Origin of the sequence: Bartonella sp. AC10YNML, from assembly GCF_042196825.1 — a bacterium.
Lineage (GTDB): Bacteria > Pseudomonadota > Alphaproteobacteria > Rhizobiales > Rhizobiaceae > Bartonella.
On record NZ_JBHIRA010000003.1, the window covers coordinates 49643 to 95464 of the forward strand.

Consider the following 45822-nt stretch of genomic DNA (forward strand, 5'->3'; position numbering starts at 1 on the left):
GCAGCCTTGTTTATAAGGATAATGCATTGTTTTGTATGTTGAATGAGAGTTTCGAATATCGTAAGCTTCTCTCGTTTCAAACCTGTGTATGTTAAATCAATCAAAATTATTCGCTTGTACATAACAAGCGGGAATTGAGTATGTGGAGTGAAACTATAGAAGATAAGGAGTAAAAGTGCTTCTTATGAATCGTCTCTAATGCCAAGGGCTGTCGCAATATTGGGAACTGGGCAAAGTGTGTGGTGTGGGGAACGCTTGTTTCTTCATAAGCGTAAAGATGGGGGCTCAATGGATTTACTGTTATACCATTTATGGGTGCTGTCATAAATGGGCTTGGGAGCTTTGAGAGATGTCTCTTTAAAACAAGCCTGTTAAATTGCAACCCAATGGCGTGCTGTTCTCGTGAGGGATGTAATCCCATTCTAGAACGCAATAAACAAAAGTGTGAGGCAATGCATAGTTGCTTCTCGCGAAAGCTCTTATGGTGATAAGAGGCTGATCTTTAATGTTAAGGAAGAACCGTTTTTTGGGGGTGGAAAGAGCATTGGGAGTAAAATTAAAGAGAGTGAAAAAATCGCTCAGAGAATGTCAAAAAGAGGCATAAAAAAACTATGATGCCATCCTGTATATCTAAAAAAATGCTTTTTAAAAATATTTTGAATATTTTATTAAAATTTTTAAAAAGCAGCGATTTGTGGTGTTGCGAGTCAGTTATGTCTATGCTAGAAACCAAGTGATTTTTGTTCTAGGTTTTAAGAAGAAGATTCTTAAAATGGAGAGTGTCTGTTTCATTTCATCTGATAACTATCAGAGAGTCGCTCAAGGGAAAGAGGCGGTATTTCGTGTCGGATTCATTTTCTCTCATACCGCTGCCGTTGGTAGATCAACGCTATGCGCAAGCGCTTTTTGATTGCGTTCAAGAAGCGGGGAACGTTGAAAAAGTTGAAAAGGCAGTGGAAAAAATTTTGCTTGTCTTGGAGCAAAATGAAGATTTAAAACGCTTTGTGCTCAGTCCATTCTTTTCAGTCAAAGAGCAAATTAAGGTGATGCAATCTATTTGTGAAAACATCAAATTTGCTGATAAAAACGCAGGACAGGTTATTGGTGATTTTTTATGCGTTATTGCAGCAAACCGTAGGCTTAGTGCCGTATTTGGTATTTTACATGCTTTTCAACGTTGTGTTGCACGCGCTCGTAATCAAGTAACAGCACAAATTATTTCTGCGCGCTCCTTAAGTTCTCAACAAAGACAAGAATTGTGTGAGGCTTTGGAAAGTGTCGTCGGGGGAAAAGTTTTGCTACACATCATTGTGGATCCAACGATTCTTGGTGGATTAATCGTTCGTGTGGGGGCGTCTCAAATTGATACGTCCCTTCTAACAAAATTGTCTTCGCTTAAGCTTGCATTGAAAAAAGAGGTCAGCTGATGGATATTAGACCATCTGAAATTTCAAAAATTCTAAAAGAGCAAATCAAAAACTTTGACCAAAAGGCTGAGGTTTCAGAAATTGGTTGGGTTCTCTCTGTTGGGGATGGTATCGCCCGCGTTTATGGTTTGGATAATGTCCAAGCAGGGGAAATGGTTGCTTTTCCAAACGGTGTGCGCGGTATGGCTCTCAATTTGGAAATTGATAATGTTGGTGTGGTCATTTTTGGCTCAGATCGCGATATCCGTGAAGGGGATTGTGTAAAACGATTGGGTGCTATTGTGGATGTTCCTGTGGGTCCCGCTTTGCTTGGGCGTGTGGTTGATGCATTGGGAAATCCTATCGATGGTAAGGGACCCATTAAAGCAACAGAACGTCGTCGTGTTGATGTTAAGGCGCCTGGAATTATTCCGCGTCAGTCTGTGCATGAACCGATGTCGACCGGATTGAAAGCGATTGACGCACTCATCCCCATTGGACGGGGGCAGCGTGAATTAGTGATTGGTGATCGCCAGACAGGAAAAACAGCGATTTTGCTCGATACATTTTTAAACCAAAAGCCTTTTCATGAAAAAGAGGCTGGACGAGAACAAGACAAAGTTTATTGCATTTATGTCGCTATCGGTCAAAAACGTTCGACGGTGGCGCAGTTCGTTAAAGTTTTGGAAGAACGTGGAGCACTGGAATATTCTATTATTGTGGCAGCAACCGCTTCTGATCCAGCGCCATTGCAATTTATTGCGCCTCTTGCCGGATGTGCTATGGGCGAATATTTTCGTGATAATGGGCAACATGCTTTGATCGGTTATGATGACTTGTCAAAACAGGCGGTGGCTTATCGTCAAATGTCTCTTTTGTTACGTCGTCCTCCAGGTCGTGAAGCTTATCCGGGAGATGTTTTCTATCTTCATTCGCGTCTTTTAGAGCGGGCTGCGAAGTTGAATGCAGAAAATGGATCTGGGTCTTTGACAGCTTTGCCAGTCATTGAAACGCAAGCAAATGATGTTTCCGCCTATATTCCTACAAATGTGATTTCGATTACGGATGGGCAAATTTTTCTAGAGACTAATTTGTTTTATCAAGGAATTCGTCCCGCTGTAAATGTTGGTCTTTCTGTGTCGCGTGTTGGTTCTGCTGCACAAATTAAGGCGATGAAACAGGTTGCCGGCTCGATTAAAGGTGAATTGGCGCAATATCGTGAAATGGCAGCTTTTGCGCAGTTTGGCTCTGATTTGGATGCGTCAACCCAGCGTCTGCTGAATCGAGGAGCACGCTTGACTGAGCTTTTAAAGCAGCCACAATTTTCTCCACTCAAAACAGAAGAACAGGTGGTGGTTATTTTCGCGGGTGTGAATGGCTATCTTGATTCTCTAGCGGTTTCTGATGTTGCGCGGTTTGAGCAGGGGCTTTTGGTGCTTTTGCGGAGTGATTATCAAGATCTCTTAAAGGCAATTGCCGAGCAAAAGCAGTTAACAGACGAGCTGAAAGATAAGTTGATGACGGTTCTTAACACTTATGCGAAAAATTTTTCGTGATGAATTAATGGAATGCTTGAATGGCCTCACTAAAGGATCTTAGAGACCGTATCGCTTCGGTTAAAGCAACACAAAAGATTACTAAAGCTATGCAGATGGTTGCAGCAGCAAGGTTACATCGTGCACAAGAGGCGGCGCAGTCTGCTCGTCCTTATGCAAAGAGAATGGCTGATATTTTGACCAGTGTCGCTGCTGATGTGGATGGTGTTGATGCGCCTGCTCTTATGCGAGGCACAGGGCGAGATGATGTGCATCTCCTGGTAGTATGTACTGCTGAGCGCGGTTTGTGTGGTGCTTTTAATGTGCAAATTGCTCGTCGTGCACGTGAACAGATTAAAGCACTGTTGGCATCTGGTAAAATAGTGAAAATTATTACCGTAGGTAAAAAAGGTGCGGATATTTTATCGCGTGATTACAAAGGTTTGATAATTGATCACATCGATTTGCATGCTGTAAAGCGAATTGGTTTTGCAGAGGCGGTGATGATTAGTCAACGGATTGTTGATTTATTCAATGATGGCGCTTTCGATGTCTGTACGCTGTTTTATTCTGAATTTGTTTCCGTCATTAATCAGCGACCGACAGCTTTTGGTTTGATTCCAATGATTGCTCCAAAAGCAGTTGTTGAGGCCATAGATGTTGTAGAGCAAACCGATCATAGTAAGGGATCTCAATCGATTGTTTATGAGTATGAACCGGATGCTGCTTCTCTTTTAGAGACGCTTGTGCCACGCAATCTTTCGGTGCAAATCTTTCGGGCTTTGTTGGAAAATGTTGCTGGTGAAATGGGCGCAAAGATGACGGCTATGGACAATGCATCGCGCAATGCAGGTGAAATGATTAATAAATTGACGGTGGCTTATAATCGTCAGCGTCAGGCACAGATTACGACAGAATTGATCGAAATTATTGCGGGCGCTGAAGCGCTTTAAATGGAAAAGGTAAGGATTGATGGTAAAAGCAGTAACCTCAAGCAAAGGAACAGAAAAAGGTGAAAAAAAGAAGCCAACTGATCGTTCCAGCGTGAAAAAAGCCGCTTCGAAATCTCAAGCGGGTGTCAAGGCTTCGTCTGCATCTGCGCGTAGTGCAGCTAAAGATACGCCTGTAAAAAAAGATATATCCGCAAAAAAAGAAGAGCAGGCAAAAGGCGCTGTTGGTGTGATCAAGCAGGTTATTGGTGCTGTCGTTGATGTGCAATTTGAAGGCGCATTGCCAAATATTCTCAATGCTTTGGAAACAGAGAATTTAGGCAATCGTTTGGTGTTGGAAGTTGCTCAGCATTTGGGTGAAAATACTGTGCGTACGATTGCTATGGATACAACTGATGGTCTGATGCGGGGCCAAAAGGTTGTGGATACAGGAACGCAAATTAGCGTTCCTGTAGGAGAAGCGACATTGGGACGTATTATGAATGTGATTGGAGAGCCGGTGGATAATGTGGGACCAATTCCTGCAACTAAAACGCGTTCTATTCACCAAGAAGCGCCTGAATATGTTGAGCAATCAACGGTTTCAGAAATTCTCGTCACTGGTATTAAAGTCGTGGATTTGTTAGCTCCTTATTCTAAAGGGGGTAAAATTGGCTTATTTGGTGGTGCTGGTGTTGGAAAAACCGTTCTCATTATGGAACTTATAAACAATATTGCAAAGGCACACGGTGGTTATTCCGTATTTGCTGGTGTGGGAGAACGTACGCGTGAAGGAAATGATCTTTATTATGAAATGATCGAAAGTCGCGTGAATGTGAATCCAAGAGAGAATAATGGTTCAACGGAAGGATCAAAATGTGCGCTTGTTTACGGGCAAATGAATGAACCCCCAGGAGCACGTGCGCGTGTGGCTCTTTCAGGATTGACAATTGCGGAAAGTTTCCGTGATGAAGGACAAGATGTTCTTTTCTTTGTGGATAATATTTTCCGTTTCACGCAAGCAGGAGCTGAGGTGTCTGCTCTTTTAGGGCGTATTCCTTCTGCTGTGGGGTATCAGCCAACTTTGGCAACGGATATGGGGGCTTTGCAAGAACGTATTACCAGTACAAAAACAGGCTCTATTACCTCTGTTCAAGCGATTTATGTTCCTGCAGATGACTTGACAGATCCAGCACCCGCAACGTCTTTTGCCCATTTGGATGCAACGACAGTTCTTTCGCGCTCTATTGCTGAAAAGGGAATCTATCCAGCGGTTGATCCGCTTGACTCTTTCTCGCGTATGTTGGATCCATTGATTGTTGGGGAAGAGCATTATACGGTTGCTTGTCAAGTGCAAACTATTTTACAACGTTATAGGGCACTTCAGGATATTATTGCTATTCTTGGAATGGATGAACTTTCTGAAGACGACAAATTGCTGGTGGGACGGGCACGTAAAATTGAACGTTTCCTTTCGCAACCTTTCCATGTGGCGGAAGCCTTTACTGGTTCACCGGGAAAACTCGTCCCTTTAGAAGAGACAATCAAAGGTTTTAAAGGTCTTTGTGCTGGCGATTATGATGATTTGCCAGAAGCTGCTTTTTATATGGTTGGTTCGATTGATGAAGCACTTGAAAAAGGAAAGCGTCTTATGGCAGAGGCTTCTTAGTAGGAAATTTCTTATTAAGAAGAAAACTGTCATGAATATTTTGTCGTTAAAAAGGACGAGTCGTTGAAAAAAACGGAAAGTCCTTATATCGGGTATTGTGGAGACTTTTGTGGAAAACAATAGAGAAGAGCATTTTTTGTTTGAGCTTGTATCGCCTGAAAAAATTGTGTTTTCAGATCAGGTCGTGTCTGTTGTTCTTCCTTCAGCTTCAGGTTCTTTAACAGTTATGGCGCATCATGCGCCATTGGTGGCAAGTATTGTGTTGGGCAATGTTCGTGTTCGCACTTCTTTAGGTGAGAAATTATTTGCTGTATGTGGAGGTGTTGCAAATATTACCTTTTCAGGCTGCTCTTTATTGGTAGAGCATGTTGTGGCTGTAGAGCATCTTTCTTTTGATGTATTAGAACAGCAGATTTTGCAAGTTCAAGCGACGTTAAAGGGGGGAGCAAGTGATGAGGATAAACATAAAATAGAGGCTTTTTTCCAGCAATTGTCAGCTGATGGTTCTTCGTTAATAGAGGCGTAGCAAGGGTAGACAGGAAAAGGTGACATGAGCGGGAAAAAGAGTACGGTTGTGTCTGCTAAAAGGAGCGGAAAACCTTTTCCTCGTCCTGGTCGTGTTTTTGCAGGGCCTTTGCCAAAGTGCTTTGTTTATATTTTGGCTTCTCTTATTTTGCAATGGGCTTATGGTTTAGGGGCTAATATTGTTCAGTCTAACATTGTCCATCTGACCGGTGATTTTCACGCAACTTTGACCGAGACAACATGGTTGGTAGCGGCTTATATGGCGCCAAATGTAAGTATAGCGATTATGTTGATCAAAATTCGCTATCAATTTGGGTTGCGCGCTTTTGCTGAATTATCAATCCTTGGCTTCGTTTTGGTTTGTGTTTTACAGCTCTTTGTTACGGATTTGCGTTCTGCATTGATTATTCGCTTTTTCGCTGGGATTGCTGCTGCACCTTTGGCTTCGCTTGCTCTGCTTTATATGATGGAGGCTTTTGCTCCAGCAAAGAAGTTTACTATTGGTCTTAGCTTGAATTATATGAATGCTGCTTTAGCGGCACCTTTATCACGTTTGATTTCTCCTGATTTGCTGGAACATGGTGGTTTTTCCAGTCTTTCCGCGCTGGAAATGGGATTGGTTCTCATCAGCTTGGTTTGTATCTATACTTTGCCCCTAACGCCTGTTGTTCGCAGTAAGGTGATTCAAAAGTTAGATTGGATAAGCTATGGTTTGATTGCTCTTGGTCTTGGATTAAATGCCGTGATTATGTCTGTTGGCATATTGTATTGGTGGTATGAAGCACCATGGATTGGTTGGGGGCTCGCACTTGCCATTTTCTCATTGGCTATTGCTATTATTATTGAGCTTAATAGAGAAAAACCGTTGATTGATCTCCGGTGGATTTTCAGTAAGGAAATGGTCCAATCTGTTTTTATTTTATTTATCTTTCATGTTTTCTTGTTAGAACGGTCAAATTTGCCCGTAGGCTTTTTTAATCTTTTTGGTTTGCTTAATCGTGAGATGGCGCCCATGTATCTTGCTGTGGTACTAGGTATTTTGTTAGGGGGAGCTGTTTGCGTCTTTTTTTTACGAGCGGGGCGTGAGGATTATTTTTATTTGTTATCTTTGGGTTGTTTGGCGCTGGGAGCTTATTTAGATAGTCGTGTAAACCATTTAACGCGTCCGCAAGATATGATGTTGAGCCAAGGATTGGTGAGTTTTAGTTATGCACTGTTTTTGCCGCCTGCTCTTTTCAAAGGGTTTGTGCTCGCTGGTGAGAGAGGTCCGCGTTATGTTTTAAGCTTTATTGCTGTTTTTTTGTTAACGCAAGTGACAGGGGGATTGATGGGGTCTGCTTTTTTTGGCAGCCTACAGTTTTATTTTGCCCATAAGAACTTTGAGTCTTTAACGCAAAATATTGTTGTTACTGATCCACTTATTTCTGGTGAGATGAATACTTTGTTTTCGCCTTCTTATGGTGTCTCTGTTCCCAATGGCTTGGGGAGTGAGCAGGGTACTTCTATGTTGATAGAAAAATTTAAGTTAACAGCAAATATTTTTGCTTATGATGACGTTTTTAGGCTTTATTTTTATATTTCAATGATTGCATTCGTTATTTTTCTTGTCACAATGATTGTTAAGTCATGCTCTTTGCGAGCATTAGAAAAGTAGAGTAATGTCATAGAAAGAGGGGTGCAAAAAATGATAAAAGCATTACGATCAAAAGCTACAATTATTGCATTCCTATCAGGTATTACGGGTGTTTTACTGATTTTATGGGCTTGGAGACTTCCTCCTTTTGTGAGTCACATCCAAATAACGGATAATGCTTCCATTAAGGGCAATGTTACGCTGGTTAGTTCACAGATCTCTGGGGTGATCGCGCGGATTTATGTGCAAGATTATCAACGCGTTGAAAAGGGAATGTTGCTCTTTGAGCTCGATGATTCTCTTTTTCGTCAGCAGTTTGCACGGGCACAGGCTATTCTCGATTCAAAAAATGCAAAACTAGCAAGTATTGAATTGCAAGCACAGCTTTTGCAGGGCGAAATTAATGCTGCAGAAGTCGAATTGGCGCGTTCACGAGCATTCTCCAATATTGTCCCTGAAAGTAAAAAGTTAGGTTTTGGTGATACGGCAAGTTCTGTTTCTCGTCCTCTTTCACAACTTTTGACGGCATTGGAAACAAAACGACAATTGCAAAAACAATTAAATCTTGAACGGCAAAGTTTACAGTCAGAAATTGCGGGAGCAAAGGTGAGTGTTGAGTTAGCAAAACTTAATCTCGATCACACAAAGATTTTATCTCCTCGAACAGGCTATATTGGATTAGTTGGAGCGCGGGTAGGGCAATATGTTATGCCGGGGACACAATTGGTTTCTGTTATTTCTGATGATATTTGGATTATTGCTAATTATAAGGAAACGCAACTTTCTCAGATGCGTGTGGGACAACCGGTTGTTTTTTCTGTTGATGCATTGAACAACAAAAAGTTAACAGGGCGTGTGGTTCGTTTTGCACCTGCTACAGGCTCAGAGTTTTCATTGTTAAAAACAGATACAACTATTGGTAATTTTATCAAAATTGCGCAACGTATTTCAGTACGGATTGCTTTAGATCCTGGGCAGGAAGGAATTGAAAAGCTCATCCCTGGGATGTCCGTGGTTACGTATGTAGATACTTCGCAACGGGTCGATTCTGGAGGATAAAATTTTGGGTTTTTTCAGTTTAATTTTTGCGTCATTTACTTATAGCAAGTGGTTGTTTACGTTGGAAGATTTCGTTTGGTTTGTTATGATACATCTTTTAAAGCTCTTAAAGTTCTTATTTGTTATGCTGTAAAATAATGCTTTTTAGAACATTAAAGCGCATGCATTTTTAATCGTTTCTATTTCTTTTGAAGTAACTCAGTAGGGGGATGGAGTATTGGAAGCTTTGCCTGTGGTTTTGCACAACACTGTCCTTTGAGGTGAGGTGATACGAACCACATGGGTGGACAGCGGAAGAGTCTGCGAGATAAAAAGTTGGATTATCCTGTTATGCCGTAAAACAGCGTTTTTTAGAGCGGTGATATAAGGCATTACAAGCTTTACATATTAAGTGTTTTTTAGATATCGTGATCAGTATTCAGGGCAGGGCTTGTCTATCGCGCCTATAAAGTGAACCGCGTAAATGGTCAGCAGGTGAAGCCTGCCGAGAGATGCTGGACTGTTGACAGTCCGGTGACTGGTAGGAATCTCCATTCTTTGAGGTGTGGGGAGGAAGTCAAAGACGGATGAGGCGGATGAAAAACTTATCCTTTTGGGAGAGGGCGTAAAGTTAGGAGGAAGACGTAAAGTTTATATTTTGTAAACCATAAAAATGCCCGTTTTGAGTCGGGCATTAAAAGGGGAGGTTGTTGCTTGTGTTATTAATTTTTACGGATCAGCAAGAAGCTTACTAAAACGACTCCTGCTGCTAATGCGAGGGTTTTTTTAGGATTTTCTTTCGCTTTTTTCTTTAATTCTGTAGCATGTTCGTTGAGGTGATAAAGTGCGTGACGGCCTTTTTGTTTCCATGTGTTAAACAGCTCAGAAATGTTTTCAAAGCTATCATTTTGAGAACTCCAATAATTTACGGGAACCAGCTCTCTTTTTAATTGTGCTATACGTTTTTTAATTTTAGCATTTTTTCTATGGGGTGAAAATAGACACATTTATTGACTCCTTCATATGTTAAATTGTTGCATGATCGTTGGAATTGTGTTTGGGGTTTTGCTATAACGGCTTGAAAATTGAAAGGTTGCATTGATCATGCCGCGCGTGGGTGAGATGATAGTTAAGAGTTTGGGTTTAATGAGGCATTTTTTAATGTACTCGAGTTCATTTCGTGATGGTGTTTGTTAAGGATGTAAGGTAAAAATTTTTACAAAATGGTGTAAGGTTCATTCATAAAGATGGTGGGCGATGTCTTCATTTTTTTGTTTGTTTAAAGTGTTGGGATAACTTTTGGCACTTGAAATAGTTTATAAGAAATTTTTATCTATCTATTCTCTTGTGGCTGTAGGGAGTGGCATTGATTGATTCAATTAAGAAGATTTAAAATGAGGAAATCTTACGATATTTGGGTTTGCCATTTAAATTTGTAAAAAATAGATTATTACAAATCAATATGTTGGATTAATTTGGCGATGTCTTTCATGCATTTTTAAAAATTGCGCTTTGTTAGGCGTTATCTGTTGTGTTGTAAAACACTGTTTTGTGATGACATTGATGTAAGGTATCGGCATGCAACTTAAAAATACAGTATTGTCTCTGTTTTGTTTCAGTTTCTTTTTGAAGCAACCAAGTGTAGAAGTATAAACTTGAACAGAAGTAGTAGAACTTATCCGGTGCGTCTATAGAATGAATCCACCTATGAATTGTATTGCATCAGTGTTAGTAGGTAGAACCTTTTGAGAGCAATCTGTTAAGATTGGTGGGCGGTGTAATTTTCGTCCTTTGAAGCGCGGAGGAAGTCGATATAAACGATGATTGATAGCGCAGGTTTTAAAAATTTGAGGACTTGATGAGTACGACCTATCCTTTATCTAAACCACTTGAGCGTCGTCGGTCTGTTGGTGTTGCTGTTGGTGATGTGATCGTTGGGGGGGAGAGCCCGATTGTTGTCCAGTCAATGACCAATACAGATACAGCGGATGTTGATGCAACTGTTGCGCAGGTTTCTGCTCTTTGGCAAGCTGGGTCTCAATTGGTTCGGATTACTGTTGATCGCGATGAAGCAGCAGCTGCTGTCCCAAAAATACGGGAGCGATTGGAGAGGTTAGGTTTTTTTATCCCATTGGTGGGGGATTTTCATTATATTGGTCATAAGCTTTTATCAGAGCATCCTGCGTGTGCTGAGGCGCTTGCAAAATATCGCATCAATCCTGGAAATGTTGGCTTTGGTGCAAAAAAAGATCGCCAATTTGCGGAAATTATAGAGATTGCTTGTCGGTATCATAAACCTATTCGCATTGGTGTGAATTGGGGTTCTCTTGATAATGCGTTGTTAACACGACTTATGGATGAAAATGCACAGCAAGAAAAACCCTTATCTGTGGCTGAAGTGATGCGGGAAACTGTTGTTCAGTCGGCTTTGCTTTCGGCTGCTTTAGCAGAAGAGTTAGGATTGGGACGTGATAAAATTATTCTTTCTGCTAAAGTGAGTGATGTCCAAGATCTTATTGCTGTCTATATTGCCTTGGCAGAGCGTTGTGATTATGCACTCCATTTGGGTTTGACAGAAGCAGGGATGGGAACAAAGGGGGTTGTAGCTTCTTCGGTGGCTTTGGGCATTTTATTACAGCAAGGGATTGGTGATACGATACGAATTTCATTAACTCCTGAACCTGGTGGTGATCGAACACGAGAAGTCAAAGTTGCACAAGAACTTTTGCAAGTAATGGGGTTTCGACAATTTTTGCCTGTTGTTGCTGCTTGTCCTGGATGTGGTCGCACGACCTCGACAGTATTTCAGCAATTGGCACAAAAAATTGAAGCGGATTTACACAAAAATATGCCCGTTTGGCGTGAAAAATATCCTGGGGTTGAAAGTTTGAAGGTGGCTGTGATGGGATGTATCGTCAATGGACCGGGGGAGTCAAAACATGCGGATATTGGAATCTCTTTGCCTGGAGTGGGGGAAAGTCCAGCGGCACCTGTTTTTATTGAGGGACAAAAGGTAAAAACTTTGCGGGGTGATCACATTGCTGAAGAATTTGAAGCGCTTTTGAGTGATTATATTCATACACGCTTTGGGCAAGGTTGAGGTAAAAATCGCATAAGGTTGAAGTAAAAAGGGTGTATCGTTTTTTTAAACAAGCTGTCTTCAATGTGAAGAGGGTGCTGTTGTGTGCTGCTTTAGCTATGGTCAATACTGTTGTTGGTTGCTTATTATTTTAGGTAAAACCAGATGATATGCCTGTTTTAGAATGAGAAGCTTATGAAGGATATTAATGAGCTTGAGTGTGTTAAGACTATTAAGCAAAATGATATGAATACTTTAATAGATCCGTAAATGTTGTTGCTGGTTTTTGGGCTGCTTTTGAGACAGTGAAATATTTAGCGGATTTTGACAAATGTCAAATTATAGAAAGAACATTGTTTATTGATTTTTTAGGCATTTTCCCAGAATTTTTCGGGGTATCAAATTGATAGGATTGGAGATCCTTATAGCGGTTATTGCTCTATTTGTCGTGAAATATAAGCTTTTTATATTGATATAAAATGATGTATATGGTGCCTTTTTGGGTGTTATTGGGGGAATGCATGACCAGTATATTAGCATTTGGATTTTTATTTAACGGTATAAGAATTTTAACAGGTGCCTTTATTGTCTTTTATATGCTTGAAAAAGGGCTAACTCTTATTGATATCGGGATCATTAAGTCATTTCAGGCTTTTATTATGATGGTTACCGATATTCCTCTGGGATATTTTGCTGATCGAAAAAGTTATAAAATATCGATTGTTTTGGCAGCGGCTTTTGCCGCTATATGGCTTTTTCTCATGGGAATTTCTACAAGCTTTTACGGTTTTCTTTTAGCAGAATCTTTTAATGCAGTGTCGTTGACATTGATTGCGGGGGCTTATAATGCTTTACTTGTTCAATATGCAAAAGCAAAAGTGACATCCACTAAAAAAGTGCTGGGAGCGAGCTCTCAATATAATTACATCGGCATGTTTATATTCAGTTTAATCGGTGCATATTTTGCTGATTATTCAAGCCAATATATATGGTATATCGCGGCGTTTTTAATGTTGATGACAACACTATTTGGTTTGTTTTTTCTTGATGACTTGAAGGGGGAGAAAAAACCAAATAAAGTGAATTCTCTCATTTGTGAAGCTAAGGAGATGTTGTCTATTTTTATTAAAGTTCCTTATATTTCTTTATGCTTTTATTTTTCATTGATCTTTTTCAATATATTCTCGCAGTATTGGCAGTGGATATTTAAAGATCATCATATTAATGTCACTTATTTTGATCTTGGTGTGACATTTTCGCTGATATTGTTCTCTCAGCTTTTGGCTAGTTTTCTCTTTACAAAACTAAGTGAAAGAATGAACTTTATTTTACTGTTGTTTCTTTCAGCTTCACTGATTTTTACCATTGCTTTTTTTGAACCGAAAAAAGAAATTGCTATCATTTTAGTCTGTATGATTTTTTATCTCATTAAGTATACATATCTTCGTGTAGAAGTTGTTTTGCATGATAGTATTAGTGATCATTTCAGGGCTACATATGAATCTTTCTTGTCAACCGTTGGAAGATTGAGCCTCTTGGTATTTTTTTACATGAGTGCGTATATGGTCGATATGTTTGGCTTTTTCTCGCTCGTTTATATTTTTGCTGTTTATTTATTGATTTACTTGTTGGCAGTGTTTTTTTTAGAAGGAAATCTCAAAAAAGCTCTGTGAGAATATTTACTTATCATTATCACGCATGTCTCATCGGGCATTATAGTGGATCAAGGCTTTGATTTATAAGTCTTATCATTGTTTTCATGTTGAATGAGAAAGCTGAATATTGTCCGTTCTTCTTATTGCAAATCTATGTATATTAATCAAAATCATGTTTCTTGTACATTATAAGTGGGCGTAGTGTAAAAATCATAAAAAAGAAGTAAAAAGGCTTCTCATGAATATTCTTGAACGCTAAGAGTTGTTGGCAAGATGAGAAGCTGATAAAGAACATGATTGTACCGGATTATATACTTATTAAGGAATGGTGATAGTGCACAACAATTTTCCTGTTTTCGCTTATATTTTTCGGAAATGTCTTGCTACGCAGTGTTTAATAAGCGGGAGGACAATTCTAGCCTGTCCTAATCGGATTTCTTCATGATCGTTTTGATACTCTGATGATCGATTTTATTGTTGGTATAGTGAACGGATTTTACCATTGCTTTTTTTAAAATACACATCATCTTATTGAGATGTTTTCTTACATCTTTCATTCTTATTTAGGGTATTTTCTCTTTGGTTGCAGAGTGAACTCTGCATGTTCTGACGTTAGAAAATACTTTCAGATAGTAAAGAAAACCTATTTGTACGGATTTTGAATGATCCCTTCTTCTTGGAGAAATCATAAAACTAAAAACAGCAATATCGTTAAGTATAATTTGATATAAACAAAAATAAATAAACACATATTGATATATTTAATAGAAATCTGTTAAGTTCTACAAATTATAGTCATTAAAAGGTAAAGCGATGAAATCGTTATCTATAACGCCTATTATAACATTTATAACTCTTTTTTCTGTATTTGTATTGTTAGGATGTACGCGTGTAGATAGTCTAGAGCAGTACAATAAACTTTACGAAGAATATATCAGTGAAAAATACGAGACTTTTGAACATTTTCAAAAGCAAGAACAAGCAAGAAACTTCATCTATAGTCGTGGCTATCAGAATATAGCGCCAAAATTTGATATTATATGGCATCGTCACATACTTATTGTTTTATGTGGACGCTTTGTTAATTTATTGCGTGGTGATTATAATGAGGAGATGTCATGGGCAATGTTACCCAATGTCATAAGCAGTTTGCGTTATGACTATAACTGGAGAGAAAGCGATTTTATTTGGGCCTATAATATGTCTATGAATTCTACTGACCCCATGATTGATTACGCAAAAAAATTTCTTAATTCTTCAAGCGGAAATGGCATCAGTTCTACAACACAAATTATTGATCTCGTGTCTAGTATGAACGCTGGTCATAGTGAAAATACTAGAAAAATAGCACGTTTTTGCATAGAGCTCCGCACGATATATGACATGATGCAACCAAGAGGAATTTACAAATGACATTTAACGAGCAAAGTTCTCTCGAAGGATATTAAATGGCTATAATAGTCTTAATAATCGCGGCATTTTCTTATCCATGTTGCATATTTGTTCATTATGGCTTCAAAAGGTGGACATATTTTCCAGCTTTGGCAACAGGTATAGGTTCATTTACAATGATGCTTTTCATCTTAATAAGAAAACTGCACTTAAAGGAGCAAATTTGCACTTGGGTTGAAAAAACGACTTATCACAAATTAGATTGCGCTTTTATATATAATAATAAGGACTTTTTTTATCTTTCTGTTGCAATGATCATTCTCTGTTTAATTTTATCAATTCTCTTTTTATGTGATGAATTGAATCAACGAGATAAAGAGCGTGATGAATTAAAGTTGTATAGTGACCATGATTATTATTAAATTGAAGTTATTACACACTTTTGTAAATAAAAATGTTTCTGCTTTTGAAGGAGCGTGCCGACACAATCATTCACTTTGCTAGCTCCTAATGTTGTGGACAGCCCATGGCTTTTAAGCCGGTTCATAAGAGGCATTTTTTAGTCCTTTCTTTGATGTTTTGCTCCACACAGCTTTTCCCGCTTGTGAGGTGCAAGCAAGTGATTTTGATTGATTCAATATACACAGATTTGAAATGAAAGAATCTTACGGTATTTAGGGTTCTTATTCAAGTTGAAAAACATGAATTATCATTATAAATCAAATGTTTTATATCTTTCTTGCTAAGAAAAGAGAGATCGGTAATAATATTTTTTTTTCGTGTTATTGAAATTGATGACTTTATTTATCCTGTTATGCCGTAACATACCGTCATTTGAAGGGTAGTGAAGGTATCCTGTTTGATACATTAAGTATTTTAAGAAGTGCATGGTGAATATTCTTAAGTCTTGTTTATCGCGTCTTTAGTTTAAGTGAATCGTATGCGTGGAAAACGAGAGAAACCTACTCGGTAGGACACTAGACTGTTTACAGAGTAGATTAGGTTAAAAGATTTTGTTCTTTGAGGGTGGCATAAAAATCAAAATAGCCATTATGTTCATTTTTTTCTGATATTTTAAATACGAGTTTCAAAAAAATGATGCTTAAACTAAACAATCAGCACTTTTGTAAAAGTGTTTTTAGAGAGCAACAATACACGAGTGAATTTACAGAATGTAACCATATTTGATCTTTTACAACAAGATAGCGTGGAAAGGCATAAAAATTACGACTCTTTACTGAGGGCATTGTACTTCTACGGTTGGCAATGAACAACAGATGATTTTGATAAGGCTACAAAGCCAATCGGCATTTTTATTGTCTTTTGCGGGTTTATAAAATGCTCTGTTTTATATTTATTCTGTTTATTTTTTACCTTATCGTTAGAAGATTAAAGATATAAAGGAGAAACGAGTTTCTTTCTTTACGGTTGTTTTTTATTCGGCTTTAAAGCATCCATGGCGATATCTTTTAAAGCCTGAATATTACGCATTGCTTTACCGTTTTTGTTTCTTTCATTTTTTGATGAGGGGGGCGTTTTTCAAGCACAATAGGATGCCTAGAATGTATTTGTGTTATCAATTCACGCGCGCTTGTTTTAATGAAACACCTCTCAATATTTAGCACATCCATTTCATGATAGGAGCTATAATGCAGACCTACGATATTGAAGTCTCTTTGAAAAGTCTATTATGCATTCAACAAAGATGAAGGTGTAAAAGTAGGGCGGGTGAAGTTTAATTTTTGCGTGTTGCACTAAAGCGGGCGACTTGTTGGAGCGGTTTTGCTTTGGTGCCAAAAGGATGTAAAAGTGCTTCTGCTTTTGTAATCAGTTCATCGCGTTTTTTTTGTGTGTCTTTAATGCCATAAAGGCGAATAAAAGTGGCTTTTTGTGCCGTTTTATCTTTCCCAGCCGTTTTTCCTAGGGTTTGCGTGTTGGCGGTGACATCAAGAAGGTCATCAGTTAATTGAAAGGCTAAACCAAGATAGGTACCAAAATCAGTAAGCTTTTCGGTTAATTCTTTAGATGCATTGCCAATGATGGCGCCTGCTTGGCAAGCAAAGCTTATTAGGGCTGCTGTTTTCATGTGTTGTAGAGTGATGATGTCAGTACTTTCTTGCGGTCTTTTTTCAGCTTCAAGGTCTAGCATTTGTCCACCTAACATACCGCCAAGTCCTGCCGATTGTGCAAGGGACGTGATCAGCTTGATTCTAATATCTGTAGATAAAGTACTAGCTTTATGAGCAATGATTTCAAAGGCAAATGTTAAGAGGGCATTGCCTGCTAGAATTGCTGTTGCTTCATCAAATGCTATATGGACGGTGGGTTTTCCACGCCGGAGTGTATCGTTATCCATAGCGGGAAGATCATCATGAATGAGCGAATAACAATGGACACATTCTAAGGCACATGCAACATCAAGAGAATGTTCTACAGGGACGTCAAAAAGTGTAGCACTTTGAATTACAAGAAAAGGACGCAAGCGTTTTCCACCGTTCAGCACACCATAGCGCATGGCTTTGATTAAGTTTTTAGGGCGTGAAATTTCACCATTTTGGATTTGATCACTTAACAGGGTATCAAGCCGTTTTTCAACGGTGTCTCTATGTTTTGCAAGAAGGGTGGTAAATTCGTGCATTCTTGCTTCCTTTGTTTTTACAAAAATGAAATTATGAAATTTAAAGAGAAAGATTGTCACTTTTTCTTGTTTTCATAAATTGGCGTCATTTTTTATTAAAAATCAACTTCTCTTTTTATCCGTATCTCTATTGTATGCGCTAATCCCTTTTGAAACCAAATAAAAATTAAATGAAGGTCTTATAAAAAAGCTTTCATTGGTGTATAAAATTCTCAAATTTTGCAGTGTTTTTGATATTCATTTGATTATTGTGACACCATTTTTTATAATAAGAAGGTCATTTTTAGTAAGAGGAGGATCATTTTGACATTGCCTCTTCTTTTTTATCAGTGTATAATATCTTCAAATTTTATGGTGTTTTTAAATGAAGCATTGTCATTTTTGACATTGCTTTTTCTGTTTTAATGGATTTGGAGTGTCTTTTTATGGCTGTACCTAAACGAAAAACCTCTCCAGCGAAGAGGGGCATGCGCCGTTCGGCTGATGCTCTGAAGGCGCCGACTTATATCGAAGATAAAAATTCTGGTGAATTACGTCGTCCTCATCACATTGATTTGAAAACGGGAATGTATCGTGGGCGTTCCGTTTTAGTAGTTAAAGACTGAGCGCTTTCTTTCTTTTCCATTGGTGAACTTCTTTTATTTCATCGATCAATGCACGCTTGGGGCGTGCATTTTCGCTTTAAGATGAATGTTGAGGTTCCCTTGCATCGTCTTCTATCGATGTGGAACAGGGAATGTATCGTGGGCGTTCCGTTTTAGTAGTTAAAACTTTAGCGTTTTCTTTCTTTTCCATTGGTGAACTTCTTTTATTTCATCGATCAATGCACGCTTGGGGCGTGCATTTTCGCTTTAAGATGAATGTTGAGGTTCCCTTGCATCGTCTTCTATCGATGTGGAACAGGGAATGTATCGTGGGCGTTCCGTTTTAGTGGTTAAAACTTTAGCATTTTATTTCTTTTCCAGTGGTGAGCTTCTTTTATTTCATTAGTGAATGCATTGGGTAAGATGCGTTTTTCACTTTTTCTTGAAAACATGTGTGGGATAAAGTTTTTCTGTAGAAAAATGATTCTATTGTGGGAGATGATTTTCTTGTTTTCTTGAGAGGCTATAAAGGATTGCTTGTATCAGTGTCTTTTATGATGACTTCGTTAAGAGCTTGGGTATTGATATAAGTTAGCTCAGTAATAGAATCATTTTGTATCACACTTAATCTTTATTGACCGTAGAGAGAATCCTATTAGACCGTTAAATATCGTCTTTAAGGCGGTTGATCCATGTAAGGCTTTAAGCATAAAGCATAACGGTGTTTTTTATGAGAATATTTAAGGCAATGGTTTGTCTATAGACTTATATTGTGACATGTGATTCTCCTTAAAAAATAGAGATCGACATTACATTGATTTATAGAGATCATTTGTTGTTTTGCGCCTTAAATGGAAGATCTATCGTAGGATTTTCTCATTTCAAATTTTTCCCTATGTTGAATCAATGACAATCACTTGCTTTTCGGTCACAAGTGGGGCTGGCATGTGGGTAAAAACTCTATAAAAAAGGAAAAAATGTCTATAATGAATATTTTCAAATGTAAGAATTGTTGTAACATTGGGGTTAAGTGTATGCTGATATCAGCGTGCTTTCTTATGAGCAGAAAAGAGAAAACCGTTACAAGACAAAAGCTATACAGATTCAATAATCTTTAGTGCTTTTTATGATAAAGGTATATGAGACTCTTCTATAAATATCACGCTGTCTTTTCATATTTTTGAACTAAGAATTTTCCATATATTTTTCGTATTTTTGTGAATATAAGGGATTTGTTGGGAACAGCTTGTAAAAATAAGTAAACTTAAAACCAAATATGTTATGTGTGGGGGTAGCAAAGTATTTTACAAAGCCGGTACGTTTTTCCAGTTCATAGCTGGTTTATGAATGATTTTATAGTGGTGCTTACCTAAGTTTATGATTTTTTTGTTATCTGTTAATCACTATACAACATATTGATTTATATATATAATTCACTTTTTTCAAATCTCTCTATCTAGAATCAATCAAAACCACTCGCTTGCACGTCATAAGCGGGATAAGTGTGTGGATAAAATTTGTATAAGAAAGGACTAGAAATGGTTCTTATGAATCGTCTTAAGTGCCAAGGGCTGTCGCAACACCCACGAGCTGGAAAATATAGTGATGGTGCCGGCTTGCTTCTTCACAAACGTAAGAGATGGGGGTGGTCAATGGACTTAACGTTATATCATTCATGGTCGGCGCCGTGAAATGGGCTTGGGTGCCTTGCGAGATGTTTCTTTAAAACAAGCCCGTAAATGTACAAATTAATGGTGTTCTGTTTTGCATGAGGGGCGTGACCTCATTAAAGAACGTGATAAACAAAAGCGTGAGGCAATGCGTAATCTCCATTACTTAAAAGATATTGCTCTAGATGCTTTTGAAAGCCGTAAAGCTGAACTAAAAGGAGATGGTAAAGCTTGTGATTGGTTTTCACCCTTACGCCTTTATATTCTCCCTAAATTAGGCTGTCTGCCTGTTTCAGAGATTACGCAAACTGAGAAGTATTCTTGTCTCTATTTGGCATGCAAAAGCTGCAACAGCAGATAAAGCACTGAAGCATCTTAATCTTTGTCTCAAACATGCGGTTGCTTTGGGTTTGGATGTTGATTTACAAGCAAAAAAAGCACGCGCACTCTTAGGCAAACAACGTCATAAAACCACTCATAGACCAGCCATGGATTGGAGAGATGTTCTTTCCTTTTATAAGTTACTCTGTAAAACACAAAACATAACACAATTGGCTTTGCGTTTGCTTATCTTGACAGGCGTTCGTATTAATCCTTTGCGTCATATTCGTGAATCAGATTAAAGATGATATATGGACAATTCCTGCTGAGAATATCCAATCTTTAGAAGTCTGTTTGAAATAGAGATTAAGACTTTTAAGAGTTCTATGAATCATTCTAGATTTTTTGTGTTCGATTGGAGTAAGAATATTGCGTATATCTCCTAATCTCTGAAATAAGAAACCTCATTTGGGAAAAGTATGAAATTGAAAGGGCAATGCTAACGTTCATTTTTATTGTTATTTTTTAAGTGAGCTTTACTGCTTTCAAAAGTATTTGGAATGCCTTTTACAGAATGGAGATGATGGTTTTAGTTCATGTTTTTTTTATCGCGTTCTTTAATGGGGGGAATGCTTCTCATGCAAAATAGAGCGCCCAATACAAAATATGCTTATGTTGTACTGTCACGCTTTTTTTAAAGGAATATTTTTCAATATTTGTGGCATCCATTTTATGACGGCGTTTTTGAATGTTATAATGGTTTTGTAGAAGGGTAAATGGTAAAGTCTCGGGTGTAGTGTATAAACGGCACTATGCTCTTTACGCTTAAATAAAAAAGCAAGCCCCCGCCCCTTACACATCTTGCCAGATTCCAATGTTGGTATATCCTTTGGTGCTTGAGACAGTATCTCACTCTTTTTATACAGTTTTTACCCACAGATCAGCTCCTCTTGTGATTGACAAGCAAGTGATTTGATTGCTTCAACATGAGAGCAATTTAAAATGAGAAATCTTACCATATTCAAGATTCTAATTTAATATGAATAATGCTAGATTATGATGATTAATCAGTTTGTTATCTATGAAGAAAGAAAATAAGGAGGAGGAATTTGTCGAAAAGTTAGATTGTTTATAGATTGGCGCTGGTTAAGAAACTTTGTCCTTAAGGGCAGAGAGGATGTTAAAAAATAAAACCAGCTTTTCGCTGGTTTTATCGAAATATCATCATTATGATGAAAGAGTGTATTATGCAGCGTAGACAGCTTTACTGTTTTCATCTGTTTCTTCTCTCTCAGTTTTAAACTCACGTTCCGGCTTGTTGGAGAGATGCATCTCTATGAGATTGATCGCTTCTGTTTCAGAAAGACTATTAATAACCGCAATTTCGCGGGCCATTCTTTCAAGAGCAGCTGTATAAAGTTGGCGCTCAGAGTAAGATTGTTCAGGCTGTAGATTAGAGCGGAAAAGATCACGGACCACTTCGGCGATACAAATAAGATCTCCTGAGTTGATTTTAGCATCATATTCTTGTGCACGACGTGACCACATGGTGCGTTTAACGCGTGCTTTTCCGCGTAAAACTTTTAAGGCACGTTCAACAGAATCACTAGCAGATAATTTACGCATTCCAACGGAAAGGGCTTTTGCAATGGGGACTTTGACATCCATCTTATCTTTCGCGAAATGAATGACAAAAAGCTTTAATTTATGTCCTGCAACTTCTTGATCTTCAATCGCTATAATTTGTCCTACTCCATGCGTAGGGTAGACGATATATTCAGAGGTTGCAAATTCTTTGGTCTTGGAAGACGTTCCATGTTGGGATGCCATATTTTAGTTTACTCCCTTATGATCAACAAATGTATCGGAAAACAGGTTATAAACCTGAGGGTTGAGTTTTCTTTAACCAAGTATATTGTACCAATTAAGTGAGCATAAAAGCCGAGTACTTTTAAATCAAAAAAAAATACACCGCTTTACTATAACAAGCAAAGAAAAATACTTAGAAAGATGATCATGTTAAAATAACACTAACATCAAAATTTAAAAGAATCAATCATTTCGCTTAAGGATTTTTTATTTTTACAAGAGAAGTCTTTCAATCGTTGAAGGAGGAGAGTGTACACTTTATCATTACTCTTCGCCACTTCCTGGATTTTCTGAAAAATACTTTTCTAATTTATTTGGAACACCATCCATTTCTTTTGCTTGAGGAAGAGGATCTTTTTTGGTGGTTAGATTAGGCCATTTGTTTGCATAATGAAGATTGAGTTCTAACCACTTTTCTAATCCTGGTTCTGTATCAGGTAAAATCGCTTCTGCTGGGCATTCTGGCACGCAAACACCACAATCGATGCATTCATCGGGGTGAATAACAAGCATATTTTCCCCTTCATAAAAACAATCAACTGGGCAGACTTCAACGCAATCGGTATATTTGCAGTGAATGCAGTTGTCGGTTACTACGTGGGTCAAGATCAAACTCCATTTGTTACTTTAATTCTCTTTAGAGGAAAGTGTGTGCGTGTTTTTATGATTGGTGAGTTGATCGCGTAGTACAGCTAGTTTCGCAAAAGGTGAATCAGGATTAAGGCGCTTTTCTTTTTGAAAGGGCTTATGATTTGCATGTTTTCCTTGGGATTTGTGGAACTTATGAGAGCGTTTTGCTTGTGATGGTGCTTCTTGAGGGGAATTTTCATTTTTGTATTCCGCTTTTTTTACAGCGTTCTTCGATTTATTTTGCCACTTATTTCCTAATTTATCACGTTTTTTTTGTGCATGGTGGGGAAATTGATGCTTATAATGCCATAATAAAATAACTTTATCTTCTTCTGTAGAGCGAGGGGATTTGGCAAAATTCCCAACAGGTTCAGCTGCTGGTAAGCGATTGGTTTTATGGAGATGTTGTTCAATACTAGAGGATAAAGTGTTTGGGAATGAGGTATTTTTTTCTTCTCGTGTTGTTTCTAAATCGCTTATTGTTTGCCATTGACTTCCAACGCATTCTGCTGCAGGAACATCTTGCATTGCCCTATTGACAGGGGAAGAGGCTTGGTGTGCAAAGAGATTTTGTTCAAAAACAGTATTGTTTATGCTGTACGATTGATAACCAAGTCCTTTGAGGATTTCTTCCATATCGTTTCCATTGGCCCCAAGAATGGACATCATGGCTGGTGTAACAAAAAAACTTTTGCCATCATAGGCTCCATCGGGTTTAGGATCACTTCCTTGTTTCCAATGAAGTGCGGGACGGATGAGATTGGCAAGACGTTCTAAAATATCAATCCGTACAGCACGTTGTCCTAAGATTCGGTAGCCGGCTAATTGATAAAATTGGCGGTTATAGGTAGGATCAACAATCAAAGAGGTTCGACCAGCAGATAATGCTGAAAAAATTTCACCCAAACCAGTTTGATCTTGTTCCGCATTTTGAAGATTCCACAGGAGAGTAATGGCTTGAACCGGAGTAGGTTTAAGCATTCCGGCAACATAGATATGAAAAGCGCCAAAACGCACGCCTAGACGTCGAAGAACGGCACGTGATTCTTGTGCAAGGTTTTTGACAATGTCTAAGACTTCGCGGCGTGGTAAAATCCCTAAAGAGTTAAAAAGTTGTAAAGCAAGACTGTTTGTTGAATCCGTTAAATTATCAGCATTGCGCAAATCAAACAGGGGTTTTAAAGTCGTTTCAAAATGAAAGGTGACAAAGCGTTCTAATCGTTTCACAACGTTATTGCGGGATTCTCCCGTGAGTTGTTCATCTGCTAAAACAATCAGTTTTGGTTTGAAAAAATCTTCTGTTGCTACAAGTTGTCCTACGGGTTGACCAATCCAGCGCACAATTCCATCAGAACTGAGGGTAAAATCTCCATTTGCACAAGCACAAAAACGTGTCGCGCGTTTGGAAAAAGCAAGAATCAAATTCTCATTCTCTATTTCTGTCGAAATTTGCTTCCCAGCTATTTGATCGGTACTGTTTTTGTTGGCATAAAAACGAAAACCTTCAAATTTACCCCTTCCGTGTTTTTCAATGAGAATATCATCTTGAAGAATCTCATTCTGTTGAACAATCTTGCTATCCATGATCATTTTCTTTCTCAGTGTGGCACTGGTCAAAAGCTTTTTGCGATAATTTCATAATGGTGCTCTTTCTTTAACACGTTTGTTGCGTTTGCTTCAATCACTCTTGTCATTTTTTGCTGTTTCTTTGCGCCTTTAAAACTTGAATGATTCTTTTTTCATTCAGTTTTCATTCAGTTTAGATGCTTTATATTTGCAAATTACACTTATTAGTTGTATTGTAAAGCTGAAAGCATAAATAAATTCTTCAATTTAAAAGGAAACGGAACCGGTTATCAAAAAACGGCATTTCTTTTGCATGATCACTTTATTTTTTTGCTGTTTTGTCATGAAAAGTGAAAAGAAAGTTTTTTCAAATATTTCATAGGCTAAAAGGCATATTGTAAAGGCATTTTGCAGGTGAAATTGTGTCTTATGACAAGAAGTTTTACCATGACAGTAAAAAAAACAATTGCGATTATAAAATTACACGTTAAAGTAGTGGTTACAGAAGTTAACAACTTTTGCGTTCTTTTTAAGCGAAGAACAATGATGTCGTTGCCAAATCAATTTTGATAAATTTAATCGCAAGGGGTTATTATGGGTAATCTTTCAAATGCTGTTTATAAAAGCAGCAAAAATTATAGCGATGCAGACAAAAGCTTAGGACGTAATATGATGCGTTCTGCTATGCAAGCACCTTATCTTGAACGACAAAAAGAGCATGATTTGGCTCTGCGGTGGAAAGACAAACGTGATGATGATGCCATGCATCAAATTGCAGCGGCTCATATGCGTTTAGTGATTGCTATTGCTAATCGCTTTAAACGTTTCAAAATGCCATTGGGGGATTTGGTACAAGAAGGGTATGTGGGACTATTGGAAGCAGCTGCACGTTTTGAACCTGATCGGGAAGTGCGTTTTTCAACATATGCAACGTGGTGGATACGCGCTTCTATTCAAGATTATATTTTGCGAAACTGGTCAATTGTTCGAGGGGGAACCAGTTCTTCGCAAAAAGCACTTTTCTTTAATCTTCGGCGTTTGAGAGCAAAACTGGTGCAGGATGATAGTGCTTTATCGAAACAGGATATTTTTCGCACAATCGCTGAAAAACTCGGCGTTTCTGTGCGTGATGTTGAAACCATGGATTTTCGTTTTTCCAGTTCTGATAATTCCTTGAGTGTTTCTGTTTCTGAGAACAGTGATAATCCCATTGCAAAGATGGATGTGTTGGTGGATGAGAGTCCTCTTCCTGATGCTTTAATTGAGCAAGTCATTGATGGTCAACGGCGTACACAATGGCTTTACGATGCGTTGCAAATTCTCAACGAACGGGAGTTGGAAATTATTCGCTTTCGTCGCTTAAATGAAGAGGGTGCGACTCTCGAAGTTTTGGGTGAAAAATTAGGAATCTCGAAAGAGCGCGTGCGTCAAATTGAAGCTAGGGCTTTGCAAAAATTGCGTTCTGCTCTCCTTACGATTCATTCAGAAGATGCTTACGATATATAAGCAGTGAAAGGCTTTTGGGGGGGAAAGAGAATATATTAAGTGGGGGCATATGAGAATATGATAAAGTCAGCTTTAGGGGATGGCCATATTTGTTTAGGAATATGCCTCTTTGGGAGTGCTACTGATAAACAGAAGAAGATAGGGGGCTGTTAGTTTGGAGGAAATATATATCAAACGGAGACCTATAAAGGCATGATGAAGTTGGATTTTAAAGTGTTCCTCTTTATTTTCGAATATGCTTTAAGGGGGGGGCGTGATACAGACAGAAAAGAATCAAAACTGTAACGGATGAGAAGAAAGGCTTATTCTGTAATAATTTTCACTTTTGTACCTGCGGGTAAAGTTTGCGTTGGTGAGAGGGCGTTGAGGATGCGAAAGAGTTTTTCTTTATAGGGTGTGTATTGCATTTTATCTGCAAGATTGGCAACGGTTTCTCCTTGTTTAACACGGACAACACGGATTTTTAAGGGCTGCAATTTTTTTAACTGTGAAGATGAAAGAGAATGAAAGCTTTGTAGCGTTTTTTGGGCAACCTCTGCAAAATTTCGAGAATTATGTGGAGCGGCCGTCAAAAAACGAAAGATGTGGTTGTTGAATGGAATGACAACCACATCAAATTGCCATTGATCATTGGTAGCATGGGCCCGCGCTCCAAGTAAACTTTGGTTTTGGGATTCTTGACGCATAAATTCTTGATTGCGGAGCCCTTGAATTGTGATGGGGCGGATAGATGATTGATCTAGACCGATAATCCAGCCGCTTTTCAAATAATCACTCGCAGATATTTCAGCAGGATGTGGAATAGCGTCAAAACGAATCGCAATTTTATCTGGTCCACTGGCCCAAACAGTGTGTGCTGAATGTTCTATTGTAAAATTGTTTGGAACAGAAAAAGCTATGCGCAATTGTGGGTGAATAAATTGGTTGCCTCGTACAAAACCTGTATAAAAGCCTCCTCCAAAAATTATGCCATCAAGGCTTTTGAGAAAAGAATCATGATCGGATATTTTATTATTCCCTTTACTGATTTTACGCGCTTTTTCTATCGCAAGCCGAATGCGTTGAGGGGTAGTTGGGTGAGAAGCTAGAAAATCTAGAGAGGCATTTTGGGTGCCAGAGATATTACGCAAAGCACTATAGGCTTCCATTGTTTGAAGAAAGCGCGGTGAAGCAAAAGGATCATATCCTGACTGTTGGAGCATTTCGAGTGCAAGGGAGTCAGCTTCCAGCTCTTGATTGCGGGAAAATTGCGCGAGTTGTTGCTTGTTTTGCATAGGGTTATGAAGTTTTTTGCCAATAGAAGAAAGAAGACGTGAAGACATGTGATTTGTCATCTTTAATTGGGCTTCTTTTTGCAGGCGTAAAATGCCATGATTGGCTCTGATATGTGCTATCTCATGGGCTAAAATGGCTGCAACTTCTGAAGAATCATTGGCTAATGCCAGCATGCCACGGGTGATGTAGATCGAACCATTGGGGAGCGCAAAAGCGTTTACAGTTTCTGAGTTTAAAATTGTTACAGAATAGCTTTGATGAGAACTATGTGATGCAACTGCCAGTTTACGGACAATCTTTGCTAAAAGGTGTTCAAGTTTTGCATTATGATAAGCGCCACCATACATTTGTAAAATACGTGGGTGTTGCAGAGCGCTTAATGTGACATAGATATTGTGATTGTTGACACTTTTGATAGTTTTAGAAGAAATGGAAGAAAGCCTGTTATTTTGAGAAAGGGGTGTATGACAAGCCGAAAGGAGAAGTGTTAAACTTATGAAAGTTGCTTTATACAGGCATGAGTGAAAAAGAAAATTGCGGTGAAAAATGGGGTGCGTTGGACCATGGTGCACATTATTTCTGCGGAGTAATTTGGCAAATTGCATTTGTATCTTTGTATCGTATGTTTCTTTAAGAAAGGCATTAGGAGTAGGGATTCGTTTGGCTATATCACGCTTTTTGTTTATAAAAAATGACTCTCACTTATAAAAGATGCACTGTAAAGAAAATTTTGTGAAAGGCAAAGTATGGCATGACAACATTTACGATATTATTAAATGGGGATGTTCATATCACTGATCGTTTGCTTAATCAAATTCAAAACAGTCGGGTAATTGCTGCTGATGGTGGTATGCGTCATGCGGCAGCGCTTAATGTGATGCCTGAGTTGTGGTTAGGGGACTTTGATTCATCAGATGAGAATTTAATACGTCAATATAGTCATGTTCCGCGTGAAGTTTTTCCTTCTGATAAAGATATGACAGATAGTGCTCTGGCATGTGAAAGAGCGCTGCAAAATGGCGCTAAAAAGCTTATTTTATGCGGTGCTTTGGCAGGGAAGCGAAGTGATCATAGCCTTTCTCATATGACGCAAGCGTTGATGATGGCTGAAAGGGGTATTTCAGTGTTGTTGACAAGCGGTTTGGAAGAAGGTTGGCCGGTTTTGTCAAAACCTTGTTCGTATGATTTGCCTAAGGGATGTTTGTTTAGTATTATCGGTTTTTCTGATTTAAAAGGTTTAACGCTTAAGGGAGTAAAATGGCAAATTTGTGACAAAAATGTGTCATTTGGCTCTTCTTTAACACTTTCTAACCGTATTTGTGGAACCTTTTCTTGCCATTTAGGTTCTGGAAAAGCTATATTGTTAGCGTCTGTGCCTATTCCATAAAGCTCTTCCAATATATTTTGAATAAGGCAGAGGGGGGCCTAGTGATGAAGTGCCGACATAAACGATATATGTATTGATCTTGAGAAGGAAAGGTTTTGATATGTTAAAATCAATTTTTAAAGTGGCCGTTGTTTCAGCCATTGGTTTCAGTTCAGTCGCTTGTACTACAAACGATGAACGTGTTGCACGTTACGGCGTAGGAGGAGCAGCAATCGGTGCTTTGGCTGGAACTGCTATTGGTGGAAGTACGCCTGGAGCAGCGCTTACCGGTGCAGCATTTGGTGCTTTGGCTGGAACAGTAACAGGTGCAGCTGCAAATCAAAGAAAACAACAAAGACAGGCATCACAATTGTGCACGTATCGTGGTCGTAGAGGGTATGTTTACCAAGCTCCTTGTGGGCAGAGAGTTTCTGTTAGACAATTATGTGCTTACCGTGATGCAAGAGGGGTGATGTATAAAGCACCTTGTCCGCGCCGCGTTCGTTAATGGCGGTGCCGCTTCTGCGGCTTGACCGCATTTTCTTAAATTTTGGAAAAACGCCTTTGCTCAATCAAGCTTCTTTATCGGTTGAGCAGGGGGCGCGTATTGCGTTGGTTGGCCGTAATGGTTGTGGAAAATCGACCCTGTTAAAAATTGCCGCAGGAATATTAGAACCTCATGGTGGCGAAATTTTTCGCCACCCGCGAGTAACGTTCCGTTATGTCTCACAAAATCCGGATTGTTCAGGATTTGAAGATATTAATGCTTATATGGAAGCGGGGCTGGACGATACATCTGATGTCCAGTGGATCAATACGCTTCGCACAAATTTAGGGTTTTCGGGGACGGAAAAATTGGAAACGCTTTCGGGAGGCGAAAAGCGGCGTGTTTCGTTGTTACGGGCCATTGCTGCAAAACCCGATATTTTGTTCTTAGATGAACCAACCAATCATCTTGATTTACCAACTATTGAATGGCTGGAAGCTGTTTTGTCTTCTTTGCGTTCAGCGATTGTGGTGATTTCCCACGATCGGCGATTTTTAGAAAATGTTACGCGGTCAACGGTATGGCTTGATCGTGGCACAACCAAAAGACTGGAAAAGCGTTTTTCAGAATTTGAAAATTGGCGTGATAAAGCACTGGAAGAAGAAGCCATCGAACAGCATAAATTGGGGCGCCAAATTGCTCGTGAAGAGCAATGGTTGCGTTATGGCGTGAGCGCACGGCGTAAGCGTAACGTACGGCGCTTAGGCGAATTAAAAGACTTAAGACAGCGTCATCAAACCTATAAAGGGCAGCCAGGAAATGCACTTTTGACAGCAGCGAAAAGTCATGATTCTGGGCAATTGGTGCTTGAAGCAAAGAAAATTTCAAAATCCTATGGTGAGCGCATGATCGTGAAAGATTTCTCTTTGCGCATTCAGCGGGGTGATCGAATTGGTTTGGTGGGACCTAATGGTATCGGAAAGACAACGCTCCTGTCTGCATTAATTGGGCAAGAAGCCGTGGATAGTGGAACGGTGAGGCATGGCTATAACCTCTCCATGGCATTGCTTGATCAGCAGCGTATTTTAAATGAAGAAGAAACTTTAGCGCATTATTTAACGGGAGGAAGAGGTGATACTCTTGTGATCAATGGGCTGGAGCGGCATGTTGTTTCTTATATGAAAGACTTTTTATTTTCACCAGAACAAGCACGCACTCCCCTTAAAGAATTTTCAGGGGGAGAAAGAGCACGCCTCATGCTTGCACGCCTTCTTTCGCGTCCTGCAAACTTTTTGATTCTTGATGAACCGACCAATGATTTGGATATGGAAACTTTGGATTTGTTGCAAGAATTTATTGCTGATTTTGCGGGAACAGTATTGTTGGTCAGTCATGACAGAGACTTTTTAGATCGTACTGTAACGCATATGTTGGCACCTCAAGGTGATGGTCATTGGGTTTTGTATGCGGGTGGCTATAGTGATATGATAGCGCAAAACCAGCATGCTCTTCGTTTACAACGCAAAAAAACAGAATTATCGCAGCGTAAAGCACCTTCAAAATCTCAAGCGGGAGAGCTTTCAAAGCAGGACTCATCAACAGATCATAGCTTGGTAGGGCGGGAGAAAAAAACACGAGGTAAATTGTCTTATAAGCAGGTTTATGCATTAGAAAAATTGCCTGAAGAAATCGCTATTTTGCAGGACGAAATCAAAAAAATTGAGCAAGAGCTCTCTGATCCAACCCTTTATCGCCGCGATAAAGAACGTTTTGAGCGTTTATCAACGGCATTGGAAAAAAAGAAAAATACTTGCACACAAAAGCAAGAAGAATGGCTAGAACTTGAAATTTTACGCGAAGAAATGGAAGCGTGTTCACGGTAATATCTAAAAAACTTTAAAAGATTTGTATTGCATCATCGCTTTTCTTTGATTTGTTACAAGAGTTTGTGGCTGATTTAGCGGGAACAGTGCTGTTGACGAGTTATGGCAGAGACTTTTTAGATTGCACTGTAACATATAGCATTTCAAGGCGATGGTCATTGGGATTTCTATACGGGGGCAATGATATGGTAGCGCAAAACAAGCATGCTCTGAGCTTAAAAGGCAAAGAAACAAAACTATCTTTGCTGGGAGCTTTTTCAAAATTTCATATATGGAAGCACGCCAGTTTCATTGCATACTTTGCCAGTCCCCAATGTTGCTACAGCTCCTTTGGAATTTGAGAGCATTCGTAAGAAACATGCCCTTGTCTTTACCTTATGCTTTAAAGATACCACCTCCGCTTATGACGGAAAAGCAAATGATCCTCATTAATTCTAACATAAGAAGTGTTGTGATGAGAAAAGCTTACTGTATTCGATATTATGATTTGAGTTTAAAAATGATGATTTGTTAGGATAAATCAACATGTTATTGTAACATTTCTAGGAGGAGAAAATGATGGCGATTAAAACAAAGCGAACAATTTCCACATTGATCGGTTTAGAAGATGCAGTTGAACTGTCTTCTTATTTCCTCCGTAATGCGAATCACCTGCGTCCTTTTGAACCTGTTAGATCTGATGGTTACCACAGCCTAACGGCTTGGGAAACACAAGCCAATGCATTTGCTTGTGAAAGTGCAAAGGGACAAGCATACCGATATGCCGTACGATTAAAAAATGAAAACACAATTATTGGTGTTGTGAATTTTACAAATGTGATTCTGGGTGTTTTTCAAGTCTGTCATCTTGGTTTTTCTCTTGATGAAAAACAACAAGGAAAAGGTCTCATATTTGAGAGTTTATAGGCTCTAATACGGCATATCTTTCATATTTATCATCTGCATAGAGTGATGGCAAATTATAGACCTGAGAACATAAAAAGCGAACGTTTATTAAAACGCCTTCATTTTGAAAAAGAAGGCTATGCTAAAGACTATTTGATGATTTCTGGAAAATGGAGAGATCACATTCTAACCTCTCGAATCAATGATCTGTATGAGTCCTTTAATAGATTTGAATAAAGTTTTGTTAAGGGTCTTTTTATCAAATGTATAAATATGCTGCACTTTTCCCTATCCTAAAAGACGAAGATCCTTAACCACCTCTTCTTTTGTAAACGGTTCAGACTCTCGTTTAGCGGATTTCAACTGCTGACCGCTTTCATATGTTTCTTTTCGTAGATAATAAATTGATTTATCATCATAATTCATTTTTTCAATTTGAAGGAAGAGAGTACTCAATATCGGAAGACTTTCTCATTTCAAATCTCTAGATGTTTAATCATAAAAACACCTCTCTTGCACATCACAAACTGGGTTGGCATAGGTTGGCATACAAGTGAGGGTTTATGTGGATAAAAATGATTGAAGAATAAGAATAAAAATTCTCTGTATAAATCCTTTTAAATGTGAGGGCTGTTATAAATATTGTGTATTCTGTGACCGATAGTCTCGTTACAAGTTACACAAACTGCTTATTGTTTGGGTGAAATTTTTATACATTCATTTGTTTTTTATATTTTCTTTTCTTAGGAAAATTTCCAATGTTCTCAATGGTGTTAATTCATACCAAGCGCATTTTTATATAGCTCAATGATTGCTTCTTCTTCCATTCGTTCATGTTCTTCTTTTTTACGCAATCGTATAATGCTTCGAACAGCTTTACTATCAAAACCAGAGCCTTTAAGTTCAGTGTAAACGTCTTTAATATCATCAGAAATGGTTTTTTTCTCTTCTTCTAGTCTTTCAATACGTTCGATAAAAGAGCGTAATTGGTTTACGGATATAGCGTGTGTTTGATCGGTTACTGTATCGTTCATTGTATTTTTCTCCAAGTTATATATTTTAAGTTGTTTTTCGACGACGAATTTAGGTTAAAAAAGCTTGAAAATAAAAAGTAAGTCAAGCTACACAGTTTTTTTACAAATTGACTTTAAATATTTTGTAAAATTTTTAAAATATATGCATTGATAAAAGGGCTATAAAAAGAAAAATATACGTTTTAGATTTGAAAAGCTTTTAAAATAAAGAAATGTGTAATTTGTTTTGAGAATTTGGCATTATAGAGGAAGTTTTGTGATTTTAAAAAAACGATATTGGGTGCTTCAGAAAGGATTAAAAGTTTTTCTCTTGAGCCTTTTGCTCTTGTTTCCCCTTGTTGTTTTTGCAAAAGCTGACTTTAGGGTTTGTAATACAACTCAGCAGTCTGTAGGGGTTGCTCTTGGATATCGTACATTTTCAGGGTGGGTGAGCGAAGGCTGGTGGACTGTACCAGTGACGGAGTGTAAAACTTTAATTGAGGGGCCTCTTGCTTCACGGTTTTATTATTTTTATGCGGAAGGGGCACAAAAAAAAGGGAACTGGGCAGGCTCTGTGACCATGTGTGTGCAAGATAGCCAGTTTACCATTCAAGGGGTTCATGATTGTTTCCCTCGAGGATATCAAAAGGCTGAATTTAAAGAAATCGATACCGGAAATCAAACCAGTTGGATGGTACAGTTGACGGATGAGTCTTTGCTAAACAATTCAGTTATACCTTCTCTTTCAGGAAATTCTCCACCGTGAAACGTGCACGTAAAGTAAAAATTATTGCCACTCTTGGTCCTTCTTCTTTTTCTCGTTTGATGATTGAAAAGCTTTTTAGGGCAGGGGCAGACGTTTTTCGTCTTAATATGAGCCATACTGATCGTGATATGCTGGGTGATTTGGTCAAGTCTATACGAGAAGTTGAAAAAACAGTTCGACGCCCCATTGGTATTTTAGTGGATCTTCAGGGGCCAAAACTGCGTGTGGGGCGTTTTGCTAAGGGGCAAGCAGATTTGCGTGTTGGGCAAAGCTTTACGTTAGATAATCGCGATGTTCTTGGTGATGCACAGCGTGTTTTTTTCCCTCATGAGGATGTATTTTCAGCTGTTAAACCAGGAAATCGGTTGTTGATTGATGATGGAAGGGTGGAACTGCGTGCGCAAGTTTGTGATGGTCATTCTATACAGTGTCGCGTGGTTGCTGGAGCCCGTATTTCTGATCGAAAAGGTGTCAGTTTTCCCGATACAATTTTGCCTTTTGATGCGATGACGTCAAAAGATAAGGGGGATCTTCAGGCTCTTTTACAGCAGCCTGTTGATTGGGTTGCTCTTTCTTTTATTCAACGTCCAGAAGATATTATGGCGGTGCGTCAGTTGACGAAAAGCAAGGTGTCTTTGATGGCTAAAATCGAAAAGCCTCAAGCCTTGGAGCATATAGAGAAAATTATTGAGGTATCTGATGGCATTATGATTGCACGGGGTGATCTCGGAGTGGAAATGCCTTTGGAAAAGGTTCCTGCACTTCAGATGGAGCTCATAAAAGCTTGTCGTTTAGCAGGAAAGCCTGTTGTGGTGGCAACACAAATGCTCGAATCAATGATCACATCTCCTGTTCCGACACGCGCAGAAGTGTCGGATGTTGCTACAGCAGTTTATGCAGGAACAGATGCGGTGATGTTGTCGGCTGAATCTGCTTCTGGTCGTTATCCTGAAGAAGCTGTGCTTATGATGGACCGAATCGCGCGGCAAATCGAACAGGATCACACTTATGCCGCTCAGGTTGGAGCACAACATCCAGCACCAGAATCAACAGGAACGGATGCGATTTCTCTTGCTGCGCGTCAGATTGCTGAAACACTTGCGCTATCCGCTATCGTTGCTTATACGGCTTCAGGAACAACGGGGGTGCGCGCCTCTCGTGAACGCCCTAATAGACCGATTATTGCTTTATCTCCCATTGTGGAAACAACACGGCGTTTGGCTCTCGTTTGGGGGCTTCATTGTGTGGTCACGCAAGATGCACGGAGTTTAGAGGATATGGTTGATCGTGCAGCAGCCATTGCATTTCAGGAAGGTTTTTGCAAAGGGGGAGATCGCTTCCTTGTGACAGCTGGTGTTCCCCTTGGAACGCCTGGTGCGACAAATCTCTTGCGTATTGCTTCTGTCTCTCAAGATGGAACGAAAGGGATTTGAGCCGTTTACGCATGGTGTTTTTTCATGCGCCTTTGAACAGGCTTTAAAAACAACGGCTGTTCGTCTTTTGTGAATGCCTCCATAGACTCATTATTCTTTTATCTCCTATCGTAAGATAGCAAGATATTGCGTTAGGTCGTCCAGTTTGGTGATGGGAGCAGATCCGGTGATATTGTCTTTTGATTTTGTTTTAGTTCTGAGGAAGCTGCTTTTACGGTAGGGCATTTAATGGGAGCCCCCTTTTTATTTCATTGAGGCATATTGGGAATTGCTTTATTGATGTTTATACGAGCGAGATGTTCATTGATAATGAGAATTTATTCTTTTTCTTTTTGGATGAGAGCCTTGAAATTGTTCTCATTTTAAACTTTTGCAAACAGAATTGAATAAAGTTAAAATTATGTACCTAAAAAATCGTACTGGTATGTTATAAGAAAAAGTGATGGGTGAATGTGTTTTTAAATATGCTTTGTCGGGGAATTTGCAACATATTGATTTATAATGATAATTTATCGTTATTAAACTTGAATTAGAACCCCGAATACCGTAAGATTATCTTAAATTTATTTATGTTTTGTTAATCATAACTCTTTGCTTGTACGTCATAAGTGGGTGGGACATGTGGGTAAAAATTGTACAAGAAAGGCATACTTCTTATGAAGCGTTTCAAGAGCCAAGGGGGCTGTTGCAATATTGAGGGCTGACTATAATGATGATGCCGACTTGCTCTTTCTTTTATTAAGCTTGGAGATTTTGAGGGGTGGGGAGAGAAATATGGATTATTTGTTATAAGGATAAAGATGTCGGTAGAGGATGGTTTCAAGAGCTATTGTTGTTTATGATGTTTGAGGTTGTATGAGATTAACATACTCTTTGGGTTTGACTTTTTTCCTGCTCTAAAGGATGAAAATACTTAATTCACGCTGGTTTATAAATGATACGGTTCTTTTCGGTGGGTTTCATCGGATGGACATTTCAGGCGCAAAGACTCTATGGTGCTTATATTATCAAATAGCGGTGTTTTACGGTATAATAGATAAGGTTATTTTTTAATATATATTGTATTATCTAGGGGAAAGAATTTTTTGGCATGCATTCATAGGGAACATGAATATAGCTCTTTTTTTCGAAGGGTGCTTTATTTGTTTGTTGTTGTTGTCATTTATATGATTTTTTTTACAATAATGTTGGTTTTGTTATCTTATTGCGCTTTTAAAAGACATCTCATTTGAAATGTGGTGATATAAGGTAGCCTCCTTGATATAGGAAGTGTTTGTGCGGAGGTGAAATATTCAGGGTAGGGCTTTCTTGTTGAGGTTTAAGTTAATCCCATAAGTCGTGAGTAGCTGGAATCCTTCCTATAAAAAACCAGACTGTTTACACACTGGTGTGGGTTTTAGGATTTTTGTTCTGTAAGGTGTGAGAGGCAAGTCAAATCTTGGTTTATTACGCGCTGATGTACTTTTTAGAAATCTTCCTGTTCTTGTTCTTGAATGTTTGTGCAGTTTTGATCATCTTTGAGCAATTGGTTGGTGAGATTTTCAATGCGTTGTGTGGTGTCACGCATAATTTTCCCCATGGTGCGGTCTCTTTCGTTGTGGAGTCGTAAAAGAGTGTTGTAGTCTTCTTGTAATTTTTTATTTTCTCGTTTTATTTCTTCCATTTCATCAATAATCATTATGCCAGCCATAACCGATAAACGATGGTCGCCAATTTCACCAAAATTGTTCTTTAAATGTGTGATATATTGATCTAATTGAGCAGCAAGCGCAATAAGACGACGTTCTTGTCCTTTGTCACAAGCCATGCGATAAATTTTACCATCAATGGTAACGGAAACAGTTTCCATACATTCAAACCTTTATCTATCAATGACAACACGAATTGTTTCCATTGCTTTAATAAGACGTTTGGAAACTTCTTTGTTTACGGACTCTAAGCGTTCAATTTGGGCTTCAGCTTTGTCAAGCGCTTGGGCAAGATGGCTGCGGTCAGCATTCATTCGTTGGATTTCTTCTTCCCATTCGTTATTTTTATCAATAACGGCATTGCGGTTTATTATGGTGATCTCTAAAGTTCTAAGTGCCTTTTCTAGGTGCTCTAAAGCATCTTGTAGAACTGTAGTCTCTTGGTTCATTGCCTTTATCCTTTGGGTAATTGTATCCTTTATCAATGTGTTATGCAAAAACGAATCACTTTCACTCTTGTGTTGTGTGCATTTTATTTTTAAGTATGTAGGATATTTTAGCAAGCAAAGCAGGGGATAGATATAAATTAAAAGCTGGATTTTTTGCGCGTATTGGCATAAATGACATGGATATACAGAACGCGTGAGGGGAATGTTATTAATATTATTGAAGTGGTGGCAAAAAGTCTCACGCTAAGGATTAGAAAATAGTATTTCTTGAGAACTTTAAGAGAATACGGAAAAAGCAACAGAATAACGTATTTAACGAAATGGTCGATTATTCATGACAAACACCCACCAACAGAATCAGATGGCCAATGCTATCCGTTTTCTTGCTATTGATGCGATTGAAAAAGCAAATTCTGGTCATCCGGGTTTGCCAATGGGAGCAGCCGATATTGCTACGGTTCTTTATACAAAATTTCTTGCTCATGACCCCAAAAAACCTCGCTGGCCTAACCGTGATCGTTTTGTGTTATCAGCAGGACATGGGTCTATGTTGCTTTATGCTCTCTTGTATCTTTCTGGTTATGAAGATATTGGCATTGAAGATCTCAAAAATTTTCGCCAATTAGGAGCAAAGCTTGCTGGGCATCCAGAATATGGGCATGTGGCGGGAATCGAAACAACCACTGGTCCTCTCGGACAAGGATTGGCTAATGCCGTGGGGATGGCTCTTGGAGAGCGTTTGCAAAATGCCCGTTTTGGTGATCTTATCAACCATTACACTTATGCGTTGGTAGGCGATGGATGCCTTATGGAAGGGATATCTCAAGAAGCACTTTCCCTTGCCGGTCATTTGAAACTCAATAAGCTTATTGTGTTGTGGGACGATAATAATATTTCTATCGATGGAGAGATTTCCCTTGCTGACAGTACAGATCAGATTGCGCGTTTTAAGGCATCTGGTTGGGAGACACATAAAGTCAATGGGCATGATCAAGCAGCAATTGCGCGGGCTATTGAGGCGGCACAAAATTCCGATAAACCAACTTTGATCGCTTGTAAAACAACAATTGGTTTTGGAGCACCCAATAAAGCGGGTACCAATAAAGTTCATGGTGCCCCTTTGGGTGCACGAGAAATCACTGAAACCCGTATCGCTTTAGGGTGGGATGCTGAGCCTTTCGTTATTCCAGCCGATATTCTCGATAATTGGCGCTTGGCTAGTCTCAATGCTGCTAAAAAACGTCAAAAATGGGAAGAAAAATTTGCTGATCTTCCTGTTTCAGAGCGTGTGGAGTTTGAAAGATTGATGCGGGGCGATCTCGTGGGCGGATTTGATGGCGCTATCGATGCTTATAAACAGAAATTGGTTGAAGAGCGCCCCGTTGTTGCTACGCGTAAAGCTTCGGAAATGGCTCTTGAAGTGATCAATGAAGTCATTACGGAAACCATTGGTGGTTCTGCCGACCTAACAGGGTCCAATAACACAAAAAGCAGCCAAATGAAAAGTATCTCTGCAGATGATTTTTCAGGGCGCTATCTGCATTATGGAATTCGCGAACACGCAATGGGCGCTATAATGAATGGGCTTGCTCTTCATGGGGGCTTTATTCCTTATGGGGGAACATTTTTATGCTTTTCTGACTATATGCGTCCCGCTATGCGTTTGTCTTCTCTTATGGGGTTGCGGGTGGTTTATGTCATGACCCATGATTCTATTGGTCTTGGTGAGGATGGTCCTACCCATCAACCTGTGGAGCATTTGGCTTGCCTGCGTTCCATGCCTAATCATCTTGTATTTCGCCCTGCTGATGCCATGGAAACAGTCGAATGTTGGCAATTGGCTTTGAAAGCACGCGGAACACCTTCTACCTTGGCTTTGAGTCGACAAAATCTACCGCTTTTGCGTCAAGAGTATGAAGAAGAAAATCTCTGTATGCTTGGTGCTTATGAATTATTAACGGCCAGTGATGAAGCGCAAGTGACTTTATTTGCTTCCGGTTCAGAATTGCAAATTGCGGTACAAGCACATGCGGTTTTAGAAGAAAAAAATATCCCAACGCGTGTGATTTCTGTTCCTTGTTTTGAACTTTTTTCTCAACAATCTCTCTCCTATCAGCGTGCTCTCATTGGAGAGGCACCGATTAAAATTGCTATTGAAGCTGCTGTCTCCCAAGGATGGGACCGTTTTATTGGCTGTGATGGTGTGTTTATTGGTATGGAGGGCTTTGGGGCAAGTGGAACAATTGATACCCTTTATGCGCATTTTGGTATTACTTGGGAAAATGTCGTTGCGACCGCAGAAAAAGAGCTTGGAAAGATCAAAGAGGAAAAGACAAAATGACAACTTGTGTTGTCATGAGTTGGTTTGGTCGTAGGGCGTCTATACTGTACAGTGTTGTGGATGATCTTGTGCATTATTGTGGATAAGTAAGTGATTAATCAAGATATTGACGTTATAGGAATTAATGATTTGGGATTGATGAAATACCTATTTATTGTGTTTTAAATGGTGTGCTTTTAAAAATTGATGAGGAAACATGTGAAATGACGGTTCGTGTTGCAATTAATGGGTTTGGTCGTATTGGACGCAATATTTTACGTGCGCTTGTAGAAAGTGGACGACAAGATATTAAAGTGGTTGCAATTAATGATTTAGGATCTGTGGAAACAAATGCCCATTTGTTGCGCTATGATTCAGTTCATGGGCGCTTCCCTGGAACTGTTGAGGTGGTGGGGGATGCTATTGATGTGGGAGGTGGTTTAATAAAGGTATGCGCAGAGCGTGATCCTGCTCAATTGCCTTGGAAAGATTTGGATATCGATATTGCTTTGGAATGTACGGGCATTTTTACGGCGCGTGATAAAGCAAGTGCTCATTTGGAGGCGGGGGCAAAGCGTGTTCTTGTTTCTGCGCCTTCTGAAGGAGCAGATCTTACGGTTGTCTATGGGGTTAATCATCAATCTTTAAGCAGCGAGCATCGCGTTGTTTCAAATGCTTCTTGTACAACCAATTGTTTGGCGCCTGTTGCACAAGTTTTACACAACACGGTGGGCATTGAAAAGGGCTTCATGACAACAATCCATTCTTATACGGGTGATCAACCTGTGTTGGATACAATGCATCGGGACCTTTATCGTGCACGTGCGGCAGCTCTTTCTATGATTCCTACCTCAACAGGAGCGGCAAAAGCTGTGGGATTGGTCTTGCCAGAATTAAAGGGATTGCTTGATGGTGTATCGATTCGTGTTCCAACCCCTAATGTTTCTGTGGTTGATTTGACATTTATTGCTAAGCGTTCCACAACAATCGAAGAAATTAATACAGCTATTGCTGCTGCTGCACAAGGTTCTTTGAAGGGAATTTTAGACACGACAGAAGAGAAACTCGTGAGTTGTGATTTTAATCATAATCCTTATTCAGCGATTTTCCACAATGATCAAACCAAAGTAATTGATGGTCAGCTCTGTCGTGTTTTGGTTTGGTATGATAATGAATGGGGCTTTTCTAACCGTATGAGTGATACGGCTGTGGCTTTTGCTAAGACAATATAAGAGGACCTCAGGGTCCTCTTTTTATAGGAAAAAGTCTCATTTTTGTGCAATTTTGAGAAAAACAGATAGAGGCTGTTGTTCTCATGCGCTAGAGAGAAGAGCTATTGAAACATTGATGATGTGTTTTGTTTTAATACTGGGTCAATACGTGCTTTTAAAAGCTGAATAAAAGAATAAACTTTGAAAAAGCAAGATCTGAACGAGATACCCTTTGAGAAAACGTCATAAAAAAGGAGATGTAAATTCTTTTGCCTAGAAGTAAAAGGAAGCTTTAATAGAGATCAAGTTGAGCCAATGCATTTGTTTGCCACAATGGAATATGAAGATTAATAGCAATGGTGGGCTTTTGTACATTTGACGATAAAAGCTTTGGATTTTTAAGCACAGGGTGAGAGATAGGATGTTGTGGATCTCTTGTAAAAGCAAAGAGGGGATAATTGGAAAGAAAAGTGGGCAGGGTTGTTGGATGCGTTTTTATTTGAAACAATGGAAAGTGAAGAGGAAGCAGTGATGGGGTTTCGTACACTTGATGATGTTGATGTTTTGGGCAAACGTGTTCTTGTGCGCGTGGATTTTAATGTTCCTATGGCACTGGGCAAAGTTTGTGACGAGACACGTCTTGTACGACATAAAGAAACACTCGTTGAGCTACAAAAGCGTGGTGCTAAACTTATTCTGCTTTCTCATTGTGGTCGCCCCAAAGGAAAGGTAGAACAAGAGTTTTCACTCCGTCCTGTTGTACAAGTATTGGAAAAGATCATTAATCAGCCGGTTGCTTTTGCTCCTGACTGTATCGGTTCGGCGGTGCAGGTTGCAGTTGAGTCATTACAAAATGGGAGTGTTTTACTGCTTGAAAATGTTCGTTTTCATTCAGGGGAAGAAAAAAATGATTGTTCTTTTGCAGAAGCTTTGGCTCATAATGGCGATCTCTATGTTAATGATGCTTTTTCAGTTTCTCATCGTGCCCATGCTTCGGTAGAGGGCATAACGCATTTGTTGCCTTCTTATGCAGGACGCTCTTTGCAAGGTGAATTGCAGGCATTAGAAAAAGGATTGGGCAATCCAACACGTCCTGTAATTGCCCTTGTGGGAGGTGCCAAGGTTTCTAGTAAGCTTTTTGTGCTCAATCATTTGGTGGAAAAAGTCGACTCTTTGGTTATTGGTGGGGGCATGGCCAACAGTTTTTTAGCGGCGCAAGGTATCCATGTAGGGAAATCACTGTGTGAACATGCATTGATGGAAACAATTAAAAAAATCATTAAAAAAGCGCAAGAGTGTCAATGTAAGCTTCTGCTCCCTCAGGATGCTGTCGTTGGATTTCGCTTTGAAAAAGATGCACCACATCGTCTCTATGACATTGAAGATATTCCACAAGATGGCATGATTATGGATGTTGGTGCACGTTCTATTGCGCATATCAATGCTGCAATTGATGAAGCTGCTACCCTTGTGTGGAATGGACCCCTTGGTGTTTTTGAGATGCCTCCCTTTGATAAGGGAACAATTGCCGTGGCACGCTATGCAGCAGAATGTAGTCAAAAAGGGAAACTGGTTTCAATTGCGGGAGGAGGCGATACGGTTTTCGCTCTTAATCATGCTGGTGTTGCCAATGATTTTACTTATCTCTCGACTGCTGGAGGAGCTTTTTTGGAATGGATGGAAGGTAAGATTTTACCTGGCATTTTTGCCCTTATGCAAGCTTAAATGTTTATTTAAAGTGCAGCTAAAAAAAGAACTGTGTGTTGTTGTGTAGAGTATATCGCGCGTGGTGCGCACTTTTGGAAAATTTAAAGACAAAATAAAGAGGATTTTTTTATGAACGAACGGCTTGAAGATATTGCACTTTCTTTGGTGTATACAGGTAAAGGTATTTTAGCAGCAGATGAAAGTACGGCAACCATTGGCAAGCGTTTTGAAAGTATTGGTGTTGAATCTCATGAAGATAGTCGCCGTGCTTATCGTGAAATGCTTTTTAGCGCAAAAGAAGCTATGGAAAATGCCATTTCTGGAGTCATTTTATTTGATGAAACCATTCGGCAAAAAGCATCAACTGGACAAATGTTGACGGATCTTATTCGGGATTCAGGCGCTTTGCCAGGCATTAAAGTTGATACGGGAGCCAAACCATTGGCTGCTTTTCCGCAAGAGACAATTACCGAAGGGTTGGATGGTCTTCGTGAGCGGCTAAAAGATTATTATGCTTTGGGAGCACGTTTTGCTAAATGGCGGGCGGTAATTGCTATTAATGCCGATACTTTGCCAACAAGAGGGGCCATAAGACAAAATGCACAAGCTCTCGCACGCTATGCTGCTTTGTGTCAGGAGTTGAATATTGTGCCCATTGTTGAACCGGAAGTGTTAATGGATGGACCGTCGTGTGGGCATTCCATTACGCGTTGCTTTGAGGTGACACGCGCTGTTTTACAGGCTGTCTTTAAAGAATTGTTTGAAGCCCGTATTCTTTTGGAGGGGATGATTTTAAAGCCCAATATGGTGATTGATGGCAAGGATGCACGCAAGGCTAGTGTTGAAGAAGTTGCTGAAAAGACCGTCCAGGTGCTTAAACAAACGGTTCCTGCTGCTGTTCCAGGAATTGCTTTTCTTTCTGGAGGACAGTCCGATCAGGAAGCAACAGCGCATTTATCTGCCATGAATTCTTTAGGCTCATTGCCTTGGAAATTGACCTTTTCCTATGGACGCGCATTGCAAGCAGCAGCCTTAAAAGCATGGGCTGGAAAAGATGAAAATATTGCTGTTGCACAGAAGGCATTTCGTCATCGGGCTCGGATGAACCATCTTGCGGCCTTGGGACAATGGACAAAAGAACAAGAAAAAGCGTGCGATTGAAGCACAAGCTCTGTTCTTAAATGCGGGGAGATTTTTCATATTTCTGCGTGATTTTTGGTGCCCTCATCATGATAAAAATGGCGGGGGCGTTTTAGGCTTGAAAGCTTTTTCAGAGAGTTTTTTCCTTGGACCTTTTAAAAGCCTTTAATGGGTGCTATCGAGAGATAAGATTGCGGGAGAGGTGCAATTTCGAGAAGCGGAGATAATGCTAGGAAATTTGTGAATGCACAGCACTTTAGTATGGTGTCGTTCATGAGGTGGTACTTGCTTTTTGCGTGAAAATCATAAAGCTCATACTGTATTGAAGAGTTTGATATTGTGATATTTTTTCTTTTTCATGTTATCATTACTTGTCATCAGCAGAATTTATTTGATTGCAGTTTTAAAGGTGGATTAAGCGGGTAGATTAGAGAGTTGCGATTTCTGAGCGGATTGAAATACAGCTTATGAAGCTTTTCTGCGTCAGGATAGCTTCCTCTTCAATGGGGGTAGTTTTTCTATTGGCGAACGAATTGAATAACTCTTGCGAAAGAAAATAGATTTGCTCCTCAATAAAACACCTATTTTTTCGTTAAAATGAATAAATTTTTCTTGTATTTTTTGATGATATAATTAAAAATAAATAGCTTCATAGCATCTTGGCTTAAAACGGGGGGAGTTGTGGACGGTATATCTTCTAAAAATAACAGTATATCTTCTAAGAATACAAGCATCAAAAGAAAAAATCGATACGTAGAACAGAGCTTTTCTGCAATTATGATGCGAAAATTGTGCAATATGGTGCGTAGGGTATTCGAAGGGATCTTTACAGTATTTACTTTCACAATTTTTCTTATCCTGTTCAGCATACGTGGACCGGTTCATGCCGTATTAAGCTTCTTTGCAGGTGCGAGTGGAATAACGTGCTTTTTCTTTTTTGTCGGATACTACTTACAACGCCGCGAAGCAACAGCAGATGAGGCCGGTATATCGCTCACATTACTTTTAGCAATTGGTGAAGGCATTTTTTCTATTTGCTCCCTGTATGCTGCGTGGGGTTACGACGCTCTCTTATTCCGTTTAGCACCTCCTGGGTATGTTCTTATTCTCCCTGAATAAATAGGGTGCAATTCGTTTGCATACAAATCAAAATGAGAGGCTGTCTGCCTCTCAAATTCTTCATAATCGCTCTCCAAAATAATGACATCAGACCCGCGTTTTTAATGAAGGGACTAAAAAGCCTTGGGTCCTTAAGCCTCAAGGCAACCCTTTACAAGGGTGGTGCGCCTAACGGCATCCTTGATTAAGACACCCAAACGGCTTATGAACAAACTCTCTTATTAAGCCACATCATCTTTTATCCCTCTCATGCAGCTCTGAAGTCATGATATAAGGGGAAAGCTTCTCATCGTGCCTAAATGGTACCTTATCGTATGTTAAATGGAAAAATAAAAAAAGCATCTTTATGCAATATAATCCAATTATGATTTTTTGATTTAAACATAAAAGACTTAAAGTCTTCTACAAGACTGATACAATAAAAGAGGGAAAATCGCCTATCCTTAGAAACTAAGACATATTCTCGGTGCTCTTGATATAGTTATATCACCAAATGATTTTTGAATGACTCATCCTTTTGGCTCTATCCGCTAAAAGGTCATTTTGAGGGTTCTTGGTTAATGAATGTAAAGAAAAATTAGCACGTAATATTTCGCTTTGCTGGTATAGATGCCGAATGAGTTAATTATCTAGAGGATCACTGAAGAGGGAGCGCTAAAAAATGATGAAAATCCGCTGCACTTCGATGAATTTGTGATTGAAGATATAATCGTAGAACTTGGCTTATCTGTTCTTGAAACAGCTGAATGATTTGAAATGGTTAGGGTGTGTATTTTACACACACTTGGCTCGCTATACAAAAAAATTATGATTTCGTGCAAGCTTTAAAACATAAAGACCCTAAAGATATATCATATTTGCACAATACATTGACTTATAATGATAATTTAGCATTATTTATATTGAATTAGTCGCCCGAATAACGTAAGATTTTCTCATTTCAAATCTGTTTTCTTGGATCAATCAAAACCATTCCCTTGCACATCACAAGCGGGGCTAGCGTGTGGGTAAAAATATAGAAGAAAAGATTTAAAATCCCTCCTATGACCCCTCTCTAGTGCCAAAGGCTGTCGCAACATCCACGAGCTAGCAAAGAGTGTGATGGTGCCGTCTTTCTTCTTCACAAATGTAAAGATGAAGGTGCTCAATAGCTTTACCGTTATAGCATTCATGGACGCCGTCGCGAAATGGACTTGGGTGCTCTTTGAGAGATATATCTTTAAAACAAGCCCATGAAACTGCAACAAAAGGGCGTTCTGTTTTCCATGAGGAACAAAATCCCATTAAAAAACGGAATAAACAAAAATGTGAAGCAATAAGCAATCTCCATTATTTAAAAGATATTGCTCTGAGCTAGCCAAAGAGTGTGATGGTGCCGTCTTTCTTCTTCACAAATGTAAAGATGAAGGTGCTCAATAGCTTTACCGTTATAGCA

At 39.2% G+C, this 45822-nt stretch carries 31 protein-coding genes and 3 pseudogenes; 25 read left to right on the top strand and 9 right to left on the bottom strand.

Translation table 11 applies throughout. From position 1 onward, the window contains the following. The first annotated feature begins 842 nt into the window (after positions 1–842). The 7 genes from atpH to ACFINA_RS02600 all read left to right on the top strand — a co-directional run bounded on the left by atpH (position 843) and on the right by ACFINA_RS02600 (position 8756). Positions 843–1427, top strand: coding sequence for an ATP synthase F1 subunit delta (atpH, locus tag ACFINA_RS02570; protein WP_375614519.1), 585 nt, complete (start codon positions 843–845; stop codon positions 1425–1427). Beyond that, entirely contained in the window at positions 1427–2962 is a 1536-nt protein-coding gene (gene atpA / locus ACFINA_RS02575) for a F0F1 ATP synthase subunit alpha (protein ID WP_375606583.1), read from the top strand. Before atpH ends, atpA begins: the two co-directional genes overlap by 1 nt. Before the next feature lie 20 nt (positions 2963–2982). Further along, the gene (locus tag ACFINA_RS02580; protein WP_375608610.1) at positions 2983–3894 is read left to right on the top strand and encodes a F0F1 ATP synthase subunit gamma; all 912 of its coding nucleotides are present in this window, start codon (positions 2983–2985) and stop codon (positions 3892–3894) included. 19 nt (positions 3895–3913) lie between these two features. Beyond that, a complete protein-coding gene (atpD, locus tag ACFINA_RS02585) occupies positions 3914–5539 on the top strand; it encodes a F0F1 ATP synthase subunit beta (RefSeq protein WP_375615018.1) in 1626 nt (541 codons plus the stop codon). 109 nt (positions 5540–5648) lie between these two features. Next, positions 5649–6065 carry an ATP synthase F1 subunit epsilon gene (gene atpC / locus ACFINA_RS02590; protein ID WP_375615019.1) on the top strand — a complete coding sequence of 139 codons (417 nt, stop codon included), beginning with the start codon at positions 5649–5651 and terminating at the stop codon, positions 6063–6065. 24 nt (positions 6066–6089) lie between these two features. Further along, the gene (locus ACFINA_RS02595) at positions 6090–7718 is read left to right on the top strand and encodes an MFS transporter (protein ID WP_375606579.1); all 1629 of its coding nucleotides are present in this window, start codon (positions 6090–6092) and stop codon (positions 7716–7718) included. Between the two features lie 30 nt (positions 7719–7748). Then, complete coding sequence (locus tag ACFINA_RS02600) at positions 7749–8756, top strand: HlyD family secretion protein (protein WP_375606578.1); 1008 nt, start codon at positions 7749–7751, stop codon at positions 8754–8756. Positions 8757–9457: 701 nt separating this feature from the next. Here the strand turns inward: ACFINA_RS02600 and ACFINA_RS02605 are convergent. After that, entirely contained in the window at positions 9458–9742 is a 285-nt protein-coding gene (locus tag ACFINA_RS02605) for a hypothetical protein (RefSeq protein ID WP_375606577.1), read from the bottom strand. Positions 9743–10593: 851 nt separating this feature from the next. Between ACFINA_RS02605 and ispG the strand changes: the two genes are divergently transcribed. The 3 genes from ispG to ACFINA_RS02620 all read left to right on the top strand — a co-directional run bounded on the left by ispG (position 10594) and on the right by ACFINA_RS02620 (position 14882). Next, positions 10594–11835, top strand: a complete 1242-nt coding sequence (ispG, locus tag ACFINA_RS02610) for a flavodoxin-dependent (E)-4-hydroxy-3-methylbut-2-enyl-diphosphate synthase (RefSeq protein ID WP_375606576.1) — start codon at positions 10594–10596, stop codon at positions 11833–11835. Between the two features lie 500 nt (positions 11836–12335). Further along, on the top strand, positions 12336–13487 hold the full coding sequence (locus tag ACFINA_RS02615; protein WP_375615020.1) for an MFS transporter: 1152 nt from the start codon (positions 12336–12338) through the stop codon (positions 13485–13487). Between the two features lie 795 nt (positions 13488–14282). Next, positions 14283–14882, top strand: a complete 600-nt coding sequence (locus ACFINA_RS02620) for a hypothetical protein (protein WP_375614517.1) — start codon at positions 14283–14285, stop codon at positions 14880–14882. A gap of 1714 nt (positions 14883–16596) precedes the next feature. Here ACFINA_RS02620 and ACFINA_RS02625 read toward each other — a convergent pair. Further along, positions 16597–17499, bottom strand: coding sequence for a polyprenyl synthetase family protein (locus ACFINA_RS02625; protein ID WP_375615021.1), 903 nt, complete (start codon positions 17497–17499; stop codon positions 16597–16599). A 425-nt stretch (positions 17500–17924) separates the two neighbouring features. Between ACFINA_RS02625 and rpmF the strand changes: the two genes are divergently transcribed. Continuing rightward, complete coding sequence (gene rpmF, locus ACFINA_RS02630; protein WP_005774555.1) at positions 17925–18104, top strand: 50S ribosomal protein L32; 180 nt, start codon at positions 17925–17927, stop codon at positions 18102–18104. 1517 nt (positions 18105–19621) lie between these two features. Then, positions 19622–20413 (top strand): annotated as a pseudogene (locus ACFINA_RS02635) (tyrosine-type recombinase/integrase); the annotation flags it as partial. A 906-nt stretch (positions 20414–21319) separates the two neighbouring features. On the opposite strand, the gene ACFINA_RS02640 reads toward ACFINA_RS02635, so the two are convergent. From ACFINA_RS02640 to ACFINA_RS02650, 3 genes are all read right to left on the bottom strand, one after another. Further along, positions 21320–21904, bottom strand: coding sequence for a CarD family transcriptional regulator (locus ACFINA_RS02640; protein ID WP_273790499.1), 585 nt, complete (start codon positions 21902–21904; stop codon positions 21320–21322). Positions 21905–22207: 303 nt separating this feature from the next. Beyond that, on the bottom strand, positions 22208–22549 hold the full coding sequence (gene fdxA / locus ACFINA_RS02645; protein WP_015856977.1) for a ferredoxin FdxA: 342 nt from the start codon (positions 22547–22549) through the stop codon (positions 22208–22210). 21 nt (positions 22550–22570) lie between these two features. Then, the gene (locus ACFINA_RS02650) at positions 22571–24157 is read right to left on the bottom strand and encodes a hypothetical protein (RefSeq protein WP_375614516.1); all 1587 of its coding nucleotides are present in this window, start codon (positions 24155–24157) and stop codon (positions 22571–22573) included. A gap of 576 nt (positions 24158–24733) precedes the next feature. Here ACFINA_RS02650 and ACFINA_RS02655 point away from each other — a divergent pair. Continuing rightward, positions 24734–25645 carry an RNA polymerase factor sigma-32 gene (locus tag ACFINA_RS02655; RefSeq protein ID WP_142415995.1) on the top strand — a complete coding sequence of 304 codons (912 nt, stop codon included), beginning with the start codon at positions 24734–24736 and terminating at the stop codon, positions 25643–25645. A 302-nt stretch (positions 25646–25947) separates the two neighbouring features. Here the strand turns inward: ACFINA_RS02655 and ACFINA_RS02660 are convergent, their stop codons facing one another. After that, positions 25948–27525, bottom strand: coding sequence for a M48 family metalloprotease (locus ACFINA_RS02660; RefSeq protein WP_375606570.1), 1578 nt, complete (start codon positions 27523–27525; stop codon positions 25948–25950). Between the two features lie 146 nt (positions 27526–27671). On the opposite strand from ACFINA_RS02660, the gene ACFINA_RS02665 reads away from it, so the two are divergent. The 4 genes and pseudogenes from ACFINA_RS02665 (at position 27672) to ACFINA_RS02680 (ending at position 31778) form a co-directional block, all read left to right on the top strand. Then, positions 27672–28307 (top strand): thiamine diphosphokinase, encoded by a 636-nt coding sequence (locus tag ACFINA_RS02665; protein WP_375606569.1) that lies wholly within the window; start codon positions 27672–27674, stop codon positions 28305–28307. A gap of 100 nt (positions 28308–28407) precedes the next feature. Further along, positions 28408–28794 carry a hypothetical protein gene (locus ACFINA_RS02670; protein WP_375606568.1) on the top strand — a complete coding sequence of 129 codons (387 nt, stop codon included), beginning with the start codon at positions 28408–28410 and terminating at the stop codon, positions 28792–28794. Beyond that, complete coding sequence (locus ACFINA_RS02675; protein WP_375615063.1) at positions 28794–30656, top strand: ABC-F family ATP-binding cassette domain-containing protein; 1863 nt, start codon at positions 28794–28796, stop codon at positions 30654–30656. The genes ACFINA_RS02670 and ACFINA_RS02675 overlap by 1 nt, the downstream gene beginning before the upstream one ends. 558 nt (positions 30657–31214) lie before the next feature. Then, positions 31215–31778: pseudogene (locus ACFINA_RS02680) on the top strand (GNAT family N-acetyltransferase). A 536-nt stretch (positions 31779–32314) separates the two neighbouring features. On the opposite strand, the gene ACFINA_RS02685 reads toward ACFINA_RS02680, so the two are convergent. Beyond that, positions 32315–32575 carry a DUF2312 domain-containing protein gene (locus ACFINA_RS02685; protein WP_005774567.1) on the bottom strand — a complete coding sequence of 87 codons (261 nt, stop codon included), beginning with the start codon at positions 32573–32575 and terminating at the stop codon, positions 32315–32317. 256 nt (positions 32576–32831) lie between these two features. Here ACFINA_RS02685 and ACFINA_RS02690 point away from each other — a divergent pair, with 256 nt between their 5' ends. Then, entirely contained in the window at positions 32832–33320 is a 489-nt protein-coding gene (locus tag ACFINA_RS02690) for a DUF1036 domain-containing protein (RefSeq protein WP_375606567.1), read from the top strand. Beyond that, entirely contained in the window at positions 33317–34753 is a 1437-nt protein-coding gene (pyk, locus tag ACFINA_RS02695; protein WP_375608411.1) for a pyruvate kinase, read from the top strand. The genes ACFINA_RS02690 and pyk overlap by 4 nt, the downstream gene beginning before the upstream one ends. Positions 34754–36218: 1465 nt before the next feature. Here the strand turns inward: pyk and ACFINA_RS02700 are convergent. Beyond that, on the bottom strand, positions 36219–36602 hold the full coding sequence (locus ACFINA_RS02700) for a cell division protein ZapA (RefSeq protein WP_375606565.1): 384 nt from the start codon (positions 36600–36602) through the stop codon (positions 36219–36221). A gap of 12 nt (positions 36603–36614) precedes the next feature. Beyond that, complete coding sequence (locus tag ACFINA_RS02705) at positions 36615–36890, bottom strand: DUF4164 domain-containing protein (RefSeq protein WP_005774573.1); 276 nt, start codon at positions 36888–36890, stop codon at positions 36615–36617. 334 nt (positions 36891–37224) lie between these two features. Between ACFINA_RS02705 and tkt the strand changes: the two genes are divergently transcribed. The 6 genes and pseudogenes from tkt to ACFINA_RS02735 form a co-directional block, all read left to right on the top strand. Then, positions 37225–39231, top strand: a complete 2007-nt coding sequence (gene tkt / locus ACFINA_RS02710; protein WP_375615022.1) for a transketolase — start codon at positions 37225–37227, stop codon at positions 39229–39231. 203 nt (positions 39232–39434) lie between these two features. Continuing rightward, positions 39435–40442 carry a type I glyceraldehyde-3-phosphate dehydrogenase gene (gene gap / locus ACFINA_RS02715; protein WP_375614514.1) on the top strand — a complete coding sequence of 336 codons (1008 nt, stop codon included), beginning with the start codon at positions 39435–39437 and terminating at the stop codon, positions 40440–40442. A 510-nt stretch (positions 40443–40952) separates the two neighbouring features. Further along, positions 40953–42146 carry a phosphoglycerate kinase gene (locus ACFINA_RS02720; protein ID WP_375615064.1) on the top strand — a complete coding sequence of 398 codons (1194 nt, stop codon included), beginning with the start codon at positions 40953–40955 and terminating at the stop codon, positions 42144–42146. A gap of 111 nt (positions 42147–42257) precedes the next feature. Further along, positions 42258–43289: a class I fructose-bisphosphate aldolase gene (locus tag ACFINA_RS02725; RefSeq protein WP_375615023.1), complete on the top strand. Its 1032-nt coding sequence runs from the start codon at positions 42258–42260 to the stop codon at positions 43287–43289. 756 nt (positions 43290–44045) lie between these two features. Continuing rightward, a complete protein-coding gene (locus ACFINA_RS02730; RefSeq protein ID WP_375610290.1) occupies positions 44046–44387 on the top strand; it encodes a hypothetical protein in 342 nt (113 codons plus the stop codon). A gap of 1067 nt (positions 44388–45454) precedes the next feature. Next, positions 45455–45738, top strand: a pseudogene (locus tag ACFINA_RS02735) (integrase arm-type DNA-binding domain-containing protein); the annotation flags it as partial. Positions 45739–45822: the final 84 nt, after the last annotated feature.

Bases quoted from the DNA above. Each gene is read 5' to 3' on its own strand.
- atpA (WP_375606583.1), top strand. From the start codon at position 1,427: ATGGATATTAGACCATCTGAAATTTCAAAAATTCTAAAAGAGCAAATC.
- ACFINA_RS02580 (WP_375608610.1), top strand. From the start codon at position 2,983: ATGGCCTCACTAAAGGATCTTAGAGACCGTATCGCTTCGGTTAAAGCA.
- atpD (WP_375615018.1), top strand. From the start codon at position 3,914: ATGGTAAAAGCAGTAACCTCAAGCAAAGGAACAGAAAAAGGTGAAAAA.
- ACFINA_RS02595 (WP_375606579.1), top strand. From the start codon at position 6,090: ATGAGCGGGAAAAAGAGTACGGTTGTGTCTGCTAAAAGGAGCGGAAAA.
- ACFINA_RS02600 (WP_375606578.1), top strand. From the start codon at position 7,749: ATGATAAAAGCATTACGATCAAAAGCTACAATTATTGCATTCCTATCA.
- ACFINA_RS02605 (WP_375606577.1), bottom strand. From the start codon at position 9,742: ATGTGTCTATTTTCACCCCATAGAAAAAATGCTAAAATTAAAAAACGT.
- ispG (WP_375606576.1), top strand. From the start codon at position 10,594: ATGAGTACGACCTATCCTTTATCTAAACCACTTGAGCGTCGTCGGTCT.
- ACFINA_RS02615 (WP_375615020.1), top strand. From the start codon at position 12,336: ATGACCAGTATATTAGCATTTGGATTTTTATTTAACGGTATAAGAATT.
- ACFINA_RS02620 (WP_375614517.1), top strand. From the start codon at position 14,283: ATGAAATCGTTATCTATAACGCCTATTATAACATTTATAACTCTTTTT.
- ACFINA_RS02625 (WP_375615021.1), bottom strand. From the start codon at position 17,499: ATGCACGAATTTACCACCCTTCTTGCAAAACATAGAGACACCGTTGAA.
- rpmF (WP_005774555.1), top strand. From the start codon at position 17,925: ATGGCTGTACCTAAACGAAAAACCTCTCCAGCGAAGAGGGGCATGCGC.
- ACFINA_RS02640 (WP_273790499.1), bottom strand. From the start codon at position 21,904: ATGGCATCCCAACATGGAACGTCTTCCAAGACCAAAGAATTTGCAACC.
- ACFINA_RS02650 (WP_375614516.1), bottom strand. From the start codon at position 24,157: ATGGATAGCAAGATTGTTCAACAGAATGAGATTCTTCAAGATGATATT.
- ACFINA_RS02655 (WP_142415995.1), top strand. From the start codon at position 24,734: ATGGGTAATCTTTCAAATGCTGTTTATAAAAGCAGCAAAAATTATAGC.
- ACFINA_RS02660 (WP_375606570.1), bottom strand. From the start codon at position 27,525: ATGCAATTTGCCAAATTACTCCGCAGAAATAATGTGCACCATGGTCCA.
- ACFINA_RS02665 (WP_375606569.1), top strand. From the start codon at position 27,672: ATGACAACATTTACGATATTATTAAATGGGGATGTTCATATCACTGAT.
- ACFINA_RS02670 (WP_375606568.1), top strand. From the start codon at position 28,408: ATGTTAAAATCAATTTTTAAAGTGGCCGTTGTTTCAGCCATTGGTTTC.
- ACFINA_RS02675 (WP_375615063.1), top strand. From the start codon at position 28,794: ATGGCGGTGCCGCTTCTGCGGCTTGACCGCATTTTCTTAAATTTTGGA.
- ACFINA_RS02685 (WP_005774567.1), bottom strand. From the start codon at position 32,575: ATGAACGATACAGTAACCGATCAAACACACGCTATATCCGTAAACCAA.
- ACFINA_RS02700 (WP_375606565.1), bottom strand. From the start codon at position 36,602: ATGGAAACTGTTTCCGTTACCATTGATGGTAAAATTTATCGCATGGCT.
- ACFINA_RS02705 (WP_005774573.1), bottom strand. From the start codon at position 36,890: ATGAACCAAGAGACTACAGTTCTACAAGATGCTTTAGAGCACCTAGAA.
- tkt (WP_375615022.1), top strand. From the start codon at position 37,225: ATGACAAACACCCACCAACAGAATCAGATGGCCAATGCTATCCGTTTT.
- gap (WP_375614514.1), top strand. From the start codon at position 39,435: ATGACGGTTCGTGTTGCAATTAATGGGTTTGGTCGTATTGGACGCAAT.
- ACFINA_RS02720 (WP_375615064.1), top strand. From the start codon at position 40,953: ATGGGGTTTCGTACACTTGATGATGTTGATGTTTTGGGCAAACGTGTT.
- ACFINA_RS02725 (WP_375615023.1), top strand. From the start codon at position 42,258: ATGAACGAACGGCTTGAAGATATTGCACTTTCTTTGGTGTATACAGGT.
- ACFINA_RS02730 (WP_375610290.1), top strand. From the start codon at position 44,046: ATGATGCGAAAATTGTGCAATATGGTGCGTAGGGTATTCGAAGGGATC.